The organism is Acinetobacter psychrotolerans, from assembly GCF_048552595.1.
Classification (GTDB): domain Bacteria; phylum Pseudomonadota; class Gammaproteobacteria; order Pseudomonadales; family Moraxellaceae; genus Acinetobacter.
Map to the genome: position 1 here is coordinate 173014 of NZ_JBIMDK010000003.1, position 57671 is coordinate 230684.

At 36.9% G+C, this 57671-nt stretch carries 51 protein-coding genes (2 of these 51 only partly in view); 26 read left to right on the forward strand and 25 right to left on the reverse strand.

Annotated elements, in window-relative coordinates:
* From ACG94X_RS04085 to ACG94X_RS04100, 4 genes are all read left to right on the forward strand, one after another.
* Window positions 1–988, forward strand: the 3' portion of a protein-coding gene (locus tag ACG94X_RS04085; RefSeq protein ID WP_419382577.1) for a quinone-dependent dihydroorotate dehydrogenase. It extends 17 nt beyond the left edge of the window; the window shows 988 of its 1005 coding nt (coding positions 18–1005); its start codon lies off the left edge, out of view; the stop codon is at window positions 986–988.
* A 3-nt stretch (window positions 989–991) separates the two neighbouring features.
* A complete protein-coding gene (locus tag ACG94X_RS04090) occupies window positions 992–1582 on the forward strand; it encodes a CvpA family protein (RefSeq protein ID WP_419382460.1) in 591 nt (196 codons plus the stop codon).
* Between the two features lie 24 nt (window positions 1583–1606).
* Window positions 1607–3151 (forward strand): amidophosphoribosyltransferase, encoded by a 1545-nt coding sequence (purF, locus tag ACG94X_RS04095; protein ID WP_419382461.1) that lies wholly within the window; start codon window positions 1607–1609, stop codon window positions 3149–3151.
* A gap of 111 nt (window positions 3152–3262) precedes the next feature.
* Window positions 3263–5152 (forward strand): M48 family metalloprotease, encoded by a 1890-nt coding sequence (locus tag ACG94X_RS04100; protein ID WP_419382462.1) that lies wholly within the window; start codon window positions 3263–3265, stop codon window positions 5150–5152.
* A 364-nt stretch (window positions 5153–5516) separates the two neighbouring features.
* Here ACG94X_RS04100 and brnQ read toward each other — a convergent pair whose 3' ends face one another.
* Window positions 5517–6809, reverse strand: a complete 1293-nt coding sequence (gene brnQ / locus ACG94X_RS04105; protein ID WP_419382463.1) for a branched-chain amino acid transport system II carrier protein — start codon at window positions 6807–6809, stop codon at window positions 5517–5519.
* A gap of 340 nt (window positions 6810–7149) precedes the next feature.
* On the opposite strand from brnQ, the gene map reads away from it, so the two are divergent.
* Window positions 7150–7953, forward strand: coding sequence for a type I methionyl aminopeptidase (gene map, locus ACG94X_RS04110; RefSeq protein ID WP_419382464.1), 804 nt, complete (start codon window positions 7150–7152; stop codon window positions 7951–7953).
* Window positions 7954–8509: 556 nt separating this feature from the next.
* Here map and ACG94X_RS04115 read toward each other — a convergent pair.
* The 4 genes from ACG94X_RS04115 to aceR form a co-directional block, all read right to left on the reverse strand.
* Window positions 8510–9682 carry a benzoate/H(+) symporter BenE family transporter gene (locus tag ACG94X_RS04115; protein WP_419382465.1) on the reverse strand — a complete coding sequence of 391 codons (1173 nt, stop codon included), beginning with the start codon at window positions 9680–9682 and terminating at the stop codon, window positions 8510–8512.
* Window positions 9683–9953: 271 nt separating this feature from the next.
* Window positions 9954–10613 (reverse strand): leucine efflux protein LeuE, encoded by a 660-nt coding sequence (gene leuE, locus ACG94X_RS04120; protein ID WP_419382466.1) that lies wholly within the window; start codon window positions 10611–10613, stop codon window positions 9954–9956.
* A gap of 159 nt (window positions 10614–10772) precedes the next feature.
* Window positions 10773–11762, reverse strand: a complete 990-nt coding sequence (gene tal / locus ACG94X_RS04125) for a transaldolase (protein ID WP_419382467.1) — start codon at window positions 11760–11762, stop codon at window positions 10773–10775.
* 88 nt (window positions 11763–11850) lie between these two features.
* A complete protein-coding gene (aceR, locus tag ACG94X_RS04130) occupies window positions 11851–12741 on the reverse strand; it encodes an HTH-type transcriptional regulator AceR (protein WP_419382468.1) in 891 nt (296 codons plus the stop codon).
* A 175-nt stretch (window positions 12742–12916) separates the two neighbouring features.
* On the opposite strand from aceR, the gene aceI reads away from it, so the two are divergent.
* The 4 genes from aceI to ACG94X_RS04150 all read left to right on the forward strand — a co-directional run bounded on the left by aceI (window position 12917) and on the right by ACG94X_RS04150 (window position 17954).
* The gene (gene aceI, locus ACG94X_RS04135; protein WP_419382469.1) at window positions 12917–13339 is read left to right on the forward strand and encodes a chlorhexidine efflux PACE transporter AceI; all 423 of its coding nucleotides are present in this window, start codon (window positions 12917–12919) and stop codon (window positions 13337–13339) included.
* 242 nt (window positions 13340–13581) lie between these two features.
* Entirely contained in the window at window positions 13582–15633 is a 2052-nt protein-coding gene (locus ACG94X_RS04140) for a hypothetical protein (protein ID WP_419382470.1), read from the forward strand.
* Between the two features lie 180 nt (window positions 15634–15813).
* A complete protein-coding gene (locus tag ACG94X_RS04145; protein WP_419382471.1) occupies window positions 15814–17529 on the forward strand; it encodes a DEAD/DEAH box helicase in 1716 nt (571 codons plus the stop codon).
* Between the two features lie 41 nt (window positions 17530–17570).
* A complete protein-coding gene (locus ACG94X_RS04150; protein ID WP_419382472.1) occupies window positions 17571–17954 on the forward strand; it encodes a 5-carboxymethyl-2-hydroxymuconate Delta-isomerase in 384 nt (127 codons plus the stop codon).
* A 124-nt stretch (window positions 17955–18078) separates the two neighbouring features.
* Here the strand turns inward: ACG94X_RS04150 and thiM are convergent, their stop codons facing one another.
* From thiM to ACG94X_RS04165, 3 genes are all read right to left on the reverse strand, one after another.
* Complete coding sequence (gene thiM, locus ACG94X_RS04155; RefSeq protein WP_419382473.1) at window positions 18079–18945, reverse strand: hydroxyethylthiazole kinase; 867 nt, start codon at window positions 18943–18945, stop codon at window positions 18079–18081.
* A gap of 9 nt (window positions 18946–18954) precedes the next feature.
* Complete coding sequence (locus tag ACG94X_RS04160) at window positions 18955–20112, reverse strand: hypothetical protein (RefSeq protein ID WP_419382578.1); 1158 nt, start codon at window positions 20110–20112, stop codon at window positions 18955–18957.
* Between the two features lie 235 nt (window positions 20113–20347).
* Entirely contained in the window at window positions 20348–20611 is a 264-nt protein-coding gene (locus ACG94X_RS04165; RefSeq protein WP_419382474.1) for a hypothetical protein, read from the reverse strand.
* A 521-nt stretch (window positions 20612–21132) separates the two neighbouring features.
* Between ACG94X_RS04165 and pepN the strand changes: the two genes are divergently transcribed.
* Window positions 21133–23742 carry an aminopeptidase N gene (pepN, locus tag ACG94X_RS04170; RefSeq protein ID WP_419382475.1) on the forward strand — a complete coding sequence of 870 codons (2610 nt, stop codon included), beginning with the start codon at window positions 21133–21135 and terminating at the stop codon, window positions 23740–23742.
* 115 nt (window positions 23743–23857) lie between these two features.
* On the opposite strand, the gene ACG94X_RS04175 is transcribed toward pepN, so the two are convergent.
* A complete protein-coding gene (locus ACG94X_RS04175) occupies window positions 23858–24142 on the reverse strand; it encodes a hypothetical protein (RefSeq protein WP_419382476.1) in 285 nt (94 codons plus the stop codon).
* Window positions 24143–24480: 338 nt separating this feature from the next.
* Between ACG94X_RS04175 and ACG94X_RS04180 the strand changes: the two genes are divergently transcribed.
* From ACG94X_RS04180 to ACG94X_RS04210, 7 genes are all read left to right on the forward strand, one after another.
* Entirely contained in the window at window positions 24481–24696 is a 216-nt protein-coding gene (locus ACG94X_RS04180; RefSeq protein WP_419382477.1) for a hypothetical protein, read from the forward strand.
* A gap of 178 nt (window positions 24697–24874) precedes the next feature.
* Window positions 24875–25099 (forward strand): hypothetical protein, encoded by a 225-nt coding sequence (locus ACG94X_RS04185; RefSeq protein WP_419382478.1) that lies wholly within the window; start codon window positions 24875–24877, stop codon window positions 25097–25099.
* 225 nt (window positions 25100–25324) lie between these two features.
* Window positions 25325–25450, forward strand: coding sequence for a hypothetical protein (locus ACG94X_RS04190; protein ID WP_419382479.1), 126 nt, complete (start codon window positions 25325–25327; stop codon window positions 25448–25450).
* A gap of 764 nt (window positions 25451–26214) precedes the next feature.
* The gene (locus ACG94X_RS04195) at window positions 26215–26559 is read left to right on the forward strand and encodes an SMR family transporter (RefSeq protein ID WP_419382480.1); all 345 of its coding nucleotides are present in this window, start codon (window positions 26215–26217) and stop codon (window positions 26557–26559) included.
* Between the two features lie 94 nt (window positions 26560–26653).
* Window positions 26654–27211, forward strand: coding sequence for a TetR/AcrR family transcriptional regulator (locus ACG94X_RS04200; protein ID WP_419382481.1), 558 nt, complete (start codon window positions 26654–26656; stop codon window positions 27209–27211).
* 296 nt (window positions 27212–27507) lie between these two features.
* Window positions 27508–28959, forward strand: a complete 1452-nt coding sequence (locus ACG94X_RS04205) for an aspartate ammonia-lyase (RefSeq protein ID WP_419382482.1) — start codon at window positions 27508–27510, stop codon at window positions 28957–28959.
* A gap of 144 nt (window positions 28960–29103) precedes the next feature.
* On the forward strand, window positions 29104–30030 hold the full coding sequence (locus tag ACG94X_RS04210; RefSeq protein ID WP_419382483.1) for a hypothetical protein: 927 nt from the start codon (window positions 29104–29106) through the stop codon (window positions 30028–30030).
* A gap of 257 nt (window positions 30031–30287) precedes the next feature.
* On the opposite strand, the gene ACG94X_RS04215 is transcribed toward ACG94X_RS04210, so the two are convergent.
* From ACG94X_RS04215 to ACG94X_RS04275, 13 genes are all read right to left on the reverse strand, one after another.
* Window positions 30288–31586: an MFS transporter gene (locus ACG94X_RS04215; RefSeq protein ID WP_419382484.1), complete on the reverse strand. Its 1299-nt coding sequence runs from the start codon at window positions 31584–31586 to the stop codon at window positions 30288–30290.
* 461 nt (window positions 31587–32047) lie between these two features.
* On the reverse strand, window positions 32048–32824 hold the full coding sequence (pcaD, locus tag ACG94X_RS04220; protein ID WP_419382485.1) for a 3-oxoadipate enol-lactonase: 777 nt from the start codon (window positions 32822–32824) through the stop codon (window positions 32048–32050).
* A 70-nt stretch (window positions 32825–32894) separates the two neighbouring features.
* Window positions 32895–34097 (reverse strand): 3-oxoadipyl-CoA thiolase, encoded by a 1203-nt coding sequence (gene pcaF / locus ACG94X_RS04225; protein WP_419382486.1) that lies wholly within the window; start codon window positions 34095–34097, stop codon window positions 32895–32897.
* 160 nt (window positions 34098–34257) lie between these two features.
* Window positions 34258–34908 (reverse strand): 3-oxoacid CoA-transferase subunit B, encoded by a 651-nt coding sequence (locus tag ACG94X_RS04230; protein WP_419382487.1) that lies wholly within the window; start codon window positions 34906–34908, stop codon window positions 34258–34260.
* Window positions 34909–34927: 19 nt separating this feature from the next.
* Window positions 34928–35611, reverse strand: coding sequence for a 3-oxoacid CoA-transferase subunit A (locus ACG94X_RS04235; protein WP_419382488.1), 684 nt, complete (start codon window positions 35609–35611; stop codon window positions 34928–34930).
* Between the two features lie 30 nt (window positions 35612–35641).
* Window positions 35642–36865 carry a benzoate/H(+) symporter BenE gene (gene benE / locus ACG94X_RS04240; RefSeq protein WP_419382489.1) on the reverse strand — a complete coding sequence of 408 codons (1224 nt, stop codon included), beginning with the start codon at window positions 36863–36865 and terminating at the stop codon, window positions 35642–35644.
* Between the two features lie 51 nt (window positions 36866–36916).
* Window positions 36917–37702: a benzoate diol dehydrogenase BenD gene (gene benD / locus ACG94X_RS04245; protein ID WP_419382490.1), complete on the reverse strand. Its 786-nt coding sequence runs from the start codon at window positions 37700–37702 to the stop codon at window positions 36917–36919.
* Between the two features lie 13 nt (window positions 37703–37715).
* A complete protein-coding gene (gene benC, locus ACG94X_RS04250; protein ID WP_419382491.1) occupies window positions 37716–38732 on the reverse strand; it encodes a benzoate 1,2-dioxygenase electron transfer component BenC in 1017 nt (338 codons plus the stop codon).
* A 71-nt stretch (window positions 38733–38803) separates the two neighbouring features.
* Window positions 38804–39313 carry a benzoate 1,2-dioxygenase small subunit gene (gene benB, locus ACG94X_RS04255; RefSeq protein WP_419382492.1) on the reverse strand — a complete coding sequence of 170 codons (510 nt, stop codon included), beginning with the start codon at window positions 39311–39313 and terminating at the stop codon, window positions 38804–38806.
* Window positions 39310–40695 (reverse strand): benzoate 1,2-dioxygenase large subunit, encoded by a 1386-nt coding sequence (gene benA / locus ACG94X_RS04260; RefSeq protein ID WP_419382493.1) that lies wholly within the window; start codon window positions 40693–40695, stop codon window positions 39310–39312. Before benA ends, benB begins: the two co-directional genes overlap by 4 nt.
* Before the next feature lie 80 nt (window positions 40696–40775).
* Window positions 40776–41696 (reverse strand): catechol 1,2-dioxygenase, encoded by a 921-nt coding sequence (catA, locus tag ACG94X_RS04265; RefSeq protein ID WP_419382494.1) that lies wholly within the window; start codon window positions 41694–41696, stop codon window positions 40776–40778.
* A 167-nt stretch (window positions 41697–41863) separates the two neighbouring features.
* Entirely contained in the window at window positions 41864–42154 is a 291-nt protein-coding gene (catC, locus tag ACG94X_RS04270; RefSeq protein ID WP_419382495.1) for a muconolactone Delta-isomerase, read from the reverse strand.
* Window positions 42155–42179: 25 nt separating this feature from the next.
* Window positions 42180–43289, reverse strand: coding sequence for a muconate/chloromuconate family cycloisomerase (locus ACG94X_RS04275; RefSeq protein ID WP_419382496.1), 1110 nt, complete (start codon window positions 43287–43289; stop codon window positions 42180–42182).
* Between the two features lie 116 nt (window positions 43290–43405).
* Between ACG94X_RS04275 and ACG94X_RS04280 the strand changes: the two genes are divergently transcribed.
* The 3 genes from ACG94X_RS04280 (at window position 43406) to ACG94X_RS04290 (ending at window position 47336) form a co-directional block, all read left to right on the forward strand.
* Window positions 43406–44320 (forward strand): LysR substrate-binding domain-containing protein, encoded by a 915-nt coding sequence (locus ACG94X_RS04280; protein WP_419382497.1) that lies wholly within the window; start codon window positions 43406–43408, stop codon window positions 44318–44320.
* A gap of 285 nt (window positions 44321–44605) precedes the next feature.
* The gene (locus ACG94X_RS04285; RefSeq protein ID WP_419382498.1) at window positions 44606–45979 is read left to right on the forward strand and encodes an MFS transporter; all 1374 of its coding nucleotides are present in this window, start codon (window positions 44606–44608) and stop codon (window positions 45977–45979) included.
* Window positions 45980–46061: 82 nt separating this feature from the next.
* Window positions 46062–47336, forward strand: coding sequence for a DcaP family trimeric outer membrane transporter (locus ACG94X_RS04290; protein ID WP_419382499.1), 1275 nt, complete (start codon window positions 46062–46064; stop codon window positions 47334–47336).
* A gap of 134 nt (window positions 47337–47470) precedes the next feature.
* On the opposite strand, the gene ACG94X_RS04295 is transcribed toward ACG94X_RS04290, so the two are convergent.
* Together ACG94X_RS04295 and ACG94X_RS04300 are read right to left on the reverse strand one after the other, a co-directional pair.
* The gene (locus tag ACG94X_RS04295; RefSeq protein ID WP_419382500.1) at window positions 47471–48382 is read right to left on the reverse strand and encodes an alpha/beta fold hydrolase; all 912 of its coding nucleotides are present in this window, start codon (window positions 48380–48382) and stop codon (window positions 47471–47473) included.
* A gap of 465 nt (window positions 48383–48847) precedes the next feature.
* On the reverse strand, window positions 48848–49393 hold the full coding sequence (locus tag ACG94X_RS04300; protein WP_419382501.1) for a PadR family transcriptional regulator: 546 nt from the start codon (window positions 49391–49393) through the stop codon (window positions 48848–48850).
* A gap of 154 nt (window positions 49394–49547) precedes the next feature.
* Here ACG94X_RS04300 and ACG94X_RS04305 point away from each other — a divergent pair, with 154 nt between their 5' ends.
* From ACG94X_RS04305 to ACG94X_RS04315, 3 genes are all read left to right on the forward strand, one after another.
* Window positions 49548–51572: an oxidoreductase gene (locus ACG94X_RS04305; RefSeq protein WP_419382502.1), complete on the forward strand. Its 2025-nt coding sequence runs from the start codon at window positions 49548–49550 to the stop codon at window positions 51570–51572.
* 177 nt (window positions 51573–51749) lie between these two features.
* Window positions 51750–52154: a nuclear transport factor 2 family protein gene (locus tag ACG94X_RS04310; RefSeq protein WP_419382503.1), complete on the forward strand. Its 405-nt coding sequence runs from the start codon at window positions 51750–51752 to the stop codon at window positions 52152–52154.
* 151 nt (window positions 52155–52305) lie between these two features.
* Window positions 52306–53385, forward strand: coding sequence for an alpha/beta fold hydrolase (locus tag ACG94X_RS04315; protein WP_419382504.1), 1080 nt, complete (start codon window positions 52306–52308; stop codon window positions 53383–53385).
* Window positions 53386–53540: 155 nt separating this feature from the next.
* On the opposite strand, the gene ACG94X_RS04320 is transcribed toward ACG94X_RS04315, so the two are convergent.
* A complete protein-coding gene (locus ACG94X_RS04320; RefSeq protein ID WP_419382505.1) occupies window positions 53541–54002 on the reverse strand; it encodes an internalin in 462 nt (153 codons plus the stop codon).
* A gap of 229 nt (window positions 54003–54231) precedes the next feature.
* Between ACG94X_RS04320 and pyrG the strand changes: the two genes are divergently transcribed.
* The 3 genes in view from pyrG to eno are tightly spaced (at most 57 nt apart) and all read left to right on the forward strand, a layout consistent with a single transcriptional unit that may run on beyond the window.
* Window positions 54232–55872, forward strand: a complete 1641-nt coding sequence (pyrG, locus tag ACG94X_RS04325; RefSeq protein WP_419382506.1) for a CTP synthase — start codon at window positions 54232–54234, stop codon at window positions 55870–55872.
* A 30-nt stretch (window positions 55873–55902) separates the two neighbouring features.
* Entirely contained in the window at window positions 55903–56760 is an 858-nt protein-coding gene (kdsA, locus tag ACG94X_RS04330) for a 3-deoxy-8-phosphooctulonate synthase (RefSeq protein ID WP_419382507.1), read from the forward strand.
* Window positions 56761–56817: 57 nt separating this feature from the next.
* A protein-coding gene (eno, locus tag ACG94X_RS04335; protein ID WP_419382508.1) for a phosphopyruvate hydratase crosses the window boundary here: on the forward strand, window positions 56818–57671 show its 5' portion. The gene runs 436 nt beyond the window's last position; only the first 854 of its 1290 coding nucleotides appear in the window; the start codon lies at window positions 56818–56820; its stop codon lies off the right edge, out of view.

Below are 57671 nucleotides of genomic sequence, written 5' to 3' on the forward strand. Positions count from 1 at the left end.
TCGTCCTTTGTTGTTTTCTTTAGCACCAGAGCGTGCACATGAACTCACATTATCCATGCTTAAATCTGCCCATAAAATGGGTATGATTCGTTCAAGTGTTACGGCTAAGCCAGTAACTTGTATGGGTATTGAATTTCCGAATCCTGTTGGTCTTGCAGCAGGATTGGATAAAAATGGCGCATACATTGATGCGCTTGCTGCATTAGGTTTTGGTTTTATCGAAATCGGTACAATTACACCAAAACCTCAAGAGGGTAATCCTCATCCACGGTTATTTCGCCTTCCAAGAGCACAAGCCATTATTAACCGTATGGGTTTTAATAATGCTGGTGCTGATCAACTGGTAGAAAATGTCAAGGCATCTAAATTTAAAGGTATTTTAGGCATTAATATTGGTAAAAATGCTGCAACTCCTGTGGAAGAAGCGACATCTGATTATCTTATATGCTTGGAAAAAGTGTATAACTATGCATCATACATTACCGTAAATATTTCATCACCCAATACCAAAAACTTACGTTCTTTACAAAGTGGTCATGCGCTTACAGAATTATTAGAAACGTTAAAAAATCGTCAGCTTGAATTAGCTGAAGAGTTTCAGCATTATGTTCCTTTGGTTTTAAAAGTTGCGCCTGATCTAGATGCAACGGATATTCAATTTATTGCTTCACAATTGAAGCAGTTTAAAATTGATGGCTTGATTGTCACCAATACGACTCTGTCTCGTGAAGGTGTGGAAGGTTTGCCTTTTGCAGATGAAGCAGGTGGTTTGTCGGGTGCGCCAGTATTTGAGAAAAGTACGGCATGTCTTGCTGCATTTGCTCAAATACTAAAAGATGAAATTCCGCTGATTGGTGTTGGTGGTATTTTGTCAGGTGAACAAGCTGTTGCGAAACAACAAGCGGGTGCCACACTTGTACAAATCTATAGTGGTATGATTTATACAGGCCCAGACCTTATTCAAGACTGCGTAGATGCTATGATCTAAATGATGACAACTATAGACATTGTTATACTGATTTTATTGCTCATTGGAGGGCTAAACGGTTTGCGACAAGGATTCGTTAAAGCCTTTGCGAACTTGGTAGGTTGGATTTTTGCACTGATTGTTGGTGCAAAATATGCAAATATCATCGCTCCTTCAATGTCTGCACTTAGTCAGGATCCTGTGGTGCAAAAAATTGCAGCATTTGCATTTATTGTCTTAGTCATCATTGTTTTAACATGGATTGTAACAGCCCTATTAAACGGTATTTTAAAAACATTAAAGCTTGGGCCTTTAAACCGCTTAGCAGGTGGTGCGCTTGGCACCTTGAAAGGTTTGTTCATCGTCCTCATCACTATGCAAGGGTTAAGCCCTTGGGTAGAAAGTTCTCCGAGTTGGAAACACTCAAAATTCATTCAAACTTTATTACCATTTGCACCATTAGCGACTGAAATTTCAAAAGACGCTGCAAATGAAGCCTTACATCAAATACGTTCAGAAGATCATTCTGATGATGCTTCTACGAGTGATGTTGAAAAGCCTAAATCCAAAACGGATGGGCAATCAGATCATTCAACTAAAAATCCGTTTTATTGATCCTAGCTGGTCTGCGAGGTAGTTATGTGTGGAGTCGTTGGTATAGCTGGTAAATCGCCTGTTAACCAAATGTTATTTGATGCGTTGACGATGTTACAACATCGTGGACAGGATGCAGCTGGGATTGTGACTTGTCATAATGGTCGTCTTTTTTTAAGAAAAGACAATGGTATGGTACGTGACGTATTTCATACTCGCCATATGCGTGCATTATTAGGTAACTATGGTATTGGGCATGTGCGTTACCCAACCGCAGGTTCTTCAAGCAGTGCAGAAGCACAACCATTTTATGTAAATTCTCCTTACGGGATTACATTGGCACATAATGGTAATTTAACCAATGCTGCTGATATTCATGATGATTTATTCAAAACTGACTTACGTCATATGAATACAGATTCTGATTCAGAAGTATTGTTAAATGTATTTGCACATGAATTACAGAAATGTGCATCTCTTACGCCAATGCCAGAAGATATTTTCCATACAGTGAAACGTGTACATGAGCGTTGTAAAGGTGCTTATGGTGTCGTTGCGATGATTACTGGTCATGGTTTAGTGGGTTTCCGTGATCCAAACGGTATTCGCCCTTTAATCTACGGTTCTCGTTTAACTGAGAATGGTGAGAAAGAATATATTATCGCATCTGAATCTGTTGCAATTACAGCTTTAGGCTTTAAAGTCGAGCGTGATATTGAGCCTGGCGAAGCGATTTTTATTAATGCAAAAGGCGAATTTTTCTCACAACAATGTGCAGATAATTCACGATATCGTCCGTGTATTTTTGAATATGTGTATTTTGCACGTCCAGATGCAACGATTGATGGTATTTCAGTTTATAAAGCGCGTTTGAAAATGGGTGAGATGCTCGCGAAGAAAATTCTGCGTGAATGGGGTGAAGCTCATGACATCGATGTGGTTATTCCAATTCCTGATACCAGTCGTACTTCAGCATTAGAATTAGCCAATATTTTGAGTGTGAAATTCCGCGAAGGCTTTATGAAAAACCGATATATCGGTCGTACTTTCATTATGCCAGGTCAACAGCAGCGAACGAAATCTGTACGTCAAAAATTAAACCCAGTTGAACTTGAGTTTAGAGGCAAGAATGTACTGCTGGTAGATGATTCCATTGTTCGTGGTACGACGTGTAATGAAATTATCCAAATGGCACGTGATGCAGGTGCAAAGAGCGTTTATTTTGCTTCTGCTGCGCCTATGGTGAAATATCCAAATGTGTACGGAATTGATATGCCAGTGAAGGCAGAATTGATTGCAGCACATCGTACTGTTGAAGAAATTCAAAATATTATCGGCGCAGATCGTTTGATTTTCCAAGATTTGGATGATTTGAAGGCTGCTGTAAAAACCAGTAAAGTACCAGAAATACAGGACTTTGATTGTTCGGTATTTGATGGGGTTTATGTGACGGGTGATATTGATCAGCAGTATTTAACCAATCTTGAAAATAGCCGTAATGATATGGCGAAGAAACAAAAAGATGGTTATATTGATGTCAATATTGATGCGTCATCGGTAGATTTGAGTGGGATTAAAGAAGAGCTGTAATTTCTTTAATTCATCTTGAAAGAAAATTCTTTGAAGAAAACACTTTGAAAAAGCGGGAATTTCCCGCTTTTTTCATTTATAGTATTTTGCAATGTAATGAGGAAGTTTACATTGAAAGATGTCAGTCATTATTTAACAAAAAACAAAAATCTATTGTGGACTGCGAGCATATGCTTGGTTGCGGTCATTTTGACGATTTTCATTTTAAATACAGTACTTGGTTTGTTGGTCTATTATTTTGAGCCTGAACAATCGATTTGGTGGCATGTACTGAGCCCTTATTTTGTCGGCTTGATCCTTGTTATTGTAATCTGGTCAATTGCGTATGAATTCTATGTATTCCGATCTGGTGGGCACTCTCTAGCTAAACAATTAAAAGCAAGACGTTTGAGTCAAATTGAAAGCACGCCTGAAGAAAGCGTGGCTTTGAAATTAACCCAAAAACTGGCACAAACGTTTGCAATTGATATCCCGACATTATATGTCTTACCTGATGAAGTCGGTGTGAATGCACTGACCGCAGGATTTCACCCCAAAGATACCGTTATTATTTTGACTTGGGGGGCTTTACAAAACTTGGATGAGTTGGAACTTTATGGCTTATTGGGGCATGAGTTTAACCAAATTTTGACGGGTGAAGCCAATGAAAATACACGGCTAAAAATTCTATACAGTGGCTTGATTACTTTTAGTCAGATTGGTAGCAAAATTGCTAAACAGGGTTATAACCGCTATAGCAATCGTCCACAGCATAAATTTGAAACCAGTTTCGTTGCAATTGGTGGTGTGATTTGGCTATTGGGTAGTATGGGGATTCTGATCAACCGCTTAACGAAGTATTTTATTTTAGGCGGGCGTACTTTTTATAATGATTATAAAACCAAAAAATTAATGTTGGATAATGCTAATGTGCAGACCTTATTGCGTATCTATGTGCATCATGCAGGTTCACAAATTCATAGTGAATATTCAGAAGCGATTGCGCATATGTGTTTTGCAAATTCATTGAGTCCGCAAAGTTGGATGAATATTCACCCAAGCATTGAGGATAGAATTTACGAACTCAATCCAACATTATTACAAGACTTACAATTGGAAAATTTAAAAAAATTACGTAACCAACCATTATTTAGTTTATTGCGTTCTTTGGAAGAATCGAATGGGGAAGTATATAACCCTTGGGTGTCGCCACAACCATTACCATTGCTGCGATTATCGCCAATTTCCTTTGCCATTAATGATGCAATTAAGCCTCTAAATTCTGAAGTTCGGCAACAAATAGTGCGTCCAGACTTAATTCAACGTGCGATGCAAACCGCGACAGGCTCTCGGGAAGTGATGGTTGCGATTCTAATGATTCGTCAATACCGCGAATTTATTCCATCAGATGCCCAAGTCAGCCGAGCAATTGTAGATTCATTATTAAATTTGGATGGTCGTGTTCATATTCAAATATTTCACGATGCTTGTGTAAATCTAGGGAATATGCCTGCGACGAGTGCAAGGCAATTTGTCACTAAACTGGCTAAAATTATTCAGGAAGATGGTGAAATTGGCTTGTTGGATGCGTTACTCATCGAGCGAGTCAAGGCGGAGTTGCATTTACTTCCAATGCATACGCCATCTTCATTGGAAACTGTTAAACCACAAATTGTGCGTTTAATCGATGCTTTATTGCATGTGCAGCAGATTAATAGTGCGAATCAGTTGGAAGTGCGTTATCAAATTTTAGATAGAGTGTTGTCTAAAGATGAGCTTGAGTTATTTGAAGATATTTCAGATGAACCCATTGATATTGGTGAGATTTTAAATGATATTTCTGGATTATTGTTACGTGATCGTCTGAGTATTTTAGGTGTCGCAGAAATTTGTTTATGGCATGATCGTATTATTACCCAAGACGAACTGGATGTTTTAGAATTACTGTATTGGCGTTTAGGCTTTAAAACAGAAGAAATTGTTGATCAGATGCAAAAGAAAAATAGTGTGATTATTGTTTGATGATATGGATTGGATGAGATCTTTTGCTCAAAACATTCACATTTGTGAGAGTATTTTAAGTTGGTTATAGGTGTTTCTAGTATGATTGGCAATTATTAAATTTTATTGCAGTTGTCCATTGTTAAACTGTTTAATTAAGCACTTAAATATTGCTCAATATTGTTTTAAATGAGCTTGAGTAATTCATCGCTTATGTATCAAATTAAAGCATCGCCTGATCTTAAATCTAAGAAGTCATTGTTTAAACTTGTGATTGTCGAGTCGTAAGCAATAAGGGCCAGTTGGGTAAACTTGACGATTATTGATCACACATAAAATCTAATTTGGGTAAAATTAAACTCTAATCTCAGATAGTTAAAAAGATTTATTTTTTAACTTTATCGATAACAACACAAATAATAAGAACAATAAGTGATGGAATTAACCATGCAAGATTTTGTTCATTTAAAGGGAGTGTTTGGACAATTTCTGGTAAATAGTTTTTAAAGCTTGTGACTTTAATACCTTCGATAATACCAAATAAGAACGAAATTGCGGTTACGGGTGCAATTACAGCAGATGGACGATTAAATTTTTTCCAGAAAAAACTTAAAAGAATCACAACAATAGCAGGAGGATATATCGCGCTAAGTACTGGCACTGAAAATGCAATAAGTTTGGTTAAACCTAGGTTTGACATAACCAAAGAAAATAAAACGAGAATAAGTACTAAAATTTTGTAAGGGATTTTAGTTAGTTCAGAGAAGTATTCTGCACATGCGCAGGTTAAGCCAATCGACGTTACCATACATGCAATAAAAATAAGTGCAGTGAGGAATAATGAGCCTAAATCACCAAAAGCATGTTGAACATAGGCATGTAGAATCACTGCGCCATTGGCTGCATTTGGAGCGACATCATGACTGCCTAGACCCAGTTTAAATAGGCTGAGGTAAACGAGAGTTAAACCTACACCAGAAATTAAACTCGCAATAATTGCATATCGGGTCACTAATTTTTTGTCTGTTACACCACGAGAGTGAATCGCATGGATAATCACAATACCAAAAACCAAAGCGCCTAAAGTATCCATGGTTAAATAACCACTGACAATACCTTCTGAAACGGGGCTTGCAACATAATTATTAATCGCAGGAGAGATTGAACCTGTTGGAATAATAAATGCAGCAACACCTAAAATAGCAAGTGCGAAAATTTTTAATGGTGCAAGGACATGCCCGACAGTATCTAATAATTTATTTGGATAAAGTGATACAGCAGTAACAAAGGCAAAGTAGATAACACTATAGGTGAAAAGTGCAGCATTACCATTTCCGAAATAAGGAGAAAATCCAATTTCATAAGAAACGGTTGCAGTACGAGGTGTTGCAAAAAGTGGCCCAACAGTTAAATAGCACACCACTGTGAGAATTAAGCTTGCAACTTTACCTAGAGGTGAACTTAAAATTGCAATAGAACCTTCTGTTTTAGAAAGTGCCATAATGGTGAGAACAGGTAATCCTACAGCTGTGATTAGAAAACCTAGGGCAGCGAGCCAAACGTGTTCACCCGCTTGTTGAGCAACAATAGGTGGAAAGATAATATTGCCAGCCCCAATAAATAAGGCAAAGGTCATGAACCCTAAAGCAATAATATCCTTAGTACGGAGATTAGTCATAAAGGAAGAAATTGGAGAAACAAAGACAGTGATTTTAGTGGAAAAGCAATTTTTTTTGTATTTTATTTTATGTTTAATATTCCATATTTTTATAAATTATAATCAATTAGCGAAATAAGTTATATTTATGTAGATGAAAAATAGATAAATTATCTATAAATTAAAATATAGAGATTGGTTATTTATTTTTATAAAAATAGGATTAAATTTTAATTTACGTCGCTTTATGTACGATTATTTGTGACATATCTATCAATATGGGGCTTATGTTCTATAAGAAAGCACCCAAAAAGGTATGAAAAGGCATATAATAGCCATTCAATTTTGCGGACAGATACACATGAAAGCTTCTACTATCACCATTAAAACTGAACAAGACCTTGAAAAGTTAAGAGTGTCTGGGCGTTTGGCTGCTCAAGTTTTAGAAATGATAGGCACGTATGTGAAGCCGGGTGTATCGACTGAATATTTAGATGACATTTGTAATGATTATATTGTGAATACCCTCAAAGTTATTCCTGCAAATGTTGGTTATTATGGTTATACCAAAACCACCTGTATTTCACCCAATGAAGTGGTTTGTCACGGTATTCCATCAGCACATTCGATTTTGCAAGATGGCGACATCATTAATATTGATGTGGCAATTATCAAAGATAGTTATTTTGGTGATACTAGCCGAATGTATTATGTTGGTACAGTAAAACCTGAAGCTAAAAAATTAGTAGAAACTACTTATGAGGCAATGCTAGCAGGGATTCATACGGTGAAGCCTGGTGCGACTTTAGGTGATGTTGGTGCTGCTATTCAACATGTTGCGGAACGTGAAGGTTATTCAATTGTTCGTGAATACTGTGGTCACGGCATTGGCAAAGTTTACCATGAGCAACCGAATGTGCTGCATTATGGTCAGACTGGACAAGGTCTGATTTTAAAGAAGGGCATGGTATTTACGATTGAACCCATGGTTAATGCTGGAAAAGCACGTGTTAAAGAACTTAAAGATGGCTGGACTGTCGTGACAGCGGATAAGTCTTTATCTGCGCAATGGGAACATATGGTTGCTGTGACTGAGACTGGATTTGAGCTTTTATCACCGTGGCCTGAAGGTACTGGTGACTATCATGAAATTAAAAGCTGTTAAATTTAAAACTTAGAGATTTAAATACTCAAGTTTAAAAGCTCAGAATTTAAAAATTTGGAAAATGAGTGCTATTAAACTTTAGTCTTAGGATTCTATCTATTTGGGTTGTTTGTTATTTTAAACCTTATCTTTTTTGTGATATTTATCTCGTATTTTTTAAATTAAGTAAAATATGTTGTTTTATTGATATAAAAAATGTCTAAGATGATATATATAAAGTATTAGTTTAATAGTGTGTTCAGCGTTATTATCTATTCCAGATTCTAGCTGTAGTTTCTATTTTAATTTGACTTATTTAAGTTTTCAAGCTTATCCATCCTAGGGTAAGCTTTTTTTTGTCTAAAATTTGATGGCTTTAATGCATAAGTTATGCTGATTTATATGGCATTTTTTAGATTCTTTTCAAATCTAGAAAATTGTGATATTGATCCAGATCGCTAATATAATGTATTGACCATTTTAAATATCATTGCAAAGCTTTTATGAATGAAGAAAGTATCGTATTTTCAACATCCATAAAAGTAATTTTTATAAAGCCCTTATTTAAGCAAAAAACTTATTTTTTCGCTCTAAAATTTAGAATAATAGACACGGCGAAACCAAAGAGTAAGCCCCAAAATGCCGAACCGATACCAAAAAATTGGATACCTGAAGCACTGAATAAGAAGGTGAGTAAAGCAGCCTCTCTGTCTTTTACTTCATGAAATGCAATTGCAAGGTTGTGACTAATTGTTCCGAACAGTGCGATTCCTGCTAATGCAACAATAAATAGCGATGGAAACGACATAAGCAAACTGGTTAACGTCGCTGCAAACAGTCCCATTAATATATAGAAAAAGCCACAGCTCATTCCTGCGATATAACGTTTAGATGGATCTGGGTGAACTTGATCGTCTAAGCTGACTGCTGCACTAATCGCTGCAATATTCACGGTATAGCAACCAAATGGCGCAAGCAAGGTTTGAGCCGTACCTGTCCAACCAATCAATTGATTCACATGGGGCTGGTAGCCATAGCTTTTAATCATTGCAATACCTGGTAAATATTGCGAAGCCATATTAATCACAAATAAAGGCAGGGCAAGTCCTAAAATAGCAGACCAAGTAAATTCAGGTGTCATCCATACAGGTTGTGCAAGTCCCCAGTGTAAACTCGGGATGTGAAATTCCATGAAAAATGGACAAATGAGAATGCCTGCAATGACTGTAATGACAATGCAATACCGAGTCCACAGTCGTTTAGTGACAATATAGACTGCTAATAAGCTCAGAATAAATGCCCAATTGTTTTGCATACTGGCAAATAGCGCAATACCAAATTTTAGTAACACGCCTGCAAGCATCGCACTGGTTAGGCTTTGTGGAATATAGGCAAGTGCTTTCTCGAAAACACCTAAAAAACCTAAGATTGCGGTGAGTAATCCACAAACTAAAAATGCACCAATAGCTTCATAAAGTGAGTAGCCACTGGCGGATGCAATAATTAAGGCAAGTGCTGCAGTTGACCATGAAGTAGCCACTGGATATTTGAATTTCCAAGAAAGGAGTAATCCCGAAAGACCAATACCTAAACCCAATGCCCAAAACCATGAGGTAATTTGATCCTGATTTGCACCGAGTTGCTGCGCTGCTTGAATGACCAGCACTGCAGAAACACTGATCCCAATTAAGAAGGTAATAAAGCCTGCAAAAACTGCAGGAATAGAAAAGTCTTGGAGAAGTTTTTGCATAATCCGTTGCTTGAAATTTGACTAAATGGTGAAAATGAATGGTCATCATACACCGAACATTGAACAGCTTTGTAGTGAAAATCTAAATATCAAAGAATAAAAACATGAAAGATTCTAATGAACATCATGAGCGAAATTTATGTTACTAATGCTTTTATTCCCAGTTCCTTATTAAGTGATTGATCTTTGGGATTAGACGATCAAATTTGAATCTATAATCAAATTTTTTTGAGCTTCTGAACGGATTTTTATTCCCAAACTGTGTTTAAACTTACATGGTTGAAGTTGCGAGCTTTAATCCAAATCCACAAAATAATAATCCAACACATGCCACACAGCTTGCGGCAACTTTATAACGGCGATTAAAGAAATTGGCAAGTTTTACACCTGAAAAAATTAAAATGGTGAGATAACCCATGCTAATAATTTGTAAAATGACGGAAAGTGCTGCAAAACTCAATGCAGGATAGGGATAAGCAGGGTCAACAAATTGTACAAAGAATGAGAGATAGAACATGATGGCTTTAGGATTGAGCAAGCTAATAGTCAGCGCTGTTCTAAATGGATGGAATTCGGCAACAGTTGAGCGATTATTTAAGTCAGAATCTGCTTGAATACTTTGAGGTTTACTTTGCCAAGTTTTAACGCTTGCAATGAGTAGGCGAATACCGAGATACGAGAGGTAAGCTGCGCCAACAACTTTGAGAATGATAAACAGCCACGGAAAGGCATGTAGTAAAGATGCAGCACCGAGTACAGTGCATAAGATGAGGATTAAGTCACCTGTAAAAACACCTAAAGCACCGATATAACCCGTTTGAATACCAAATCTAGATGCAATTGACATCACATAAAGTGAGTTAGGGCCTGGTAAAATAACGATAAAAATTGTCCCTAGAATATAAGTCAAAATATCAGTTATACCAAACACGTGATGCTCACTTTAGATAAGATAATTAAAAAACCGAGCTTGCATCATAGCAAACTAGGCTGAAAATACTGAGTAATTATGTTGCAACTTTTACTGGAATTATCCAGTAAAAGTTATTCTAAAAAGGCTTTAAACTAGAAAAATTACAGAAAGTTATACTTAATCAATAAAATCAGCATCTAAACCAAAAGATTGACGTAATAATAAAGCCAATTGTTCACGTGCTTTAATAAAGCCATCTATGCCGCCTTGCAACAATTGGAAAGCCATTAGGTCAGATTCTAATTGTTGTTTAAATTCAGCTTTTGAAATTTTTTCATGTGGCTGATCTGGATCTGTTTGAGCATGTTCATTGTTGAGCTGTGCTTCAACAACTCGCATATCTTGTCCTAATTTTTCAAGCAAATTAGGTGCAACGGTTAACAAGTCACAACCTGCAAGTCCAAGTACTTGGTCTACACTACGGAAACTTGCACCCATCACTTCAGTCTTAATGTGATGTTGTTTGTAATAATGATAAATTTCTTTAACTGAAAGTACACCCGGATCTTCTTCTATAGGATAACTTTCAATATTTTCAGCTTTTTTGAACCAATCTAAAATACGTCCAACAAAAGGAGAAATTAACGTCACCTTTGCATCTGCACAAGCCTTGGCTTGGTGTAAACCAAATAGAAGCGTTAGATTACAATGAATTCCTTCGGCTTCAAGTGCTTTGGCAGCTTGAATACCTTCCCATGTAGAAGCAATTTTGATTAAAATACGATTTTGGTCAATGCCGTAATCTTGATATAAAGCAAGCAGTTCTTTGGCTTTGGTAATGGTTTCTTCAGTATTATAAGAAAGTGCAGCATCAACTTCAGTCGAAACACGACCTTCAATAATATTTAAAATCTCTACGCCCAATTTGACGGTGAGAATATCGATTGTACGCTCTACCAGTTGATCGAGTTGATAACCTTCTTGTTTTGCTTGTGCATAAGCGTCTTCAATCAATTCACGATTCTCAGGCTGTTGTGCCGCAGCTGTGATCAATGAAGGATTGGTGGTTGCATCTAAAGGGCGAAATTGTTGAATTGCATTTAAATCACCTGAATCAGCAACAATTGTGGTTAAGCGTTTTAATTGGTCTAGTGCAGATTGTGTCATTGCTGGTTATTTCTTAGTTAAAATAGTTGTGATTTATTTATAACACAATGCAATTTTAGCAAAAGTACAAAATGCATTGAAAACGCCATTATTTTGTATGAATTCTTTGATTTCTGATGTGATTAATCAAAAAACGAGCAGCTGAACCAAGATGGCTTTCTCTATTCCAAACTAAATCTACAAAATATTCAAACTTGGGTGTGAAATCGAGCAAATCTAAAATTTTTAATTGATACTTAAGCTCTGGATTCTCATTGAACATCTGTAAGGGCAATACTCCCCATCCCAATTGTTTTAAAATGAGGGAGCATGCGGAATGATGATTGTCTGTACGCCAATAATTTTTAGAATAGAGTAATTCAGGTTTAACTGTTCGATCACGGCTCGCAACAACAATTTGACGGCTTTGCAAAATTTGTTCAAACCTCACTTGAGAATGAACCGATAAAGGATGGTGAATTGATGCTACAGGTACTAAAGCCTCTTTCTTAAATTCTACGAATTGTTCACGACTTTCTAAAAATTCACGTTCAAACATGAGTGCAAGTTGTGCAGTTTGGTTAATCAGCATTTTTAAAGCATCTTCCTGTGGTGCACTAAAAATATTGATCTGCAAAGTGGGGAAATGTTCAGCCAATAATGCGACATATTCTGTCCAATCCGTATGGATCAGCTCTGAAACCACCACAATATTGAGCGCAGATTCTAAACCTTCACTCAGAGCAAGAGCTTGTTGTTTCCATTGATTCATTTCTACAAGCAATTGCTCCGTTTTTTCAAAAAGAAAATTTGCTTGAGGTGTTGGAACTGGTTCGCGTCCTACACGATCGAAAAGTTTAAGATTTAGATCAATTTCTAAATTGGCAATGGACATACTCACAGCGGAAGGCACTTTTCCAAGTTTCCGTGCGGCAGCAGAAAATGAACCTGTTTCCATCACAGTTTTAAAAATCGTTAATTGTTCTTGGTTGATATTCATACTTTAAGCCATGTAAACAAATGATTGTTTTGCAATTTAAAAATTCATTAGAGATAGAGGCATGAATCAATCGTTTCAACCTTTCAATGAAACTGAAAGAACCTGACTCGATTGATCAATAATATCAAAATATACTACAGCCATCTTAATCAGTAAATGAAGTGAGTATTTTAAAATGATGATTTCTAAAAGAAGGATTATTCATGCACTGAGCTATGAAATCATTCTATTGGTGATCATAGCGATTGCATTAAGTTTTATTTTTGAAGTTCCAATGGAAGTGACAGGAACTTTAGGTATCGCAATGGCTGTGACTTCGGTCATTTGGAATATGGTTTTTAATCACTTTTTTGAAAAATATGAACAGAAGAAAAAGTTTAAACGTACTATCAAAGTTCGTATTTTACATGCGATTGGTTTTGAGGGCGGATTAATGATTGCGACCATTCCTATGGTGGCATATGCGATGAATATGTCTATCCTACAAGCGGTTATTTTGGACTTAGGATTGACCAGTTGTATTCTAGTCTATACCTTTGTTTTCCAATGGTGTTATGACCTGATTGAAGCGCGTATTACGCCCAAAGCAACGTGTTAATACTATGATTTTTCATGACGATGAAGTGTTGTAATGTCATTACATTAGCATTACTTTATCGTCAATTATTTTCTAAAAGTAGTTTATATTTAACGTGTATTCAGCTGCACAAAATTTCAAATGTATAATGGTTGAACGAATAAACAAAAAATTGCAAAAGATAATGTTATTCAATATGTTTTGCAGGTTCGTTGGCTTAGAATAAAGCTTCATCGTCATCATGAGAAAGATTGAGGCAGGTTATGCAACAGTTGCTACCTAAAGAGTTGCACAATACGCACCAGATTGCTGCACAAGCATTGCTTCAAATTTCTACTGAGTTAAAGCAAATTTACTTGGATCAACTTTTTTATTTTAAAAATATAACAGCAGAGAACTTTTTTCATTTCCAAGAGAATGTGCTGAGTTTAGGGATAGCGCATCAATTCATTCAAGTTTCTTTAGATGAAATATCGGGCTTACTATTTAAGCTCAACCTTGAAAATAGAGAGTTGAATGCAGATCATTTAATTAAATTCATCAGTGAAGAAATCAATTTTTATACCGATGGATTTCAGCACATTCACCCAACAGATTTAAAAACAAAAACTCAAATGTTCCGTCAAACGGTGATTGAACAAGTCTTTGAATGGATTGATGGTGAAAATCGGGTAGAGCAGTATTTATATAATATTAGCCTATATGAAGCGCAAAAAATGGATCAAATTCTCATGCAATATGAGTATTTTGATTATGCTTATATAACTGATTTTGCACAATATGGTAAAGAAATTCCGTTAGATGTTGAAATTAATATCAAACATTTATTGCTCATTAATTCTATTTTAGGTCATGAGTTTTTACCAGTTTCTGAATTACAGCCAAAATTATACCAACTGAGTTATGCCTTAGATAAATTTATTCCTAGTCATTATTTGCGAATTTTTAAGATTTTTTATCCTGAATTTTTACAGCTGAAAGACATTATTCAGCACTTTAATAGCTATCGATTATTGTCTAAACATGCGCAAGAACAGCCGCATCTGATGGCCTATGTGAAATTAATGCAGCGTGGCTATTGGCAATATCAAGATTTATTGAATAAACAACATTTTCTAGATCCTAAAGCGCCGTATTGGGATCAAGATTCGATCCAAAAACTACCATTTTGTAACGCTAAACGCAGTGCCAATTGGTTGTTTAAGCAAGATGCATTGGTGAATGATTGGGTTGCGTTGCATGTGAATAGTATTAGTACGAGGATTACGCTCAATGCGCTCAGTTTTATGGATACCTCCAAAATAGATACAGAAGTCTTGGTCTGTGTTTTAAGATTCTTTAGAAATACTTCTGCACGGTTATTTTTGAATGAATGTTATGAATTTGCGATCGATAATGATTGGACGAATGACCCGAAAAATGATCGTTATGACATTCAGTCGATGGATGGTCAGGCACAAAAAAATAGAAAAATCATTTCAAAATCATTTTTATATATTGATGAATGGATAGATCTGACCGTATTAATGACGCAAGATCAGCCGATGCTCTATAAGAAAATAACCTTCAAAATTAACAGAGTGATTCAAGCCTTTATGTTGTTTGTGCAAAATATTGTGTTTGATTTACCCAAAGAATTATTGGCATTTATTGATCCCCAAAAACAGCAACATCCTGATTTTTTTAGGTTATTAAAGAAACATGAAATTAAAGTTGACGATTTTCGCAAAAAATTTAAACATATGCCGACACGTAGAATCCCCAAGCAAAGTATCTTTGATAGTTTTGTTTTAGATTATTTGATGAATGTTTTTGATCAAAATCAAGAGATTGGAAAAAATGTGACTTGGTTAAGTCTATATCACCAATCTGAGCGTTGGCATGAGCAGGTTTATTTTGAAACTACATTGTCAAAACTCAAACAAGATGTAGAGCTTGAGCAGTGGGATAGGGTTTCTCCGATGCAGAAAATCTATTTTGAACAATGGTGTTATGAGGAACTTTCGAGCTTAAAACGAATTATTCAAGAGTCGATTGTATTTAAACATTGTCTAGCGCTGTCTTATACCAAACGTATTATTGATAAAGAATATGTTGCATTCAATATGACTAATATTGAAGATCCAAGTTTGGAATTTACTTTAGGTTGTTTTTACACCTTGGGGCAATTGTCTTTTGATCAAATTCGTTTGCCGAATAACAAAATTCCAGATGAGCGCTATATGTTGCAAGCATTACGTTTTATTCATGATGTGAATCAACATTTAAAATGGAAGTTGACCATTCAGCCGAATGAAGAACTGGGTGATTTATAAAATGTGTTTGCCTTACATAAATTGTATGAATCAAATATATGTAAATTATGAGCAGGACTGGGCTAAAATCATCAGTTCAGCATGTATTAAAATGCGAAAGTTGTGCATTCGGCTTAACATTTTCATCAAAAATCGTTAGGCTATAGCAGTCCAAAACTGATCAGGTCGATATAGGCTGTTATGAAACAAGAAACTGCACTCAAACTCATGAAAGCGGGTGAAAATGTCTTTTTGACTGGGTCAGCAGGTGCAGGGAAAACCTATACGCTTAATCAATACATCAATTATTTAAAAGCCCGTAAAGTGCCAGTGGCAATTACCGCATCGACAGGAATTGCAGCAACGCATATGAATGGAATGACCATTCACACGTGGGCAGGTATTGGGATTAAAGACACGCTTTCAGATGATGATCTGAAACGTATGAAAGAACGTAAATATTTAAAAGAGCATTTAGAAAATGCCCAAGTTTTAATTATTGATGAAATTTCGATGTTGCATGCTAAGCAATTGAATTTGGTCAATCAAGTTTTAAAATATTTTAAAGAATCTGATGAAGCTTTTGGTGGCATACAAGTCATTGCCGCTGGGGATTTTTTCCAGTTGCCGCCAGTGGGTCGCAATAGTGAACAAAACCGCGATAAATTCTGTTTTATGTCAACTGCTTGGGTCGAAGCCAAGTTTCGAGTATGCTATTTAACAGAGCAACATCGTCAAGATGATTCAGCATTAAATGATATTCTCAATGCAATTCGTGCTCAAAGCATTCAAGCGCATCATATTCAAGCACTACAAAGTACACGTGACCAAGACATTGGCGAGACCTACACACGTTTATATACGCATAATATGGATGTCGATAGTATCAATTTTCAACACCTGAATGCGATTGAAGGTACAGATCATCAATTTGTTGCCGTGGCAGATGGTAATGAAAAACTGATTGAAACATTAAAGTCTTCTGTACGTGCGCCCAATGAGTTGACGTTGAAAAAGCATGCCAAAGTCATGTTTGTAAAAAATAACTTTGATATGGGGTATATCAACGGTAGTTTAGGTGAAGTTATTGGTTTTGAAGAAGATGATCAATTGGGAATGTTACCAAAAGTTAAAATGACCGATGGTACAACGCTGTTGGTTGCACCTGAAACGTGGTCTGTCGATAACGAAGGTGGTAAAACCATTGCCAGTTTACAGCAAGTACCATTGCGGTTGGCTTGGGCGATCACCATTCACAAATCACAAGGTATGACTTTAGAAGCTGCAGAAATTAACCTCAGCCATACGTTTGAAAAAGGGCAAGGCTATGTGGCTTTGTCACGACTTAAATCGATTAACGGATTAAGATTACTTGGTTTTAACGACCAAGCTTTAGAGTTGGATAGTTTGGCAATTAAAGCAGATCGTCGTTTTCAAGAACTTTCCAATGAAGCAATAGAGCATTATTTGGAAGCTGATTTAACCCAGCAGCATAATTCTTTTATTCGTCATTGTGGAGGTACATTAAATGCCACAGAAATTGAACGTAATGAGAAAAAACAAGCGAAGAGTGCTGGTAAAACCAATTATGCTTCTGCGACTTTGGATGAAACTCGTGAGCTCTTTGAAGGTGGTTATGAAATCCAAGATATTGCAGTTGAGCGAGGTTTAACACCTGCAACAATTATCAACCATTTGGCACGTTTACACCGTGAACAAGGTCTGGATATTTCAATTGCAAGTCCAGGTGAAGAAGTAGTTGAGCAAGTTCGTAAGATTTATAAAAAATTGTTAAAACGCCAAGATCCAAGTCATTTTAGCGATGATGGCGTTATTAAGTTACGCCCAATTGTAGATTTGACTAGTCCTAAGATGGGTTATGATCAGGTTCGTTTGGCGTTATTATTTGTTGAATAATGTGTTTTAAAATCTAAGCTGTTAAGGAATTCGGTGCTGATATGCCACAAATATTTATTGATTATTCTGACAATATTCAGAACTTAGACAAAAAGAAACTGATGTTAGGCTTAAACCATGCTTTGTTTGATACAGGTTTAGTCGGGCATGTGTTTGATATTAAATCCCGTATTAAAGAAGTTTCGGACTATTTAATTGGATTTGGTGGTGAAAATGGTGCAGAAAATAATCAGGCATTTATTTTCGTACGTTTACAGGGACTAAGTGGCCGTACAGAGGAACAAAAGAATTTGATGACGGAAAGTTTGTCTCAATGTTTACAATCCTTTAATGATTATTCGGCAACTGGTTTAGAGATTCAGCTTTGTGTTGAATTTGCGGAAATGCCGAAAGAAATCTATAAAAAAGTCTTTGTAAAGAAATAAATGATTTGAACTAATTGAAGAAATACTCACGGTATTTCTTCAATTTAATATGTTATAAAATGTGAATATTATCAGGTTAATTAAATTTTAAGTCATTGATATTAAAAATAATAAATAAAAAGTATTACAAAGCTAAAACCTCAATTTCGCCATATTGCCAAATTTTATCTGCACTTAATTGATAAATTTCATCTAAAAAAGCCACATTAAAACTACCAACAGTTTGCGCTTTTTCAAAAGCTAACTTTCCTGCAATAGCAAAATGAATATGTGCGGAGATGGTGGCAATTGTCGGTGTTGCAACAGCACAATATGCTGCGATCAATGCACCCAAGGCACAACCTGTTGCGGTAACTTTAGGTTGTAGAAAACTGCCGCCATTCACTTGGATTACAGCATTTAATTCTTTGGAAAGAATAAAATCAGATTCACCAGAAATTGCCACACATTCACTATGTGCTAATAAAGGCAGGGCTTGTAAATATACTTCACTACTCGAAACAGCGCTATCTACACCTTTAGATTCGACTTGGTTGCCTGCTAATGTACTGATTTCAGAAGCATTGCCACGAATGACTGTAGGATTAAGCAAAACCAATTGATCTACCATTTCGCTACGCCATTTTAAAAATGCGCCATAACCGACAGGATCAAGTACCCACGGTGTTGCTTTACCTGTGACTGTTTGGGCTGAAATTTGTATGGCTTGCATTTGTTCAGACGTGGGTGTGCCTAAATTAATACTTAAAGCAGCAGCGATAGATGCAAAACTTTCAGCTTCAAAAGGATTATCAATCATGGCAGGTGAAGCGCCTGCTGCAAGTAAAATATTGGCAGCATAATTCGCTGCCACGCTATTGGTAATACATTGTACCAAGGGTTGCTGAATTTGTAATTGTGTCCAAGCTTCACACACTTGTTGTAAAATAACATCAGTTTGGATATCAAGTTGATCTACTTGAGAATTTAAAATATTTTCAGGATGATTCATATGAAGCCCTTACTGGGTAAAGTAGTGATCTTGGTGTTTGCAGCTACGACAGAATAATGTCACATAACTCTCAGCATCATAATCGACATTCAATTCATTTGAACCACAATACATACAACGTTTTTGCGAATAAAAACTTAACCGAGGCTCTATTTTTTTCCAAGATTTCCAGATAGGTTGGAAAAAGATAGATTCATCGTAACCTAAAAATTGATAAAACAATATTTGACTCATTTTACTTAACGGAATATTCGGTGGGCGAGGCAGCGTCGATGTTTCCCATTTTTCAGCAAGTGCTCGTTCACGATATTGTTGAATAGTTTTCTTTAAAATATTGGTATTAATAAAGTTATCATTACGCACTTGTAAAGCTTTTTGCTTATACAAATATTCTAAAGCTGTTTGAATGAGATAGAAAATTTGCCCGACAGCTAATGAGTCTAATAAACGATAGCAAAAGGTTTGAAATGCTTTATTGCCAGAAATAAGAATGCCCCAAGTTCGGCAATAATGCTGCATAAACTGCACAATTTCTTGATAAAGCACCATATATAAAGCATTTTTTACTTCATCAGATGTTTTAAAAGGCACACCTAAAGTTAGTTTCTCATAAAACCAATGCCGTAATTGCGTGGTAATACTAAATAAACTGGGCTCAGAATAACCATCTAATCGAACATTGACATAGTATTGATGTGCATCATCGCTAAATTCTTTCGCCACCAAAATATTTTCTTTAATAAGGTGATTGAGTAACTGTGTTTGAAAATAATAATTTGGCGTGATTGGGTGGTATTTCATCTGCTCCCAATCGATATATTCCTGATGACTTGAGCTTTCACGAACTTGATTGTCTAAAAGACTCAATAAAAATAATTTATTTAAAAAACTTAGTTGGTCTAAACCATATTCAAAATGGTCTTTTTTCTGATATTTACGCAGTTCTTGTTGGCGTGCTTCTTTAATCAGTTTACGGCGTTTATTTTGGCAAGCCTCACAATGACAACTTCGTTGGTCATTTTGAAATACTTGATGTTGACAATGACTACATTGATAAAAGTTAATTTCTTTTTCAAACTCTTCAGCTTCTACATAAGACATACTGGCCTGACAGAGTGGGCAATGTGTACTTTCATCGAGCTGTTTTTGCAGAATTTGAAGCATAATTAAATAGTAAAAAAAGATAGATTTTTGATTATACACATCTATGTAGATGAAAGCCGATTGCTTAAAATGAATGTTTTATAAAAAAGAATGATTAGACGAAGTTTGTTCTATTTGGACTGTTCATGACTTGTTGAATTGAGAGTATGGTTAATAAAAAAGTGTGGTAAGTAAAACGGATTGATTTTATTTACCACGTAAATTTTCTATCTAAAAATTTTGCCATATTTACATTAAATTAATAAGCCGCAGGGCAAGGCAGTTCTGAATCCTCAAAATGGTTCATTTTAGCTTGAATCAGCGCTTTGGCTTTTTTATGGGATGCTTTGTGCTGTCCGAGTGCATCACATTGTCTCAAAATAGCGCTCACATCACTTGTTTCAAGCGGAATGCCTTCACAACTCATAAACATAGCAATGACTTGATGATCAAGCTTGGCTTTATCAAGCATTTGCATGGTTTTGATGTTCTCAGTACGAACAATATGGTCTTTAAAAATCATGTTGCACCTCATTTTTTTGGATACTATTTTTAGTATTGTGTGATTTACACATAAATGAATAAGCAAGAATTGTGCACAAAATGTAGTCGTTTGAAAATAATGTAAGTTGCGGTAAATTTGGGGTCGATCAGCTTATGCATAGTTGGGGCATCATGACCTAATCGGTGGGACGTATGACAAATCAAGTTGCTGAAGGTCTCACAAACCAGTCAGCGATCATTTTGAATGGTGATAAGATGTATACCAGTATCAAAAATTGATTCTATTTCCAGAGAGTTGAGCTTTAAAGCCATGCATTTATTACATGGCTTTATATTTTGATTGGCTTAGATGAAGGATATATCAACAAAAAATTCAAAATAGATGTATTTCTGAATTGAAATTTCGGTTGCTTGCGCCCATATTAATCTCCAAGGTGAAAACACAGACAGCTTGAATCTGCAAGAGTATGATGAATCGATCAGCATATTCCCATACAGAAATAAAGGTCTAACATTTTAGAAAAAGGATTAGGGCATTATATGAATATCGTGGCAAATCCAGTGGTCGAAGCAGATGAAACTGTTTATTTAAAAGATTATCAAAAACCTACATTTGAAGTTTTATCTATTCAATTAGATATTTTAGTACATGATGATTATACTCAAGTCCGTTCAAAATTAGTGATGAAACGTCAAACCGTTGGTGAATTGGTACTTCTAGGTCGAGATCTTGAATTAAAAAAAATTCTACTTAATGGTCAGCTTCTTTCTACTTCAGATTATTTATTGGATTCAGAACAATTGGTTATTGCCAATGCGCCAGATGTGGTGACTTTAGAAATAGATGTTGTTATTCATCCTGAAAGTAATACTCAGCTTGAAGGTTTATATCAGGCGAGTGGCAATTTATTTGTGACACAGAATGAGCCCGAAGGTTTCCGTAAAATTACTTTTTATCCTGACCGCCCAGATGTATTGTCTGTTTTCACTACTCGTGTAGAAGCTGATAAAAAATATCCTGTCCTTTTAGCCAATGGTAACTTAATTGAAGCAGGTGAAGCAGGCGAAGGTCGTCATTATACCATTTGGGAAGATCCAACTAAAAAACCAAGTTATTTATTTGCTTGTGTGATTGGTGATTTGGCCGTGCTGACCGATCGTTACACCACTTCAGAAGGTCGTGATGTTGCACTAGAAATTTATGCAGAAGAAAAAGATATTCCAAAATGCCACATTGCTATGGAAGCGCTTAAGCACTCTATGCGTTGGGATGAAGAGCATTATGGTCGTCCATACGATTTAGATAATTATATGATCGTTGCAACCAGTGCATTTAATATGGGTGCAATGGAGAATAAAGGTTTAAATATCTTTAATACATCGTGTGTTTTGGCCGATGAAGAATACACAACTGATGCTGCCATCATGCGTGTACAGTCTGTGATTGCCCATGAATATTTTCATAACTGGACTGGTAACCGCATTACGTGTCGTGATTGGTTCCAGTTATGTTTAAAGGAAGGTTTGACGGTATTCCGTGACCAGTCATTCTCGGAAGATTTACAATCTGCTGCAGTGCAACGTATTGATGATGTTGCTGTTTTAAAAGCACATCAATTCCCTGAAGATGCAGGTCCATTATCACATCCGCCACGTCCAGATCATTTTGTAGAAATCAATAATTTCTATACAGCAACCGTATATGAAAAAGGTGCTGAAATTAACCGCATGATGGCGACTTTCTTAGGTAAAGAAAAATTCCGCCAAGGTACAGATGAATATTTTAAACGTCACGATGGTCAGGCAGTGACGGTTGAGGATTGGGTTGATGCATTAAGTGCAGGTTCAGGTATAGATTTATCTAATTTTTTAATTTGGTATAACCAACCAGGTACACCGAAGCTAGAAGCCAAAGGTGAGTATGACGCAGCAAAACAAACGTATCGTTTAAGCTTCAAGCAAAGCTTAAAAGCACATCCTAAATATCCAAATTTAAAAGCCGTTCCAATTCCAGTGGCTCTGGCGATATTTAATGAAAAAACGGGTGAGCAGGAAGAACTTCATTCGACGGCTTTGGTTGAAAATAACGTGAAAGATGGCGTATATTTATTTGACCAAGATGATGCGGTGATTGAGTTTTTAGGTGTGACTGAAAAGCCTATTGTGTCTTTATTACGTAATTTTTCCGCACCAGTGAATCTTGAATTTAATTATTCAGATGAAGAACTAGCCTTTTTATTACAGTACGAAACCAACGGCTTTAACCAATGGCAAGCGACTCAAACCTTGCTTGAGCGTATTTTGTTGAATGGTCATGATGCTCAGGTTTATGTAAAAGCGATTAAACAAACATTACCGCTTGTTATTGCGAAAGATCCATTATTGGCTTCACGTTTATTTGATGTCCCTTCAGAAGGATATTTAGCGAGCCGCATCGATACGGATTACAATCCAATCGTAGTGAAAGAAACTCGAGACGCACTTTTAAATAAATTGGCAAATGAATTAGGTAATTTTGCTAAAGAAACTTATACAGATCTTGACCCTATTGCTCAAAATGAGTTTTCTCAGGCAATGGGTGTTCGCGCGTTGAAAAATATCATGTTGAGTTTTATGGCGCGTCAGGGCGATGCAGATGTCTTTGATTTAGCATATGAACAGTACCAAAATACAGGCAATATGTCTGAGCGTTTAGGTGCTTTAAAAGTCTTGGTTTGGAATAATGCACCACAAGCTCAAGATGTATTGCAAGACTTCTATAATCGTTTCAAAGATGAAGCTTTGTCTATGGATCAATGGTTTATGATTCAAGCTGCACATCCGAAAGCGACACTAGAAACCATTAAATATTTAACCACTCATACAGATTATGATTTGGGTGTGCCGAATCGTATTCGCGCCGTGAGTGGTGGTTTAAATGCAAATCCAGTGAATGCATGGGGTTTTGGTGTTCAGCATTTCCTCGATTTGGCGAAATATTTAGATGAGAAAAATCCAATTGTTGGTTCTCGTTTACTGCAAGTCTTAACACGTTGGTATACGTTGGCAGAACCACAACGTAGTGAAGTGAAAGCTGCACTTGAAGCATTAAAATCTCAAGTGAAGTCTAAGAATGTGAGTGAGACCTTAAATAGTATGCTGAGTATCTAACGTATTGTTTATACATTCTTCAATGGGAAATAATATCTAACCAAGCCACCTATTTACGTATGAAAATAGGTGGCTTTTTTAGATTTTACTCAGTTAATGATCAAAGAAAAATCAATTAAGACATAGTGATTAATTCATTACTTTGTATGTCTTCTAACCAATCGCTTAAATCCAAATTGTTAATAAAACAATGTTGATGATCAATTTTGAATACCAATAAAGAATCATGAAAACTGATAATATTTGCTAAATGTTGACGAATAATACCAGTATCATAAGTGGTGTTTACTAACCAAGTAGATGTATTTACACGAATTGAAGCATCATAATCATTGATGAGTTTATTGACTTCGTCAAAATGGTGATCATGAGCAGAATTTAAAATAACTAAATAGTTCATATCAATAACCTCCGTAAAAGAGATTTAAGCAAATCGCTTTATTATGTAATGTGATACAAATCACTATTTATTTAATCTAACATCAAATCTATCAGGCTGATCTAGAAAATGTCAGACAATCTGGTGGAATTCGATTGTTGAAATCTATCTTTAAGTTGCTTATTTTTTCGTTGAAAATACTGATCAAAATCAATGATGTTACATAAAGTTGATCAAAAAAATTTCAATTCCAATCTAAATAAAGTAAAATTTATTGTAATTAATTTAAACAATCAGCTCATCAAACGATGAGCTTTTTTTTGTTATTTCTCCCTGCGTTAAAAGTTTGAGGCTGTAAAATGTTGGTCAAGATAGAAGATGGTTTTTACCTGAATTCGATTCATATTATTGCTGTGCATGTTTCTAAAAATATGATTACACAGAATTTTTCTATAGATATCGAATACACTCCAAACAATCAAAGAGCAAATGGTACATATCATAGGAAGTTCCAAAATAAGGTCGATGCAGATGTTTTTCTTCAAAGTCTTCATCAACAAATTTCCAGCAGTTAAAATTTAAGTATCACGTAAATATGCAAGGAATAGGGAAATGGATTTCAAATTATTTTTATTGATATAAGTAAAAATAAAGACTACAACAACATATATAAGTAAAAATAAAATATTTAAACAGAATTGTCACAATAAACTGTTATAAAAAATGAAGTTGCCGCTGTTATGAGTCGAATAAATGGAAATTAGTGTTAAAAAAGTAAATAAACGAATTGAAGAGTTTTTAGCAACTAGTGGAAAACCTAGTGTCTTAGAAATAGGTTATAAAACCTATGCAAAATTGATGAATGAAGATAAATTTGCCAATGCACTCAAGAAAGATCACCAAGATCCGATGTTAAGATTTTACAAAGATATTAAAATTAAGATGGTGACTGAAAAGCATCATTTTGAAATTAAGTAACTTAAAATTTTATACGACCCATCCTAAGTGTATGATTTTATTATTTTTAATGCTGGGTGATATTATCAGTTAAATTTACTATTTTTTCAAGATGAATTTTTTTTGTACAACCTAATCACATAACTTTGCACTTTATACAAAAGACTTTCAAAAATGATTTAGATGCTTACATGATCAAATGTTAGGTTATACAGACTGAATTTAAGTTAAGTAAGGAAGGTAAATATGAAACTTTTAAAAATCATCAGTGTTGGTGTTTTAGCAGGCTATTGCTATAAAAAATTAAAAGCCAAGAAAAAGCAAGCAAACCATCTAAACCATCAGAATGCTGAGGAGAGTGCAGTTCAATAGGTTTAAGAGATTTATCATATTATATTTACTATAGAAGCTTTAAATCTAAGTGAAGCTTCTATACATTAAAAATAGAAATCGATGTATTTTAAATAGACTAAAGCAAAATGAGAATAAAATAAAGAGTGATATTTTATGTTATTATTACTAAATTAGTGTAGTTAATTGATAATGGTTATTATTTACCGATTAATAAAATAAGGTTATTACATTATTATAGGTCGACTAAGGTATAATATTTTGAAATTATTTCGGTTTTTTTCTATAATAATAATTAAAAATATTACAAATTATAACAAAGTATTATAAAATATGATTTTGATTTTTTTGTGATGAAGAATAATGGAAATATTCAAATTTATTAGCAGTTTCAATACATTAAATACTTATTTGGTTTTATCCTGTATTACATTAATGGGATTGGTTTCCTTTTTTTATTTTATGAATCCAAGTTAAAGTTTATAAATATTTTAAAGGGGAGAATTTACAATATATTTCTCCTTTTTTTACCAATTAATTTATTTATATTCATTATTTAAAAAGTTTTAATATAAATTTTTATCGATTCTAATCGTATTGGCTCTAGTGGTTTACTAAAAACTTGTATAGCTATAAATTTTTTATTTATTAAGGCTGCATAAATCAAAAATGACAAAAATTTGCTCGAGCAAAAGATCTATTCGTTTTAAGTATTTAATCAAATTTGATTTTATATTTAAATTACTTTAACATACCGTTTGGTTGGTATGTTTTGACTATTTATCATGAATTCTCTAATTTACGCATATATTTTACTAGGTTTGGCTATAGTTTCTGAGGTGACGGGATCAACCTTTTTGGTTAAATCGCAAGGCTTTACTAAATTGTGGCCATCGCTTGCAGTTGTGGTGCTCTTTAGTATTGCATTTTATCTACTTTCACAAGTTATTAAAGTTATACCTTTAGGCATCGCATATGCAATATGGGCTGGTGTGGGTATTGTACTGACAGCAATAATTGGCTTCTTTATTTTTAAGCAAAGTCTAGATGCTGCTGCGATGATCGGAATTGGTTTAATTATTGCCGGCGTTGTTGTGATTAATTTATTTTCAACATCTACGGGGCATTAATTTTTATTAGATTTCCACTTTTCAATATCACCAATGTATTTGTACATCGGCAATTAGTGAACAATATAGATAAATGATTTAGGTATATAGACTGATGCTAAATGCACATCAACGCAAAAAAGATCCTGAATTGGTTCGACAGAAAATTTTATCAAGTGCAATGCAACTTGCAACAGAACAAGGAGTTACTGGGGTTTCAATTCAAGCCGTTGCGACTTTAGCAGGTGTAACAAAAGGTGGTGTTTTCCATCATTTTGCCAATAAGCAAATTTTGATTGTAAGTATGCTTACTGAATTAATTAGACATTTGGATACTGAAATTCAATATAAAATTGAAAATGATCCTCAAGCATACGGCTGTTTTACTCGTGCATATATAGATGTCACATTATGTAGTGAATCTATTGGTGTTAATTCGGCATGGAGTGCGCTGTGTATGACGGTGATAACGGATAAATCCTTTAGTGATATGTGGAATCGATGGTTAGCACAACGTCTTATTCAGCATGCAGCAACAGATCAAGCCATTGAATTAAAAATCTTACGTTATGCGGCTGATGGTGCATGGTTTATTGAGGGTTTAGCAGCAAAACCGCAAGATGATTATGAACTGATTAAGCATGAACTAATAATGCGAACCTATCCAAAATAGAACGAGTAACTTGATAATAGCGGATGAGTGGTTGTCATTTGTATAATAATAAATGAACTATTCGTTGTACATAGTATCTTTTTTACAATGGAATAAGATTGAAAAATATACACATTGATTAAGCATCACGCATGGTTAAATCAAAAAATAATTCACATAAAAAATAAATTTAATATATCTTAATCTTTTTTTTAGAAAATATATCAAAAAAGGTGCATTTTACTAGTAGATAGATTGGTGAATAGTAATATAATTTATAAGTTGCACAATTGAGGTGCATTATATGAGTAGATTAAATGAATACAGGCCATACCGAAACCACCCGAATTGAAAAAGATTTATTAGGGGCGAAAGGCGTTCCTATAAATAGTTATTATGGTATTCATACTCTCAGAGCTTTAGAAAATTTTAAAATTTCAACACATACGGTAGGTGAACAAAGTTTATTTATCCGTGCTTTAGCGCAAGTTAAAAAAGCTTCAGCTCAAACGAATCTACAATTTGATAAGATTTCCAATGAAATCAGCCAAGCGATTCAAGCTGCCTGCGATCAATTGATTGAAAATCCAGAGCAATGGAAAGACGCTTTTCCTTCTGATGTTTTTCAAGGCGGTGCTGGTACTTCTATTAATATGAATGCCAATGAGGTGATCGCTAATATTGCTTTAGAATCTTTAGGATATGCAAAAGGGCGTTATGACATTATTCATCCTAATGATGATGTGAATAAATCTCAATCGACCAATGATGTATATCCAACGGCATTGCGTTTAGCAACTTATTATTCTTTAGATGTATTGTTTGAAAAAATAAACCATTTAATTCACTCGTTGATTATTAAATCGACAGAATTTAATTTTGTTTTAAAAATGGGCCGCACTCAATTACAAGATGCTGTACCTATGACTTTAGGACAAGAGTTTCATGCATTTGCGACTTTATTAAAAGAAGATGTTCGTTTAATTCAAAGAACACGTGAACTTTTACTCGAAATTAATTTGGGTGCAACAGCGATTGGCACAGGTGTGAATACACCACATGGTTATGCAGCACAAGTGAGTGAAAGTTTAAAATTAATCACAGGATTAGATTTAATCGGTGCTGAAGATTATGTAGAAGCGACAAGTGATTGTGGTGTTTTCATCATCCTTTCAAGTACTTTAAAACGCTTGGCAGTTAAACTTTCTAAAATTTGTAATGATTTACGTCTTCTTAGTTCAGGACCACGTACAGGGTTGTGGGAAATTCGATTACCTGAGTTACAAGCAGGTTCATCTATTATGCCTGCAAAAGTGAATCCTGTGATTCCAGAAGTCGTCAATCAAATTGCTTTTAAAGTCATTGGTAATGATTTAACTATTACTTTTGCAGCAGAAGCAGGGCAATTACAGCTCAATGTTATGGAACCTGTGATTGCAGTTTCACTAAATGAATCCATCGAATTGCTTATTAATGGTATTCAAACTTTGGATGAAAAGTGTATACAAGGCATTGTTGCAAATGAAAAAACTTGTTTTGATGCTGTGATGAGAAGTGTCGGGATTATCACTTTACTTGATCCGATTCTTGGGCATTCAAAATGTGATGAGATTGGTAAACAATGTATTGCAGAAAATAAAACCATTCAAGAGGTTGTACTTGAGCAAGGATTATTGACGCAAGCGCAGTTAGATGAAATTTTCTCATTTGAAAATATGATTTCAGAAATTTCAGTTCAGTCGAATGATGCAATAGGTAAAGCAGGTTAATTTACAACTCTACTTTATTTTAAAAACGTAGATTCAATAGTTGGAAATACGACATTTCGGTGTCGTATTTTTATGCATGGCAGAAAATAATAAAATACTTTATACTGCTGAAAATTTTAATAATCACCATTTATAGAAAACAATATGATTAATAATAAACTATTTATTCTTGTTTTAAGTTTAGTGCTACTTTCAGGATGTTCTAAAAAACATGAGGAAGCCGCTGCCGATTCAAGCTCATCTTCGCAAAATACTCAAGTTGTTGAACAAACTGCTACTGAAACAGTTACCAAAGTTGAAGAACAAACTGTTGAGCCGAGCCCAGATACAATGCCCGTCACGGAGCAAAAACCAGAAATCATTCTCACCACTGAGGCGAGCCAAGCTGAAAAAGCGCGCCGTATGGTACGCGAAGCCCAAGTTGATTTTACCGCAAAAGATGTGGTTAAAACTGCTTTGGAAATTGATAAATTGACGTTTCAAGCAGGAGGTTTTATTGAGCAAAAAAACATTAGTTTTGATGTTTTAGATACGCAAACTCAAAAAATTGCTGATGGTCAAATTCGAGTATTTGAGAAAGTGAATCCGCATGCTGAGCTCATTGTACGTGTGCCAAGTGATAAAGCGGCGTTATATGTGAACCAATTATTACCATTAATGTATTTCCTCAACCAACAGCAATATTCCGCTAAGCGCTTTGAATTGAAGCTTTTAGAAGAAAAAATGACACAAACGCAGACTATTGCAAATGGTACTAAGCAATCTCAACTCAATGAAATTGCTCGTTTAACACAGCTAGAAGTTCAAGACCGCGTGCGTTTTAGTACGATCAGTATTGCGGTTAAACAGCCTGCAATGGTACGTGAGAGTTTGGATGTGGATGTTGATTCTGTCGCACGTTTAAATGGTGATGGTTTCTGGAAACGTGCTTGGAGTGGTATCCAATACGGATGGCAATTTATTTTAGATTTATTGGTCATTCTTATAACAATATGGCCTTTATATGTATTGGTTATTCTTGGATTTATTTTTTATAGAATGATTAAAGCTATTATCAATAAGTTTTTTTAAAGCATGGCATTCTGATCATCATCCTAAAACTAAGCATATGAATGAGTTTAATGATCATAAGCTAGATGAGTAATTGCGTGATTGATTATAATTTTAAAGCAATGTAATCACTGGTTTTTATTTTTAAAGCATCACTATTTTTTTGATTAAACGTTGTTAAATTTATGTGTGAATTGTACATTAGAACACCAGATACTTCATCCACAGTATTTTGAATATGAAAAAGGTCTGTAAATATAGACCTTTTTTGAATGAGATTAATGATCGTGATGTAGATATTTCGGTTGTTTGGGTAACTTCATACTGCAAAACAAACAGATAATGAGCATGACAATCACATAGATGAAAAAGCTGTACTCATGACCTATATCCTTTAGTTTTAATGCAACTGCAGGAGCAGAGCCTCCAAAGATTGCATTCCCAACTGAGTAAGCAAAACCTACACCTAGTGCTCGGATGTGAGGTGGAAACATTTCTGCTTTAACGAGTCCACTAATTGAGGTATAGAAACTTAGACACATCATCAAGAAAATTAATAATAAAGTGACAATCACAGGTGAACCACTGAAATGTGGCATCGCAATGACCATGACAGGGTAGACAAAAATGGCACAGGTGATACTGAATAGCATCATTGAGGCACGCCGTCCAATTTTGTCTGAAAGTATGCCGAACAATGGCTGTGCACACATAAATACAAATAATGCAGCTGTCATCATATAGCCAGAGATTTTGTCATCAAACCCTAAGCTAGTGATGTAAGTTTTTGAATAAACAGTAAGTACATAGAATGTGAGTGAGCCCGCAGAGGTGTAGCCAACGACCAATAGAAAAGTAGAGAAATTATTTTTAAATAACTCTTTCAGGCTGCCTGATTCTTCTTTGACACTATCATCTTTGGAAAGCGTTTCCTTTAAATGACGACGGGCAAAAAAAGACAGAATAGCGACCACACCACCAATAATAAATGGAATTCGCCATCCGCCATTCATCAGCTGCTCTTTGCTCATCAATGCGAGCATGATGACACCTAATGCACTTGCGAGAAGTTGTCCGCCAGACAATGTTACGTATTGAAAAGATGAATAAAATCCACGTTGACCTTTTAGTGCCACTTCACTCATATATGTGGCGACAGTTCCGTATTCGCCACCAACGGAAAGCCCTTGTAATAGTCGTACTGCAAGTAATAAAAATGGCGCTAACATCCCCACTTGTTCATAGGTAGGTAAGGCTGCAAATAGAAATGAACTAATTGCCATGAGTGTAATAGAAATCACCATGGAGTTTTTACGTCCATAAGTATCTCCAATCCAGCCAAATAACCAACTCCCGATTGGGCGCATAAAAAAACTTGCAGCAAATACACCCCAAACATAAATGGCTTTGGTCGAGTCACTCATGTCTGGTGCAGTCAGTGCATGTGTGAAATAAACTGCAAATGCGGCATAGATATAGAAGTCAAACCATTCTACTAAATTACCTGATGCAGCACCGACAATCGCCATGACACGATCACGTTTTTCATGTGGTTGATAGGTATGTGTTTCACTCATAGAATTTCCTTCTCTCTGAATTGGCTTTATTATTCACATTTTATTTCTGAGTCTAAGCACATCTTTTTGGAATGAATTTAGATGTTTTTATTTTATGGATTAATAATGAGCCATGATTAAAAATGCACAATTTATCCACATAAGTGATCATTTATGATGAGAAAACAAAACGGTTTTAAGGTTGTAATTACTGTTAATTTATGAGAATAGTTAAATATACTCTAATTTTTTTTGTATTTAATGATTATATTTTATCAAATAGGAAGAATTTTTTATATTTAGGATATAGCCTTATTCATTTGTTAAATCTCGATTTATGGGTAATCACACCTGAGTTAACCCATCTTAAATTTGTGTCATAACTTCAAATCTTAAAAGCCCCAATTATTTCAATTGAGGCTTTTAAGATTTAACTGAACTTTAATATTAAAAATATTCACTTGCTCATTCATCTGCGAATATTAGTGTATAAATTGTTCTATTGCATCATTAAAATCAGCAGGTTGTTCAATATTTGAAATATGAGAAGCATTAATTTCAAACATCGCACTGCGTTTAATGTTATTCACCATAAACTGCCCATCTGCAACGGTTGTGACAGGGTCTTTTTGACCAGCAATGATTAAAACAGGAATTGAAATTTCTTTTAATTTTTCACGTAAATCTGCTTTTGCCAAGGCTTCACAGCAACTTGCATAACCTTCTGCACTGCTTGAAGCTAGATCTTGAGTCAGTACTTCAACCACTTTTTTACGATCTTTTATAAATGACTCTGTAAACCAACGGCTTGCAGCAGTCTCAGAAATCGGTTGTAACCCTTGCTCACGAACTAATTTTGCGCGATCTAACCATGCTTGTTCCTGACCAATTTTAGCTGCTGTATTGCAAACAATAACGCGATGAAAACGTTCAGGTTGATGAATTGCAAGCCACTGACCTGTTAAGCCACCCATTGAAATACCACAGAAAAAAGCTTTTTCAATATTTAAGTCATCTAAAACACGAATGACATCTTGTCCCAATTCATCAAGACTATAAGGTCCTTGTGGGGCAGAGGATTCGCCATGACCACGAGTGTCGTAACAAATCACAAAATAATCTTTTTTAAAATGATCAATTTGCGCTTGCCACATATTAAATTGGGTACCTAACGAATTTGAAAATATGAGCGCAGGTTTGGATAATTCACCAAAAGTTTGATAGTGGATGGTGGCATTGTTTGAATGAAGTGTTGGCATGGAAAAGCTCCTCTTGCGAAACAATATTTCTCACATCTAAAGATGAGAGAAATATTGTAATAATTTTGGTTTAGACGCGTTCAATAATCAAAGCAATCCCTTGTCCAACACCAATACACATTGAACATAGTGCATATTTTCCTGATGTTGCTTCAAGTTGATTAAGGGCTGTGGTGACTAAACGTGCGCCTGATGCACCCAATGGATGACCAATGGCAATTGCTCCACCATTCGGATTCACTTGTTCTGAACCATCAGCAATGCCTAAATCACGAGTCACTGCTAAGGCTTGGGCTGCAAAAGCTTCATTCAGCTCAATCACATCCATTTGTTCAATGGTTAAACCTGTTTGTTTTAATAATTTCTGAATGGCAGGCGATGGCGCAAAACCCATAATCCGTGGTTCAACACCTACGGATGTTGCAGCAATAATTTTGGCACGAGGTTTTAAATTATATTTTTCAATGGCTTCATCTGATGCAATTAACAATGCACATGCGCCATCATTAATGCCTGATGCATTTCCTGCAGTTACCGTACCATCTGCCTTCACTACAGGTTTTAGCTTGGTTAAGGCTTCAAGTGTGGTTGCACGTGGATGTTCATCCTTCGCAACAATCACTGGCTCGCCTTTACGCTGTGGAATAGAGACAGCTATAATTTCTTTATCGAAGAAACCACGTGCTTGTGCCTCTGCTGTACGTTGCTGGCTTGCTAAAGCAAATGCATCTTGGTTTGCGCGATTGACATTAAATTGTGCTGCAACATTTTCAGCCGTTTGCGGCATAGTTTCTACGCCATACATTTCTTTTAGCTTAGGATTGATAAAACGCCAACCCATAGTGGTGTCTTCAAGTTTTTGAGCACGATCAAAGGCAGTTTCAGATTTACCCATGACCAATGGGGCGCGTGACATAGATTCCACACCACCTGCAATGATTAAATCTGCTTCACCTGCTTTAATGGTACGTGCAGCAATCGCAATAGCATCCATTGACGAACCGCATAAACGATTAATAGTGGTTGCAGGAACTTGGAAAGGTACGCCTGCCAATAGTGCAGACATGCGACCGATATTACGATTATCTTCACCAGCTTGATTAGCACAGCCGTAAATCACGTCATCCACTAGCTCCCAATTCACCGATGGATTACGTTCCATTAAGGCTTTAATCGGTAATGCACCAAGGTCATCTGCACGAATCGGGGCTAAGCCACCTGCATAGCGACCAAATGGGGTGCGGATGGCATCGATAATGTATGCATTTTTCATATTTTATTTTCCATATTCAATCTGTATAAGCTCCTCCCTTAATCCCTCATGAAAGGAGGGAAACTTTCCAATTTGGAATGGATACCTATTGACAAAATTCTCCTAAATTTTGAAAAAGGAGAAGTTCTTTCTGAAATAGGATCTAGGGAGGATTCTTAAATTAGTGAGTCGCATCAATCAATTTTGCACCCGTCATCGACTGCAATTCGTCAAAACTTAAACCATCAACTTTTTCAATGACTTTCATACCATCCGCAGTGACATCAATCACACATAGGTCGGTATAAATGCGGTCTACACATTTTAAACCTGTGGCAGGATAAGATAGTTCAGCAACGATTTTTGCTTCGCCTTGTTTAGTCACATGGTCTGTAGTAATAAAGACTTTCTTCGCGCCGACAGCTAAATCCATTGCACCACCGACTGCAGGAATTGCATTAGGTGCACCAGTATGCCAATTTGCCAAATCACCATTTTCGGCAATTTGGAATGCACCCAGTACCGCAATATCTAAGTGACCACCACGCATCATGGCAAAAGAATCACCGTGGTGAAAATAGGCACCGCCGTTGAGTAAAGTCACAAATTCTTTACCTGCATTAATGAGCTCAGGGTCTTCTTCACCTTCAGCAGGTGGTGGGCCAAATGCCAACAAGCCATTTTCAGAATGCAAAAAAACATCTTTGTTAGAAGGTAGGTAGCTTGCAATTTTAGTGGGTAAGCCAATACCTAAATTGACATAAGCACCATCTGGAATATCTTGTGCAACTCGTTCAGCAATTTGGTCACGAGTTAATTTGCTATAGCTCATTTTAAATTTCCCGATCCAATTACTGTGTAGAGGTTTGCGTAGGGGTTACAGCAACAACATGCTGAACGAATATACCTGGTGTGATGATATGTTCAGGGTCCAAAACACCGAGTTCTACAATTTCAGCCACTTGTGCAATTGTTACATCTGCTGCCATTGCCATGATTGGACCAAAGTTACGTGCAGCTTTGCGATATACCAGATTTCCCCAACGATCGCCTTGTTGGGCTTTGATTAAGGCAAAATCGGCACGAATGGGATTTTCTAAAACGTAGTCTTTGCCTTCATAGTTGAGCGTCGGTTTACCTTCTGCAAGTAATGTTCCGAAACCTGTAGGTGTGTAGACTGGACCTAAGCCCATTCCCGCAGCTTGAATACGGCAGGCTAAATTACCTTGTGGAACCAATTCAAGCTCGATTTTTCCTGCACGGTAGATTTCATCAAATACATATGAATCAGACTGACGAGGAAAAGAGCAAATGATTTTACTGACAGCACCCGATTTCAAGAGTTTGGCTAGACCATAATCGCCATTGCCTGCATTGTTGTTGATAATGATAAGATCTTTGACTCCGAGTTCAATTAACCCATCAATCAGTTCTGCAGGTTGTCCCGCAGTACCAAAACCACCAATCATGATGGTAGAACCATCTTTGATTTGAGAGAGTGCTTCCGTTAATGAGGCTGCGCTTTTATTGATCATAAAATTTTCCTTGTCAAACGTGTTGCCTGATTAACCCTGAGTAGAACTTTGGGTTGAAGGCTGAGCAGATGTAGCCGGTTCGCGTTTGGTTAAAACCAAATGAGCGATCATTCCGATACAAATGCCCCAAAATACTGAGCTGAGCCCTAAAAAATGCATGCCAGAAACGGTGGCAAGAAATGTAATGAGTGCTGCATCTCGTTGAGATTCATCTTTCATTGCTACAGTGATATTGGTTGAAATTGCACCTAGTAATGCAAGACCTGCGAGTGCTGCGACCAATTCTTTAGGTAATAGACTGAAAAGCATGACAATACTGCCAGCAAACAAACCACCTAAAATATAGAAAATACCATTCGCAATACCTGCGATATAGCGTTTTTCTTTTAATTCGTGTGAGTCTTTTCCTGTGCAAAGTGCAGCAGTAATGGCAGCCAAAACAATGGTGATGCCACCTACAAAAGCCACAGCTAAAGAGACAATGCTTGCAACACTTAAAATAGGTTTAGCTGAGGTGTCGTAACCACTTAACTTTATAATCGCCATACCTGGTAAAAATTGCCCAGTGAGACTGACAATGGTCAAAGGAATTGCAAAATTAAGCGTAGAAGACCATGTCCATTCAGGTGAAATAAACTCTGGAATTGCCAATGAAAAACTCATTGTAACTGGGTTCATTTTTCCAAAAAATAAACTCAAGAGAATGCCTGAAAATAACACCCAAATAATGGCATAGCGTGGTGAAAAACGTTTTGCTAATAAAAAACAAGCCAACATGCCAAATACCACATAAGGCATACTGTCTGTGGCCTTAAAGAGTCCGACACCAAATTGAAATAGAATGCCTGCCATCATGCCAGCGGCTATGCCTTGTGGAATCCATTTCAGTAATTTATCGAAAGAACCTGTCATACCAATAAGTAAAATAATCACGGCAGAAGTGATATAGGCAGCAATAACTTCATTCAATGAAATGTGCGGAAATAATGCGACCAATAAGGCCGTACCAGGTGCAGACCATGCGGTAATAATAGGAGCTTTAAATTTTATGGATAAAAAAATTCCTGTAATTGCAGCACCAATTGAACTTCCCCAAATCCATGAAGCCATCATGCTTGAAGAGACATCTGCTTGTTGTGCGGCTTGGAAAAAAATAATCATCGGTCCTGCATAGGAAATCAGCACGGCTAAAAATCCTGCAACCGTCGCTGAAATAGACCAATCTTGTTTTAATGTTTTAAACAGGTGTGCCATTGAAGGCCTCCGTGCGCAATGATCCTGTTATATCGTAAAAAAGATCAAGGATTAACCTTGATCTCCACCGCCAACAGGAACCACAGTACCTGTTATATATGATGATTCATCTGATGCGAGGAAAAGAATGGCATTAACTTGTTCTTGAATCGTGCCATAACGTCCTAAGAATGTACGATCAATGGTTTGATCAACAACTTCTTGCATCCATGCCTGATCTTGTTCAGTCAATGGTTTGCTATTCCTTGGTATTTTACGTGGAGGAGCTTCTGTACCACCTGTTGCTACGGCATTCACACGGATACCATCTTTGGCATGTGCAAAGGCAAGTGAACGAGTCAGCGTGTTCACACCACCTTTAGAGGCAGAATAGGGAATACGATTGATGCCACAGGTTGCAATTGAAGAAACATTTACAATTGTACCGTTATGATTCTTAATCATTTCAGGCAATACTGCTCTGCAGCACCAAAGTGTTGGGAATAATGAGCGACTGACTTCTTTTTCAATTTCAGTAGGGGTGAATTCATGGAAGGGTTTCATCCAAATTGCACCGCCAACATTATTGATCAAGATATCTATACGACCATGTTCAGTGATTGCAGCTTGTACAACGGCTTCTGCGCCAGCATAGGTTTCCAAATCAGCTTGAACCACAATGGCTTGACCACTTTCAGCTTGAATTTCAGCAAGTACATCCTGAACGTAATCTGAGTGGTCCGCCATGATGACTAAACCACCTTCGGATGCGACTTGGAGTGCTACACCACGACCAATACCTTGAGCTGCGCCAGTCACAATCACGACTTTATTTTGAAATCTTTGACGATCTGACATTTTTGTCTCCGACTTAGTTTGCAGAGAATTTTTCAAATAAGAAGTTTTTAGGCTTCACACCTTCGGTGTCTAACCAACCACGAACGGCTTCGACCATCGGCACTGGACCGCATAGATAGATATCAACATCGCCATTATTTAACCAGTCATTTTCGATATGACCTGTCACATAACCTTTGCGTTCATGTTGACTATCAGGATGCGCAACAACAGTACGGTATTCAAACCAAGGGAATTTATCTTGTAATTCATTTAATTTTTCAATAGCAACAAGGTCGAAATCATTGGTCACACCAAAGACTAAACGAACAGGTTGATTGGTGCCTTTATCGTTAAGCACTTGTAACATTGACATAAATGGCGCAATACCTGTACCGCCTGCAAGCATTAACACTGGACGAATGACATCACGTAAATAGAAGCTACCAAAAGGGCCAGTAAAGGTCATTTTGTCGCCAGCTTGAACGGTTTTACTTAAAAACTCACTCATTTTTCCATTTGGAACATTACGTACTACAAAGCCTGTTAAACGATGACCCGGTTTAGAGCTGAATGAATATGAACGAGTTTCAGTAGTTCCTGGAATAGCAACATTCACATATTGTCCAGCAAGGAAGTTAATATCTGGTTGTCCTTCATCCAATTGAATATCAAAAGTAATGGTTGAATCTGACAAGTTTTCTACGTGTGCAAGTGTGCCTTGAAATTGGTGAATTGTTGTTTTACATACTTCCGATGATGCTGCAATTTTAAATATGGCATCAGAGGTTGGTTTGCATTGGCAAGCTAAGATATAACCTTGCTCAGCTTCTTCAGGGGTAAGTGCATCTTCAATATAAGTTTCTTCAGGCATGTCATAACTGCCAGATTCACAAAATGCACGGCATGTACCACATGCACCATCACGGCAATCTAAAGGAATATTAATTTTTTGACGGTAGGCAGCATCAGATAAAGTTTCGTTCTGAGCAACAGAAATAAAACGAGTAACGCCATCTTCAAATTGTAGTGCAATGTTATGACTAGACATGGGAGAAATCCTTTCAAAATTAATATTTGAATCTCTCAGCAAAAAAGTGTTCTGCTGAGAGAGTTGCTGAATTAGAGGTGATATATATCAATCACTTGATTGATATAGTCATTCTTGAGTACGACGTATTTATCTACGATTTTTGGTTGTTCACCAGAGAAATCGATGACATAGCGTGACATGCCAAAATAGCTATAATTGGTTTTGTAACGGAAGCTTAAGGTATGCCAGTTAAAGCGCACGGTCACTTTGTTGCCGTCACGTTCAACCACTTCAATATTTGAAAGATTATGGCTAGTACGTGTATCTGGCATGGTTGCAGAAGAGCGTTCAGTTTTAATACGGAAAACGCGGTCTTCTAAACCTTGACGATTTGGATAATAAATCAGTGAAATTTCAGTTTCAGGATCTTCCACCAAGGTGTCATTGTCATCCCAAGCAGGCATCCAGAATTGTGCACAAGGCGCATAACACTGTAACCAATCATCCCATTGCTCATCATCTAAAAAACGGGCTTCTTGATAAAGAAATTGTGCAATATTTTCTAAAGATGTTTGATCTAAAATCACGGCTGTATTCATGCACTTTCTCCTTCAGTGATTGCTAATTCCTTTTCAGCTGAAATTGCATGTTTCATTGTTTTAAGCCAGTATTGATGCTGTGCAAGGTATAAACCTTCATCTTCAGTTTTGATACCGCTGAGCAGTGGTTTTAAACCAATTTCATTTGCTGCATCATCTGGACCATGTACCCAGTGTTTTGCACCACGGCTCATATCATTCCATTCAATATCAATACCTGCATAACCTGCTTGGCATGCACGGAATTCTTCTAGATCATCTGGGGTTGCCATACCTGAAGCATTAAAGAAATCTTCATATTGGCGAATACGACGGGTACGAGATTCTTTATCTTCACCAATCGGTGCGATGCAGTAGATCGTAACTTCAGTTTTATTCACAGAAATAGGGCGTAGTACACGAATTTGTGAACCGAACTGATCCATGAAATATACGTTTGGATATAAGCAAAGATTACGTGAACGCTCGATCATCCATTTTGACATCGGCGCACCGAATTTTTCGGTATATTCTTCAGCTTTAGGGAAGTTTGGACGATCTTCGGGGTTTGCCCATTGTGTCCAAAGTAGCATGTGACCGTTTTCAAAACCGTAACAGCCACCACCTTGCTTGCCCCATGCACCAGCGCTCATTGCACGGACATTATCTGCAGCTTCTTTTTCTTTACGTTGTTGAGTGGTCGCTGCATAGTTCCAATGTACGGCAGAAACGTGATAACCATCTGCGCCATTTTCAGCAGTCAGTTTCCAGTTACCGTCATAGGTATAGGTTGATGAACCACGTAAAATTTCTAAGCCTTGTTCAGATTGATCCACAATCATATCGATGATTTTAGTGGTCTCACCCAAGAACTCTTCTAGTGATGGAACATCAGGATTTAAGCTACCAAACAAGAAGCCTTTGTAATTTTGGAAACGAGCAACTTTTTTAAGGTCGTGTGAACCTTCTTTATTGAAACAATCTGAATAGCCTGCATCTGTTGGATCTTTAACTTTGAGTAATTTACCTGAGTTATTAAATGTCCAACCATGGAAAGGGCATGTATAAGTTGCTTTATTGCCACGTTTATGACGACAAAGCTGTGCGCCACGGTGTGAACACGCATTGATCATTGCATTTAATTCACCATTGCGATTGCGTGCAATCACAATCGGTTGGCGACCAATATGTGTGGTGTAATAATCGTTATTATTCGGAATCTGGCTTTCATGTGCCAAGTAAACCCAATTACCTTCGAAGATGTATTTCATCTCTAAGTCAAATAAGGCTTGGTCAGTAAAAACTGAACGATGTAGTTTGAATTCACCAGTTTCAGCATTATCGACAAGTAACTCATCAATACGATCTAAATGGCTGGTGTTAATTACAGGAATACGAGGCATGTCCGTTCTCCGACTTTCCAATGTGAGGAAGTCACCAAAGATGTCATTGAAAAGACATCTTGGTTTCTATTGCTAAATGATTAAGCGCTTACGCGACGACGATCAATTTCAGTTGTAGGTGCTGCAGCTTGTTCTTTTACAAGTTCAACATTGAACTGAATGTGTTTGAATGCTTTATCTAATTTGCGGCGTGTAATTTCAGCTTCATCTGTAACATCAACAGCAGTAGCGACTAAACCATCACGCGTTGCAAATGCAAAGTCATCCCAAAGGTACTTATCACCTTCGATATTGAACTGAGTTGTAAGCTTGCGATAACCAGGTGCAGAGATGAAATAATGGACATGAGAAGGGCGATTACCGTGACGACCTAATTTGTCTAGTACAAATTGAGTTGTTCCTTGTGGAGGGCAGCCATAACCAACAGGCATTGTTGTTTGAGCAACATATTGACCTTCAGCATCCGCAAGAACAGTACGACGAAGATTAAAGTCAGACTGAGATTTATCAAAGAATGAATAGTTACCTAAGCTGTTGGCATGCCAAATTTCAACTTTAGCATTTGGAATAACATTGCCTTCAGTGTCAGTCACTGTACCTTCAATAATTAATGCATCAATTGTTGCAGATTCTGAACCATCATCCATGCGAGTAAAACCAACTGTTTCAGGTGCGCCTGCTACATATAATGGGCCTTCGATGGTACGTGGTGTACCACCCGTGATACCTGCTTTAGCATCTGCTTCATCTGCACGTAAATCTAAGTAATGCTCTAAACCTAAACCTGCTGCAAGTAGACCCAATTCATTGGCTTGACCTGCATCGGTGAAATACTCAAGACCTTTCCACAATTCAGTTTGTGAAATATCTAAATCTTCAATTGCTTGAAATAGATCACCTACTAAACGAACCACAATTTGTTGAACACGGGTATCAACAGAACCTGTTGCAGTATCCACATTCATTTGTTTTACTAATTTATCGATTTCTTGGCGGTTCATACTAATGCTCCTTAAGTATGAGAGGTTTTTTACGTGGCTTGCGATGCTTGCTTCCTAAGATGCTGGCTCCTTTGCTTGCCACATTCCTTGTTAAATAATGACTTTGTAAACAATTTTCTAAAAATAAAGCTTTAAAATGTTGTGATATACAGCGATCAGCAGATCACTTAACTGTCATCACCTCGAATAGAAGATGGGTGGCGATTTAAAGCCATTACTTCGATATTCATATATGGATAAAGCGGAAGACCTTGCAAAATGCTGTGTAGTTCTTCGTTACTTTCCACATCAAAAATACTGGTGTTTGAATACTGACCTGTAATGCGCCAAATATGACGCCACTTACCTTGGCGCTGTAATTCATGTGAATATGCCTTTTCAACCGCTTTAATTTCATTGGCTTGTTCAGTTGGCATATCACGAGGGATGTTTACATCCATGCGTACTTGGAAAAGCATATTCAGCTCCTGTTAAAATCAATCTTTAATGACGACGTAAGTTATCAATTTTGTCTTCATCGACTTCAATACCGAGACCTGCACCTGTTGGAATAACAAGTTCAAAATTTTGATATTGCAGTGGCGTTTTTAAAATATCTTCAGTCAGTAGTAATGGACCAAATAATTCAGTGCCATACGCTAAATTTTCAAATGTAGAGAACACATGTGCCGATGCGATCGACCCGATAGGACCTTCCAGCATCGTTCCACCGTAAAGGTCTATCCCTGCAAGTTTTGCAATCTTGGCAATTTCGCAGGCTTCCGTGAGTCCACCAGACTGTGCAATTTTTACAGCGAAGACAGAGGCTGCATTTTGTTTTGCCAGTAGGTAAGCACTGTGAGGACCATATAAAGATTCATCTGCCATAATGGCGATATCAAACTTGCGCGTCAGTCTTTGCATTGCATCAATATTGTCAATTGCACAAGGCTGTTCGATCAGGTCGATACCACCATTTTGCAAAAGCTGAATACCTTGAATTGCTTCAAGTTCAGACCATGCACGATTGACATCAACACGAATTGAAATATCAGCACCAAGCGCTTTTTTAATCGCAAGTACATGCTCTACATCAGCTTCTACTGAACGTGATCCAATTTTGAGTTTGAAAAAATTGTGGCGTTTTGCTGCAATCATTTGTTCTGCTTCGGCAATATCTTTAGCCGTATCGCCAGATGCCAATACCCACAGTACAGGGATACTATTTCGTAGACGACCACCAAGTAATTCACTGAGTGGTAAACCTAAGCGTTGCGCTTGAATATCGATTAGCGCAGTTTGAATCGCACATTTTGCAAAACGATTGCCATTAATATTTTTCTTAATTGTCTGAATCGTTTGAGCGACATTGAGACCAGAAAGAGATTTCAATAGCGGAGCAAAATAGGTATCAATATTGGTTTTAACACTTTCAGGGCTTTCATCGCCATAACCTAAACCGCCAATGGTGGTTGCTTCGCCCCAACCAATAAAGCCATCTTCTGTGGTGACTTTAATCAGTACAAGAACTTGGGTTTGCATCGTCGCAACAGCCATCTTATGTGGTCGGATAGTTGGGATTTCGACAAGCAGTGTTTCTACAGATTTATACATTTTACGCTTCGCAACCTTGCATTAAGCAGCTCATGTGGTATACCTTAAAAGAATGATATGAGTCTGTCTAAGATCAAATTAGCATTTTAATATACCTATAAGGTATGAGGTTAGTCATGGAATTAAGACACTTACGCTATTTTGTTGCTGTTGTAGAGGAGCAAAGTTTCACCAAGGCGGCTGAAAAACTTTTTATCGCGCAACCACCATTAAGTCGGCAGATTCAAAACCTTGAAAGTGAACTCGGAATTCAACTTTTTGAGCGAGGAAGTCGCCCTTTAAAGACCACGGAAGCGGGGCAATTTTTTTATCAGCATGCGGTTAAACTTTTGTCTAATGCCGAAGAAATCAAGACAATGACTAAACGTGTAGGATTGATGGAAAAAACAGTCACCATGGGGTTTGTTGGCTCTTTGTTATACGGACTATTGCCAAAAATTGTTTATATGTTTCGCCAACAACAACCTCATTTAAAAATTGAATTGGTCGAAATGAGTACAAAGGATCAAATTCAAGCGCTAAAAGAAGGACGCATTGATGTCGGATTCGGTCGTTTAAGAATCTCAGATCCTGCAATAAGACGTGTTTTATTGCGAGAAGAACCTTTATTATTGGCAATACATAGTAGTCATCATTTATCTACACAAGCAGCGGGTGTGTATTTATCAGAAGTTGAAGATGAAAATTTATTCTTATACCCCATTCATCCGAAGCCAAATTTTTCGACACAAGTACGTCAAATTTTTTCTGAGCATGGCTTAGATCCTAAAAATTTAAAAGAAGTTCGTGAAATTCAATTAGCTTTAGGTCTCGTTGCAGCAGGAGAAGGTGCTTGCATTGTTCCGGAAAGTGCTAGAACGATCCAACTACCCAACTTAAACTATATTCCAATTCTAGATGATTTTGCAAAAAGTCCAATTTTTTTAGCAATGCGTAATATGGATGAAAGTGAAGATATTCGATCATTATTTGATTGTATTTATCAAGTTTATGATTTAGAGGGCTTTCTTTATGATAGAGCTATTATTTAGATGAAACAATATTCATGTGAAAAGTATAGTATTGATAAATCAGGATTAAATAAAATTTAATCCTGATTTATTTTTTATTAGTCATCAAAATATTTATTTTAATCAAATTAGACTGTTAAATAAGCAAAATAAAAAGTTAAAACTGTATTTAATCGATTGTTTTAAATAATAAAAAATATTCATGCACCTTTTAGGTATGGATATATATGCAATCGGTTTTGGACAAAAAACACGATGTGCCTCATTGTTCGGAAAATTCATAACGTTTCACCGCAGGAGGCAATAGTGCAAACGAATAAACTAAATATTAATCGCATCGTGGACGAGGCGAAATTCACTCCATTTCATTGGGGGGTTTTATTGTGGTGTTTATCAATTATTATTTTTGATGGATATGATCTGGTTATTTATGGCATAGCTTTACCTTTATTGATGCAGGAGTGGGGACTATCTCCAGTTCAAGCAGGTCTACTTGCCAGTACTGCTTTATTTGGCATGATGTTTGGTGCAATGTGCTTTGGAACATTGTCCGACAAGCTTGGTCGTAAAAAAACCATTATGATTTGTGTCGCTATTTTCAGTGGTTTTACCTTTCTGGGTGCATTTGCCAGTAACCCAACAGAATTTGGCATCTTACGTTTTCTTGCAGGCTTAGGTATTGGCGGTGTTATGCCAAACGTAGTGGCATTGATGACTGAATATGCACCTAAGCGTATACGTAGCACATTGGTTGCTGTGATGTTTAGTGGCTATGCAATTGGCGGAATGACATCTGCATTGCTAGGTGCTTGGTTGGTGGTCGATTATGGTTGGAAAATCATGTTTTATATCGCTATTATTCCATTTTTAGCATTGCCTCTCATTTGGAAGTTTCTACCTGAGTCATTAATGTTTCTTGAAGGTAAAGGTAAGACTGAACAGGTACGTGACATTGTGCAAAAAATTGCACCTGAACTCCAAATTACGTCATCGACTCAATTTGAATTAGATGAAGTTACCGCTGGTGATGAAGCACCTTTACGTGCCTTGTTTCAGAAAGGACGTACATCGAGCACGATCATGTTTTGGATCGCATTCTTCATGTGCTTGTTGATGGTTTATGCTTTAGGAAGTTGGTTGCCTAAATTAATGATTCAAGCAGGCTATTCACTGGGTGCAAGTATGATTTTCTTATTTGCATTAAATATTGGTGGAATGGTTGGCGCAATTGGTGGTGGTGCTTTAGCGGATAAATTCCATATTAAACCCGTATTAACCATTATGTTTACTGTCGGTGCAATTGCACTCATTTTTCTAGGTTTTAAAAGTCCGCAATTCGTTCTTTATATGCTAATCGCAGTTGCAGGTGCCGCGACCATTGGTTCACAAATTTTGCTCTATACCTTTGTTGCACAATTTTATCCAGCAACTGTACGTTCTACAGGTCTGGGTTGGGCATCGGGTATTGGACGAATTGGTGCCATTGTTGGGCCAGTATTAACGGGTGCATTACTTACATTCGGCTTACCACACCAAATGAATTTCCTTGTGATTGCAATTCCAGGAATCATTGCAGCTCTGGCGATATTCTTTGTGAATTTAAATGCCTCTGTAGAAAAAAAGAATGCTGCTGAAGCTGGAGAAAATCAACAAAATACTGTTGGAAACTTAACCCATTAATTTTATTACAGCCGGAATCATGGAGATGACGGCTGTTATTAAGTACAAAAATTAAACCGTAGAGAATAGGATGATTTCTACAATGCATATTTTTAAGCACAACATAATTTTAGTCTCTATGGGATTACTCAGCCTGAATATGGCACATGCAGCTGGTTCAATGACAGAAGTTGAACAATTGAGAAGTGAAGTTCAACAATTGCGTGAGATGGTTCAAAAACAGCAGCAATTGCAAAATAGCCAAAGTGTTGTATTAGACAATAATACTAAAGTTGCAGTTGTTGTGCCTCAAAACACCACAAAAGAACAAGCATTTGCTCGTACTAAAGCAGGGGCAGAAGTCACACTGTATGGGAATGTTCGTGCAGATCTATCTTATCAGTCTGAAGGTGGAAGTGCTGACCGACTTTATAATCAGATCAATACCGTTCCTCTTAAAGGTCAGAATGAAAGTAGTGATCAATTAAAATCGACACTTGCTGCGACACGCTTAGGTTTAGATTTTAAAACAGCGGATAAAAATGTTTCAGGAAAAATAGAAGTTGATTTCTTAGGGGCAAATGATGCTTTAAGAATTCGTCATGCATATTTTAATTATGGTCAGTGGTTAATTGGTCAAACATGGTCAAACTTTGCAATTCCAGATTATATGCCTGAAACAATTGATGCTTTGGGTTATGTCGGTGGTGCAGTAAAGCGTGATGCGCAAATTCGTTATACGCATAAATTTAATGCTAGAACTCAAATTGTTACGGCTTTAGAAGATTCTAAAGACGCATTATCAAATATGCGCATCCCTGTTTTATCAACCCGATTAAATCAATCATTTGCAGATCGTGCAGGTGTATTGAGTTTACGTGGTATGGTCGGTGAAAAAAGAACTGCGACGGATAATGAACTCGCTTGGGGCGTTGGATTGGGGGCGAAATATGATATTTCCCCAAAAACAACACTAAAAGCAGATTATTATCATGTCAAAGGTGACTCTAGTTTGGTGTCATGGGCAAACCAAGGCTTTACGGTCGATGCCAATAAAGATATTGTGGCACTGAATCAATTTGATTCAATCACAGTCGGAATTACGCAACAGTTTAATTCACAATGGCGTGGCACACTCGGTTATGGCTATATGAAAGCCGATGATAATAAAGACTATATCAAATCTTTAGCAGATCCAACCAAGGGGAATAAAGATCTTTGGCAAGCATGGACGAATCTTTTCTATAGCCCAGTCAAACCTTTAAGTTTCGGACTTGAGTATGTTTATGGTGAGCGAAAAGCATTCGTTGCTGCCCCGAATGGAAGTACGACAGGTGTAGATAATCGTTTCAGTGCTGTGGCGATGTATAACTTCTAAAATCTTTCGATTTTTCTTTCTAAGTGAAGTCTAATCAAGATAAAAGAAGCTTTGGAAACCAGTCTCTAAATTTAATCATGATCCATAAAAATGCCTTGTTATTTAAACAAGGCATTTTTAATTCTAATCAATTTTTAAGCAGATGCTTTTAAGAATGAGCGAATTTCCTGCCCGAATTTAACAGGTTCAGTGATTAATAGTGTATGCCCAGATTGTTTAAAAATAATATTTTTAGCATTGCTTAAACTACCAGAGACTTTCATTTGTCCTTCTGAAGGATATAGCGATGATTTTTCCCCAATGAAAAATGTCGTCGGGCAATTAAGCTGTGAAATTGCATCGCGATAGTCTTCATCATGATTTAAATAATTATCAATGTACCAACGCATATAATCTAGACGGCGAATAGGTAACAGATGTTTTTGTAATTGTGGGTGTTTTAAAGTTAGATTAAATATAAATGGAGCAATTTTATGACTACCCTGAATTTTGATAAAATTAACCCACATTTCTACCAGTGTTTCACGGGGTTCTGGTGGCAGTTCATCGACAAAACGTACATGCAGATGTTGATGTAGGAATTGTGATAAATCAGACAGTAATTTTTTAAATTTATAATGATTTTTGCCAAATAAGCCAAACGGCCAAGTTTCATCTGTTGGGATTTTCGGGGTTTGATCAATATGCAGATAAGCCTTGAGTTTTTCACGCAAATTGCCATATTGCATCCCATGCATCGCAGTGGTTGCACCCATAGAATAGCCCATAAGAATAAACTGATCGAGAGTCAATTGACTCATTAACGCATCTACATCACGCCAATGGTTTTGAATTGCATCTAAATCTTGTGGAATCTGACAATTACGAGAACCACCAAAACCACGCCAGTCAGGGATGATGAACTTAAACTTCTGAATATTAGGTAAAATAAAAGGAAGCCATTGCCAACTTTGCATGCCTAATCCTGAAAGTACAAGTACGGGTTCGCCTTGTCCAACTTCGCGAACAAATAATTTTTCACCATCTGGCATTGTATAAAAGGGCATAACTATTCCTATTTGACTTCTTTTATTTGGTTTTTCATTGGGCGTTATTGTGACTGAAAAAGGCTATTTTTTAAACCTGATGTTACGCACTTAAAATATTAATCTGTTTTTTAAGCTTTTTGACGGAGTATTAGGCAATAGCTTTGATTTAGGGATTAGTCTTCGACAAAAGTACCCAAAACTATTGTCATCCGCAGAACTCGTCCACGTCCTTAAATTATTGAATGTGTCGCAGAAACATTTCCGAATAGAGCGAGTCTTGCCTCAAACAATTGCGGATGACTTTATCGTGTATCCACATTCTTCGAGATGGAAAGTATGATTTAGATATTATTGTGTAACATCAGTTATGAAATTGAATGCAGATTCATCAGACGATGCTAAATTCAATAATCCTAAATTTATAGGATATTTTCGATAAAGCTCGAAAATTCATATCGTCATAATCATTATTTAAAAATAAATTTATGAATGTTCTGCAAATTTTTTGAGTTGTGGAATCACTTTCCCAAGCCAGTCAATCCAGCCTTTTTCCAAATCTATACCCAATTGTAAAATCATTTTATGAATATATAGTCTGCGATCTGTGTCATTTGTTTGGGCAAAATCTTTGGCAAAAATCTGTTGATAAATCTTTAAATTTTCCTGATGCAATTCTAAATGGCGTTCAAGTTCAGGTAGAACGGAATTTCCACCCAATTGTGCTTCGGCACGTAAACGAACCATAATTTCTTCACGAAGTTGTGCAGGCTCACTTTGTTTAACCATCCAGTCTGCAAGTTCTACACGCCCAGGCTGTTCGACTTTATATGTTTTTTTACGTCCAGTATCTGCTTCATTTTCAAGGGTGGAAATCCATCCCTTTTTTTGCATTCCATTCAGTTCGCGATATATTTGTTGATGCGTCGCATTCCAGAAATACCCCATGGAGCGGTCAAAACGTCGAGCCAGTTCAAAACCTGTACTTGGTTTTTCAATCAGACTGGTTAATAAAACATGGGCTAAAGACATTTTGGTTATATTTCACATATAAAATGGATGTAAAGTCATTATGCAACATGTTGCATAAAAATCAAATCTAGATTATAAATAGATTCATTGCAACTTGTTGCATTAAAATTAAATGAACAGAAATCAGCCAGCATTAAGCAAGCAGGGAGTACCCATGTCGCATTATCCACATTTACTAGCACCTTTGGATTTAGGCTTTACCACATTAAAAAATCGTGTGTTGATGGGGTCGATGCATGTCGGTCTTGAAGAAGTAGACGGTGGGTATGAGCGTATGGCTGCTTTTTATGCAGAGCGTGCTGCTGGCGGTGTAGGCCTAATCGTGACCGGAGGTATTTCTCCGAATGATCATGGTGTGACTTTCTTTGGTGGTTCTAAATTGGATCATCTTGAAGAAGCGGAAAAACATAAGATTATTACTCAAGCGGTTCATGATGCAGGCGGTAAAATTGCTTTGCAGATTCTGCATACAGGTCGTTACTCCTATCAGCCTGAAAATGTTGCACCATCTGCCATTCAAGCGCCAATCAATCCAACTAAACCACATGCTTTAACCTCTGCTGAAGTGCAACAGACCATTGCTGATTTTGCCAACTGCGCAAAACTATCTCAGATTGCAGGCTATGATGGCGTGGAAATCATGGGCTCAGAAGGTTATTTAATTAATGAATTTATTGCGGCTCGTACTAACCATCGTGACGATGAATGGGGTGGGAGTTATGAAAAACGTATCCGTTTCCCGATTGAAATTGTTAAGCGTACCCGTGAGGAAGTAGGTGAAAACTTCATTATTATCTATCGTTTATCTATGTTGGATTTGGTGGATGGCGGTTCTACACTGGAAGAAGTGATTCAGCTTGCTAAAGAAATTGAAAAAGCAGGTGCAACCATTATCAATACGGGTATCGGCTGGCATGAAGCACGTATTCCAACCATTGCAACTAAAGTACCCCGTGCAGCATTTACTTGGGTGACAAAGAAATTAAAAGGTTCTGTCAATGTACCTTTAATTACATCGAATCGTATCAATACACCTGAAATGGCTGAGCATGTTTTAGCGCAAGGTGATGCTGACATGATTTCCATGGCACGTCCGATGCTCGCAGATTCAGAATTTGTAATAAAAGCTGAGCAGGGACGTGCAGATGAAATTAATACTTGTATTGGTTGTAACCAAGCTTGTTTAGACCATATTTTCTCTATGAAAATAGCAACTTGCTTAGTGAATCCACGTGCATGTTATGAAACTGAACTGATTTTCAAAGCATCAGCGATGACTAAAAATATTGCAGTGATTGGTGCTGGGCCTGCGGGATTAAGCTTTGCAACATATGCGGCAGACCGTGGTCACAAAGTTACATTGTTTGAAGCTTCAAATCAGATTGGTGGTCAATTTAATATTGCTAAGACCATTCCGGGAAAAGAAGAATTTTATGAAACTTTACGTTATTTTAAACGTAAAATTGAATTACAACCGAATATTACATTATTGCTGAATCATACAGCGACGTATGAAGAACTCAGTGCTGAAAAATTTGATGATATTGTTGTGGCAACAGGTGTAACACCTCGTCATTTGGATATCGAAGGTATTGATCATCCTAAAGTATTATCTTATCTCGAAGTTTTACGCGATCGTAAAGCTGTAGGTCAGAGAGTTGCTATTATTGGTGCAGGCGGTATTGGTTTTGATACAGCAGAATATTTATCTCATGAAGGTGAAAGTGGCAGTCTGAATCCACAAAAATTCTATGATGAGTGGGGCATTGACACCACTTATGCGAATGTTGGTGGTCTGAAACAGCCAGAAGTTGAACAGTCAGTTCGTGAAATTTATCTGTTACAACGTAAAGCGAAGTCAGTTGGTGCAGGTTTGGGTAAAACCACGGGTTGGATTCACCGTACAGGTTTGAAGCATCGTCATGTCAATATGATCCCGGGTGCGAGTTACGACAAGATTGATGATCAGGGCTTACATATTACCGTAGCGGATAAAAGCATGATTTTAGATGTTAATCATGTGGTGATTTGCGCAGGTCAGGAACCATTTACAGCAATGTTTGATCAACTCAAAGCCGATGGTAAATCTGTGCATTTGATTGGTGGTGCGAAAGAAGCTGGTGAGTTAGATGCTAAACGTGCGATTCGTCAGGGTGCTGAATTGGCAATGGTGATTTGATTTTTAAAGGCACTTTCCTATTAATAAAGTTCCCTCTCCTTTGAGGAGAGGGTTAGGGAAAGGTGATTTTGAATTTCCCCTCATCCTCTTGCGAAGTTTCACTCCTCATCCCGAAGGGAGGAGGAGCTTACTTTACATGAATTATTGTGATGCACTATTTAGAATAAAGGACATAAAATGAGTTACTCAAATACTAAAGCTGCCGTTCAAAAATGGCATGACATGATCGAAACCCGTGATATGTCACTTTTAAATGAATTACTTGCCGATGATGTGGTGTTCCGTTCACCTGTGGCATTCAAGCCTTATGAAGGCAAACAAGTGGTTTATTTTATTCTGACCAATGTCATTCAGGTTTTTGAAAATTTTACTTATCATCGTGAATTTTTTACTGAAGATGAGCAAAGTGTAGTGATTGAATTTTCAGCCGTAGTTTCTGAAAAGCAACTTAAAGGCATCGATATGATTCGTTTTAATGAACAGGGTCAAATCGTTGAATTTGAAGTGATGATTCGTTCACTCAGTGGTTTACAGGCTTTGGGTGCGCAAATGGGCGAACGCTTTGCTCAATATCAGCCTTAATGATTCATTAAAAACTAATCCTACATAAAATATTGGTTCAGGGATTATTTAATATTTCTGAACCATTAGAGCTTTAACTATTGATAGTTAAACTCCGAAAGTTAAAAGTCGAATGCTGTATCTAATTAAGTTTTAAATGTAGAGAAAGATGATGTCTATTCTGAATAAAGTCAGCCAAATGACGCAAACTGTACTGGATAAAGTGACTGGTGCTGAACAGCCGAAAATGTATTATGACCAACAGGGACAGATTAAAGACGTATTAAAGCAACTGCCACAATTACAGCAAAAATATCGTCCAACGCCGTGGTTGAGTAACAGTCATGTACATCTGCTGTATTTTGACATCATTAAGAAAAAAACCATTAAACTTAAATATGACCGTATTGAACAATTGACCATGCAGGATGGTGGCGTCACTGCTATTGCTTGGTATGGTTATGATTTACCAAAAAATACACCAACGATTGTCATTATGCATACCATCACGGGTACACCTGAAAGTATGCGTGAATTGGTCAAAGATTTACATGAATATACAGGTTGGCGGATTGCGCTGTGTCTGCGCCGTGGGCATGCAGGCTTACCTATGCCAGTACCACAAATGTCGATTTTTGGTTCTCCTTCAGATTTAAGAGAACAGATCAGTTTGATTCAATCTGTTTTCCCACAGTCCGATTTATATGCCGTGGGGTCATCCGCAGGAACAGGTTTGTTGGTACGCTACTTGGGTGAAGAGGGTGAAAAAACACCATTTAAAGCTGCATTTGCAATGTGTCCAGGTTATGACACAGAACTTGGGTTTGAAAATGTACATCCTTTCTATACCAAGGTGATGACTAAAAAATTATTTAAAGTTTTTATTCAGCCTTATGCAAAAACTTGGCAAAATGTACATTCAGTACAGACCGTTTTAAAGACTAAAACTTTGCAGGAATTTCAAAATGAATATTTTGAAATGGCAGGATTTAGTGATTATAAAAGTTACTCTCAAGCAACTAATCCTATTTATGTGTTTGAAAATGTAAAAATTCCGCTCATGGTTTTGAACTCGGAAGATGATCCAGTTTGTTCAATTAAAAATCTAGAACCTTTTAAACCGATGATTGAAAAAATGCCGAATATTGTTGTGGTAACGACTAAAAAAGGCAGCCATTGTGGTTTTTATGAAGGCTTAAATACGCAATCTTGGGCTTCAAAGTTGATAGCAGATTTTCTGCAAAAATTTTAATTCGAATAAAATAACTGAAATGGCAATATTTAGATGAATATATGGTTTAAAGCTATGTTTATGCGTTGATATTTGAATCACAAGATTAACTCAGGAAGTTTAAAATAAAAAACCAGTCACTTATGACTGGTTTTTTACATACAATAAATTAAAACTTAGTTTTTAAGTGCAGGGGTAGCAGCAGCAATTGCAGCAGCAACTGCATCATCTTCAGACTGTGCCGCAGCTGAATTTGGTTTAGGTGTAGGTTGAGCTTTTGGTGCAGTTTCAGTTTTTACTGATTCAGCTTTAGCTGGTTTAGCTTCTGTCGCAGCAGGCTTAGCATCAGCAGCTTGCACATTTTGAGTGGTTGCGTGTGCTTCATGAGTTGTGGTACGAACTTCAGTGGTGGTATTTGCAGTTTCAGTACGTTCAACTTCTACATGAGCAGGAATTTCTACTTGCTGTGTATTTTGTTCAGAACTTGGCAAGTTTTCAAATTGCGCAGCTTCAGAAGTCGCAGGTTGAGTAGTTTCTACTTTATCTTGCTCATCTTCTTTAGGCGTTTCTTTTTTTACACAAGCAGATACGAGTAGTACGGTCGCAATTGCACCACAAATTAAAAGTTTCTTATTCATAATGACTCAAAACAAAACAGATTAAAGAGATGTTACTAAGTATAACAGCAAAATGATATTTAAAAATCACCTTATCAAGTGCTAAATTTTTATTGGAAATGCTGATAGAATAGCCAATTGTTTATTGTTCTATGAATTGATGTGATTTGACTTTGCTTTCTGGGTACAAGGTAAAGTAAAATCGCCCAACATTGTAGGCCAATTTAGGCTCCATTGTACGAGAAACTTAATGACCCATTTTATATTCGTCACTGGTGGTGTTGTATCATCACTAGGTAAAGGTATTTCAGCTGCTTCAGTTGCTGCACTTTTAGAAGCCCGTGGTTTAAAAGTGACCATGGTCAAAATGGATCCATACATTAATGTCGATCCTGGGACTATGAGCCCATTCCAACACGGTGAAGTATTTGTCACAGAAGATGGTGCTGAAACTGACCTAGACTTGGGATATTACGAACGTTTCTTACGTCGTGCCAAAATGACCAAATTGAATAATTTTACATCAGGTCGTGTTTATCAAGATGTTTTAAATAAAGAACGTCGTGGTGACTATCTTGGTGGTACGGTACAAGTTATTCCACATATTACGGATAATATTAAAGAACGCGTTATTCGCGCAGGCGAAGGTTATGACGTAGCCATCGTAGAAATCGGTGGGACTGTCGGTGACATTGAATCTCTCCCATTCATGGAAGCTGTACGTCAGTTAATGGTTGAACTTGGTCATAACCGTACAATGCTTATGCATTTGACTTTATTACCATATATCAAATCTGCTGCTGAACTTAAAACCAAACCAACACAGCATTCTGTAAAAGAATTATTGTCGATTGGTATTCAGCCAGACATCTTAATTTGTCGTACTGAATATGATGTAGATGCAGAGACTACACGTAAAATTGCACTCTTTACAAACGTACAAGCACGTGCAGTTGTGGTGTGTAAAGACGCTCGTTCAATTTACCAAATTCCGCGTACTTTCTATGAACAAAATGTTGACGATTTAATATGTGAGCGTTTTGGCTATAACGATTTACCAGAAGCAGATTTGACGGACTGGGATAATGTGGTTGAAGCATTATTAAACCCTGAATATACCGTTCGTGTTGCGATGGTAGGTAAATATGTTGAACTTCCAGATGCTTATAAATCTGTGAATGAAGCACTTTTACATGCAGGCGTGAAAAATCTGGTAAAAGTTCAAATTGATTATGTCAATGCTGAAGAACTTGAAAGCCAAAATGCTGCTGAAGTATTAAAAGATGCTGATGCAATCCTCGTTCCAGGTGGTTTTGGTGAACGTGGTACCGAAGGCAAAATGAAGGCGATTCAATTTGCTCGTGAAAACAACGTGCCATTCTTAGGTATTTGTTTGGGTATGCAATTGGCTGTGATTGAATTTGCTCGTAATGCAGCAGGTATGCCTGAAGCAACATCTACAGAATTTAACCGTTCAACGAAGTTCCCACTCATTGGTTTAATTACCGAATGGTTAGATGAGCGTGGCGAAATTCAGCATCGTAGTACCGAGTCAAACCTTGGTGGTACAATGCGTTTGGGTGCGCAAAAATCTGAATTGGTTGAAGGTACGAAGACTCGTGAAGTTTATGCGAAAGCAGAAATCACAGAACGTCATCGTCATCGTTATGAAATGAATGATCGTTTTATTCCTGCTATTGAAGCAGCAGGTATGAAAATTTCAGGCTATTCATCTGTTCAACATCTTGTTGAGACTGTGGAAATCCCTGAACATCCTTGGTTTATTGCTGTGCAATTTCATCCGGAATTTACCAGCTCACCACGTGATGGACATCCATTATTCGCTGGGTTCATTGATGCTGCAAAAAAACAGCACCTGCAAAGCAAATAAGGTTTGAGTAAAATAGACTAGGAAGTTTAGATGTCACAATTAAAACCACAAGAAATTGTACGTTTAGGCGATATACAAATGGCAAATCATTTGCCATTTGTACTATTCGGCGGAATGAATGTACTTGAGTCGAAAGACTTAGCTTTTGAAATTGCAGAGACTTATGTGGATATCTGTACTCGATTAGGTATTCCTTATGTATTTAAGGCGAGTTTTGATAAAGCCAATCGTTCAAGCCTGCATTCATTTCGTGGACCAGGTCTAGAAAAAGGCATTGAATGGTTAGCGGAAATTAAAAAGCATTTTAATGTGCCGATCATTACTGATGTACATGAACCCTACCAAGCTGCGCCAGTGGCTGAAGTTGCTGATATTATTCAGCTTCCTGCTTTTTTAAGTCGTCAAACGGATCTTGTTGAAGCAATGGCTAAAACACAAGCCATTATCAACATTAAAAAAGCTCAGTTCCTTGCACCGCATGAAATGCGTCATATCTTGAATAAATGCCTTGAAGCAGGGAATGACAAACTGATTCTCTGTGAGCGTGGTTCAGCTTTTGGCTATAACAACTTAGTTGTTGATATGCTTGGCTTTGACACTATGAAAGAAATGAATGTACCCGTATTCTTTGATGTTACACATGCGCTTCAAACACCAGGTGGTCGTGAAGATTCTGCAGGTGGACGCCGTGCTCAGATTACGACACTGGCTCGCGCAGGTATGGCAACAGGGCTGGCAGGTTTATTCTTAGAAGCGCATCCAGATCCTGAAAAAGCTAAATGTGATGGGCCTTGTGCATTACGTATGTCCCAACTTGAGCCGTTCTTAGCGCAACTCAAAGAATTGGATACCTTGGTGAAAGGTTTCAAAAAATTAGATACTCATTGATGCGCTTATTTGCATCTTATTATTCATTCAATAGATCATTCAACTGAGGAATTATTCATGAGCCAAATCGTTGACATTCGTGCACGTGAAATTTTGGACTCTCGTGGTAACCCAACCATCGAAGCTGACGTAATCCTAGACTCTGGCGTTGTTGGCCGTGCATGTGCACCATCTGGTGCTTCAACTGGTTCTCGTGAAGCTTTAGAACTTCGTGACGGTGACAAATCTCGTTATTTAGGTAAAGGTGTTCGTACTGCGGTTCAAAACGTAAATGGTTCAATCAAAGACTTATTGGTTGGTCAAAACGTATTTGAACAAAAAGCGCTTGATGATAAAATGATCGCGCTTGATGGTACTGAAAATAAAGAAAAATTAGGTGCAAATGCAACTTTGGCAGTATCTTTGGCTGCTGCTCGTGCTGCTGCGGTAGAAAAAAAATCTGAATTGTTCCAGTACATTGCAGATTTACGTGGTCAAACAACTTTGACAATGCCTGTACCAATGATGAACATCATCAATGGTGGTTCGCATGCAGATAATAATGTTGATATTCAAGAGTTTATGATTGAGCCTGTAGGCTTTACATCATTCTCTGAAGCTTTACGTGCTGGCGCTGAAATCTTCCATTCTTTAAAATCAGTTTTAAATAAAAAAGGTTTAAATACAGCAGTTGGTGATGAAGGTGGTTTTGCACCAAACCTTCGTTCAAACGAAGAAGCAATTACTGTAATTCTTGAAGCAATTGCTCAAACTGGCTATAAAGCAGGTTCTGACATTATGCTTGCACTTGATTGTGCATCTACTGAGTTCTACAAAAATGGTCAATATATTCTTGCAGGTGAAGGCAACAAAGCATTTACAAGCAACCAATTCTCAGACTATTTAGCTGGCTTAGTTAATCAATACCCAAT

Coding starts and splice junctions, on each gene's coding strand:
- ACG94X_RS04235 (WP_419382488.1), bottom strand. CDS start 35,611: ATGATCAATAAAAGCGCAGCCTCATTAACGGAAGCACTCTCTCAAATC.
- aceR (WP_419382468.1), bottom strand. CDS start 12,741: ATGAATATCAACCAAGAACAATTAACGATTTTTAAAACTGTGATGGAA.
- ACG94X_RS04215 (WP_419382484.1), bottom strand. CDS start 31,586: ATGAGTGAAACACATACCTATCAACCACATGAAAAACGTGATCGTGTC.
- kdsA (WP_419382507.1), top strand. CDS start 55,903: ATGTCACAATTAAAACCACAAGAAATTGTACGTTTAGGCGATATACAA.
- ACG94X_RS04295 (WP_419382500.1), bottom strand. CDS start 48,382: ATGCCCTTTTATACAATGCCAGATGGTGAAAAATTATTTGTTCGCGAA.
- pcaF (WP_419382486.1), bottom strand. CDS start 34,097: ATGAAAAATGCATACATTATCGATGCCATCCGCACCCCATTTGGTCGC.
- benB (WP_419382492.1), bottom strand. CDS start 39,313: ATGAATACAGCCGTGATTTTAGATCAAACATCTTTAGAAAATATTGCA.
- ACG94X_RS04175 (WP_419382476.1), bottom strand. CDS start 24,142: ATGAACTATTTAGTTATTTTAAATTCTGCTCATGATCACCATTTTGAC.
- ACG94X_RS04210 (WP_419382483.1), top strand. CDS start 29,104: ATGATTAATAATAAACTATTTATTCTTGTTTTAAGTTTAGTGCTACTT.
- ACG94X_RS04185 (WP_419382478.1), top strand. CDS start 24,875: ATGGAAATTAGTGTTAAAAAAGTAAATAAACGAATTGAAGAGTTTTTA.
- ACG94X_RS04320 (WP_419382505.1), bottom strand. CDS start 54,002: ATGAATAAGAAACTTTTAATTTGTGGTGCAATTGCGACCGTACTACTC.
- catA (WP_419382494.1), bottom strand. CDS start 41,696: ATGAACCGCCAAGAAATCGATAAATTAGTAAAACAAATGAATGTGGAT.
- thiM (WP_419382473.1), bottom strand. CDS start 18,945: ATGAATCATCCTGAAAATATTTTAAATTCTCAAGTAGATCAACTTGAT.
- ACG94X_RS04290 (WP_419382499.1), top strand. CDS start 46,062: ATGCATATTTTTAAGCACAACATAATTTTAGTCTCTATGGGATTACTC.
- ACG94X_RS04305 (WP_419382502.1), top strand. CDS start 49,548: ATGTCGCATTATCCACATTTACTAGCACCTTTGGATTTAGGCTTTACC.
- ACG94X_RS04310 (WP_419382503.1), top strand. CDS start 51,750: ATGAGTTACTCAAATACTAAAGCTGCCGTTCAAAAATGGCATGACATG.
- pepN (WP_419382475.1), top strand. CDS start 21,133: ATGAATATCGTGGCAAATCCAGTGGTCGAAGCAGATGAAACTGTTTAT.
- pcaD (WP_419382485.1), bottom strand. CDS start 32,824: ATGCCAACACTTCATTCAAACAATGCCACCATCCACTATCAAACTTTT.
- aceI (WP_419382469.1), top strand. CDS start 12,917: ATGATGATTTCTAAAAGAAGGATTATTCATGCACTGAGCTATGAAATC.
- ACG94X_RS04315 (WP_419382504.1), top strand. CDS start 52,306: ATGTCTATTCTGAATAAAGTCAGCCAAATGACGCAAACTGTACTGGAT.
- benC (WP_419382491.1), bottom strand. CDS start 38,732: ATGTCTAGTCATAACATTGCACTACAATTTGAAGATGGCGTTACTCGT.
- ACG94X_RS04190 (WP_419382479.1), top strand. CDS start 25,325: ATGAAACTTTTAAAAATCATCAGTGTTGGTGTTTTAGCAGGCTATTGC.
- ACG94X_RS04090 (WP_419382460.1), top strand. CDS start 992: ATGACAACTATAGACATTGTTATACTGATTTTATTGCTCATTGGAGGG.
- ACG94X_RS04275 (WP_419382496.1), bottom strand. CDS start 43,289: ATGTATAAATCTGTAGAAACACTGCTTGTCGAAATCCCAACTATCCGA.
- benD (WP_419382490.1), bottom strand. CDS start 37,702: ATGTCAGATCGTCAAAGATTTCAAAATAAAGTCGTGATTGTGACTGGC.
- ACG94X_RS04280 (WP_419382497.1), top strand. CDS start 43,406: ATGGAATTAAGACACTTACGCTATTTTGTTGCTGTTGTAGAGGAGCAA.
- ACG94X_RS04140 (WP_419382470.1), top strand. CDS start 13,582: ATGCAACAGTTGCTACCTAAAGAGTTGCACAATACGCACCAGATTGCT.
- benE (WP_419382489.1), bottom strand. CDS start 36,865: ATGGCACACCTGTTTAAAACATTAAAACAAGATTGGTCTATTTCAGCG.
- benA (WP_419382493.1), bottom strand. CDS start 40,695: ATGCCTCGTATTCCTGTAATTAACACCAGCCATTTAGATCGTATTGAT.
- ACG94X_RS04150 (WP_419382472.1), top strand. CDS start 17,571: ATGCCACAAATATTTATTGATTATTCTGACAATATTCAGAACTTAGAC.
- ACG94X_RS04230 (WP_419382487.1), bottom strand. CDS start 34,908: ATGAGCTATAGCAAATTAACTCGTGACCAAATTGCTGAACGAGTTGCA.
- ACG94X_RS04200 (WP_419382481.1), top strand. CDS start 26,654: ATGCTAAATGCACATCAACGCAAAAAAGATCCTGAATTGGTTCGACAG.
- brnQ (WP_419382463.1), bottom strand. CDS start 6,809: ATGACTAATCTCCGTACTAAGGATATTATTGCTTTAGGGTTCATGACC.
- ACG94X_RS04205 (WP_419382482.1), top strand. CDS start 27,508: ATGAATACAGGCCATACCGAAACCACCCGAATTGAAAAAGATTTATTA.
- purF (WP_419382461.1), top strand. CDS start 1,607: ATGTGTGGAGTCGTTGGTATAGCTGGTAAATCGCCTGTTAACCAAATG.
- ACG94X_RS04115 (WP_419382465.1), bottom strand. CDS start 9,682: ATGCAAAAACTTCTCCAAGACTTTTCTATTCCTGCAGTTTTTGCAGGC.
- ACG94X_RS04165 (WP_419382474.1), bottom strand. CDS start 20,611: ATGATTTTTAAAGACCATATTGTTCGTACTGAGAACATCAAAACCATG.
- ACG94X_RS04180 (WP_419382477.1), top strand. CDS start 24,481: ATGTTGGTCAAGATAGAAGATGGTTTTTACCTGAATTCGATTCATATT.
- pyrG (WP_419382506.1), top strand. CDS start 54,232: ATGACCCATTTTATATTCGTCACTGGTGGTGTTGTATCATCACTAGGT.
- ACG94X_RS04145 (WP_419382471.1), top strand. CDS start 15,814: ATGAAACAAGAAACTGCACTCAAACTCATGAAAGCGGGTGAAAATGTC.
- ACG94X_RS04195 (WP_419382480.1), top strand. CDS start 26,215: ATGAATTCTCTAATTTACGCATATATTTTACTAGGTTTGGCTATAGTT.
- catC (WP_419382495.1), bottom strand. CDS start 42,154: ATGCTTTTCCAAGTACGCATGGATGTAAACATCCCTCGTGATATGCCA.
- tal (WP_419382467.1), bottom strand. CDS start 11,762: ATGACACAATCTGCACTAGACCAATTAAAACGCTTAACCACAATTGTT.
- map (WP_419382464.1), top strand. CDS start 7,150: ATGAAAGCTTCTACTATCACCATTAAAACTGAACAAGACCTTGAAAAG.
- ACG94X_RS04300 (WP_419382501.1), bottom strand. CDS start 49,393: ATGTCTTTAGCCCATGTTTTATTAACCAGTCTGATTGAAAAACCAAGT.